56 protein-coding genes, 1 other RNA gene and 1 other annotated feature (2 of these 58 only partly in view) are annotated in these 57671 nt (G+C 29.5%); of the genes, 13 read left to right on the top strand and 44 right to left on the bottom strand.

The window, feature by feature from the left end; all coding sequences use genetic code 11:
- Positions 1-84: the 3' end of a conjugated bile salt MFS transporter gene (locus ABHC41_RS05130; protein ID WP_271893287.1), read on the top strand. The gene continues 1218 nt to the left of window position 1, outside the view; the window shows 84 of its 1302 coding nt (coding positions 1219-1302); its start codon lies off the left edge, out of view; it ends in the stop codon at positions 82-84.
- Between the two features lie 533 nt (positions 85-617).
- On the opposite strand, the gene ssrA is transcribed toward ABHC41_RS05130, so the two are convergent.
- The 4 genes from ssrA to ABHC41_RS05150 all read right to left on the bottom strand — a co-directional run bounded on the left by ssrA (position 618) and on the right by ABHC41_RS05150 (position 4548).
- Positions 618-966: a transfer-messenger RNA gene (ssrA, locus tag ABHC41_RS05135) on the bottom strand.
- Positions 967-1116: 150 nt separating this feature from the next.
- On the bottom strand, positions 1117-1572 hold the full coding sequence (gene smpB, locus ABHC41_RS05140; RefSeq protein ID WP_271893289.1) for an SsrA-binding protein SmpB: 456 nt from the start codon (positions 1570-1572) through the stop codon (positions 1117-1119).
- 133 nt (positions 1573-1705) lie between these two features.
- Positions 1706-3877 (bottom strand): ribonuclease R, encoded by a 2172-nt coding sequence (rnr, locus tag ABHC41_RS05145; protein WP_271893290.1) that lies wholly within the window; start codon positions 3875-3877, stop codon positions 1706-1708.
- Between the two features lie 359 nt (positions 3878-4236).
- On the bottom strand, positions 4237-4548 hold the full coding sequence (locus tag ABHC41_RS05150; RefSeq protein ID WP_092922577.1) for a DNA-binding protein: 312 nt from the start codon (positions 4546-4548) through the stop codon (positions 4237-4239).
- Positions 4549-4851: 303 nt separating this feature from the next.
- Here ABHC41_RS05150 and ABHC41_RS05155 point away from each other — a divergent pair, with 303 nt between their 5' ends.
- Entirely contained in the window at positions 4852-5208 is a 357-nt protein-coding gene (locus tag ABHC41_RS05155) for a hypothetical protein (RefSeq protein WP_271893293.1), read from the top strand.
- An 89-nt stretch (positions 5209-5297) separates the two neighbouring features.
- Here ABHC41_RS05155 and secG read toward each other — a convergent pair whose 3' ends face one another.
- The 14 genes from secG to ABHC41_RS05225 all read right to left on the bottom strand — a co-directional run bounded on the left by secG (position 5298) and on the right by ABHC41_RS05225 (position 21048).
- Positions 5298-5525, bottom strand: a complete 228-nt coding sequence (secG, locus tag ABHC41_RS05160; protein ID WP_166504739.1) for a preprotein translocase subunit SecG — start codon at positions 5523-5525, stop codon at positions 5298-5300.
- A 233-nt stretch (positions 5526-5758) separates the two neighbouring features.
- Positions 5759-7051: a phosphopyruvate hydratase gene (eno, locus tag ABHC41_RS05165; RefSeq protein ID WP_166504738.1), complete on the bottom strand. Its 1293-nt coding sequence runs from the start codon at positions 7049-7051 to the stop codon at positions 5759-5761.
- 179 nt (positions 7052-7230) lie between these two features.
- Positions 7231-8760 carry a 2,3-bisphosphoglycerate-independent phosphoglycerate mutase gene (gene gpmI, locus ABHC41_RS05170; RefSeq protein WP_271893296.1) on the bottom strand — a complete coding sequence of 510 codons (1530 nt, stop codon included), beginning with the start codon at positions 8758-8760 and terminating at the stop codon, positions 7231-7233.
- 12 nt (positions 8761-8772) lie between these two features.
- On the bottom strand, positions 8773-9516 hold the full coding sequence (gene tpiA, locus ABHC41_RS05175; RefSeq protein ID WP_195238021.1) for a triose-phosphate isomerase: 744 nt from the start codon (positions 9514-9516) through the stop codon (positions 8773-8775).
- A gap of 164 nt (positions 9517-9680) precedes the next feature.
- Complete coding sequence (locus tag ABHC41_RS05180) at positions 9681-10880, bottom strand: phosphoglycerate kinase (RefSeq protein WP_195238023.1); 1200 nt, start codon at positions 10878-10880, stop codon at positions 9681-9683.
- A gap of 165 nt (positions 10881-11045) precedes the next feature.
- Positions 11046-12053 (bottom strand): type I glyceraldehyde-3-phosphate dehydrogenase, encoded by a 1008-nt coding sequence (gap, locus tag ABHC41_RS05185; protein ID WP_092922559.1) that lies wholly within the window; start codon positions 12051-12053, stop codon positions 11046-11048.
- A gap of 59 nt (positions 12054-12112) precedes the next feature.
- Positions 12113-13138: a sugar-binding domain-containing protein gene (locus tag ABHC41_RS05190; RefSeq protein WP_271893299.1), complete on the bottom strand. Its 1026-nt coding sequence runs from the start codon at positions 13136-13138 to the stop codon at positions 12113-12115.
- A gap of 141 nt (positions 13139-13279) precedes the next feature.
- A complete protein-coding gene (rpoN, locus tag ABHC41_RS05195) occupies positions 13280-14626 on the bottom strand; it encodes an RNA polymerase factor sigma-54 (protein ID WP_195238032.1) in 1347 nt (448 codons plus the stop codon).
- A gap of 269 nt (positions 14627-14895) precedes the next feature.
- Positions 14896-15777 carry an Hsp33 family molecular chaperone HslO gene (hslO, locus tag ABHC41_RS05200; RefSeq protein WP_092922550.1) on the bottom strand — a complete coding sequence of 294 codons (882 nt, stop codon included), beginning with the start codon at positions 15775-15777 and terminating at the stop codon, positions 14896-14898.
- A 22-nt stretch (positions 15778-15799) separates the two neighbouring features.
- Positions 15800-16546 carry a class I SAM-dependent methyltransferase gene (locus ABHC41_RS05205; RefSeq protein WP_166504732.1) on the bottom strand — a complete coding sequence of 249 codons (747 nt, stop codon included), beginning with the start codon at positions 16544-16546 and terminating at the stop codon, positions 15800-15802.
- Complete coding sequence (locus ABHC41_RS05210) at positions 16533-16775, bottom strand: small, acid-soluble spore protein, alpha/beta type (RefSeq protein WP_166504731.1); 243 nt, start codon at positions 16773-16775, stop codon at positions 16533-16535. The genes ABHC41_RS05205 and ABHC41_RS05210 overlap by 14 nt, the downstream gene beginning before the upstream one ends.
- Before the next feature lie 155 nt (positions 16776-16930).
- Complete coding sequence (locus tag ABHC41_RS05215; protein ID WP_195238034.1) at positions 16931-18049, bottom strand: amidohydrolase; 1119 nt, start codon at positions 18047-18049, stop codon at positions 16931-16933.
- A gap of 475 nt (positions 18050-18524) precedes the next feature.
- Entirely contained in the window at positions 18525-19040 is a 516-nt protein-coding gene (locus tag ABHC41_RS05220; protein WP_195238035.1) for a nuclear transport factor 2 family protein, read from the bottom strand.
- A 22-nt stretch (positions 19041-19062) separates the two neighbouring features.
- A complete protein-coding gene (locus ABHC41_RS05225; protein ID WP_195238037.1) occupies positions 19063-21048 on the bottom strand; it encodes an FAD-dependent oxidoreductase in 1986 nt (661 codons plus the stop codon).
- Between the two features lie 438 nt (positions 21049-21486).
- Between ABHC41_RS05225 and ABHC41_RS05230 the strand changes: the two genes are divergently transcribed.
- The 7 genes from ABHC41_RS05230 to dapD all read left to right on the top strand — a co-directional run bounded on the left by ABHC41_RS05230 (position 21487) and on the right by dapD (position 29024).
- Positions 21487-22260 carry a helix-turn-helix domain-containing protein gene (locus ABHC41_RS05230; RefSeq protein WP_166504727.1) on the top strand — a complete coding sequence of 258 codons (774 nt, stop codon included), beginning with the start codon at positions 21487-21489 and terminating at the stop codon, positions 22258-22260.
- 303 nt (positions 22261-22563) lie between these two features.
- Positions 22564-23310, top strand: coding sequence for a 3-oxoacyl-ACP reductase family protein (locus tag ABHC41_RS05235; RefSeq protein ID WP_166504726.1), 747 nt, complete (start codon positions 22564-22566; stop codon positions 23308-23310).
- Positions 23311-23369: 59 nt separating this feature from the next.
- Positions 23370-25298, top strand: coding sequence for an FAD-dependent oxidoreductase (locus ABHC41_RS05240; protein WP_092922525.1), 1929 nt, complete (start codon positions 23370-23372; stop codon positions 25296-25298).
- Between the two features lie 312 nt (positions 25299-25610).
- Positions 25611-26609 carry an aspartate-semialdehyde dehydrogenase gene (locus tag ABHC41_RS05245; RefSeq protein WP_092922522.1) on the top strand — a complete coding sequence of 333 codons (999 nt, stop codon included), beginning with the start codon at positions 25611-25613 and terminating at the stop codon, positions 26607-26609.
- A 48-nt stretch (positions 26610-26657) separates the two neighbouring features.
- Positions 26658-27551, top strand: coding sequence for a 4-hydroxy-tetrahydrodipicolinate synthase (dapA, locus tag ABHC41_RS05250; protein WP_166504724.1), 894 nt, complete (start codon positions 26658-26660; stop codon positions 27549-27551).
- The gene (gene dapB, locus ABHC41_RS05255) at positions 27545-28291 is read left to right on the top strand and encodes a 4-hydroxy-tetrahydrodipicolinate reductase (RefSeq protein ID WP_166504723.1); all 747 of its coding nucleotides are present in this window, start codon (positions 27545-27547) and stop codon (positions 28289-28291) included. The genes dapA and dapB overlap by 7 nt, the downstream gene beginning before the upstream one ends.
- Positions 28292-28307: 16 nt before the next feature.
- On the top strand, positions 28308-29024 hold the full coding sequence (gene dapD / locus ABHC41_RS05260; protein WP_271893308.1) for a 2,3,4,5-tetrahydropyridine-2,6-dicarboxylate N-acetyltransferase: 717 nt from the start codon (positions 28308-28310) through the stop codon (positions 29022-29024).
- Positions 29025-29064: 40 nt separating this feature from the next.
- Here the strand turns inward: dapD and srtB are convergent, their stop codons facing one another.
- The 10 genes from srtB to ABHC41_RS05310 all read right to left on the bottom strand — a co-directional run bounded on the left by srtB (position 29065) and on the right by ABHC41_RS05310 (position 37742).
- A complete protein-coding gene (gene srtB, locus ABHC41_RS05265) occupies positions 29065-29856 on the bottom strand; it encodes a class B sortase (RefSeq protein WP_271893310.1) in 792 nt (263 codons plus the stop codon).
- Positions 29857-30153: 297 nt separating this feature from the next.
- On the bottom strand, positions 30154-30756 hold the full coding sequence (locus ABHC41_RS05270; RefSeq protein ID WP_271893312.1) for a DUF4397 domain-containing protein: 603 nt from the start codon (positions 30754-30756) through the stop codon (positions 30154-30156).
- 67 nt (positions 30757-30823) lie between these two features.
- Complete coding sequence (locus ABHC41_RS05275) at positions 30824-31231, bottom strand: VOC family protein (protein WP_092922504.1); 408 nt, start codon at positions 31229-31231, stop codon at positions 30824-30826.
- 164 nt (positions 31232-31395) lie between these two features.
- Positions 31396-31935: a hypoxanthine phosphoribosyltransferase gene (hpt, locus tag ABHC41_RS05280; protein WP_092922501.1), complete on the bottom strand. Its 540-nt coding sequence runs from the start codon at positions 31933-31935 to the stop codon at positions 31396-31398.
- Between the two features lie 70 nt (positions 31936-32005).
- Entirely contained in the window at positions 32006-33310 is a 1305-nt protein-coding gene (locus ABHC41_RS05285; RefSeq protein WP_092922497.1) for an L-serine ammonia-lyase, iron-sulfur-dependent, subunit alpha, read from the bottom strand.
- A gap of 281 nt (positions 33311-33591) precedes the next feature.
- Entirely contained in the window at positions 33592-35361 is a 1770-nt protein-coding gene (locus ABHC41_RS05290) for a sigma 54-interacting transcriptional regulator (RefSeq protein WP_195238043.1), read from the bottom strand.
- 1 nt (position 35362) lies between these two features.
- The gene (locus ABHC41_RS05295) at positions 35363-35503 is read right to left on the bottom strand and encodes a hypothetical protein (protein WP_166504718.1); all 141 of its coding nucleotides are present in this window, start codon (positions 35501-35503) and stop codon (positions 35363-35365) included.
- Positions 35504-35580: 77 nt separating this feature from the next.
- Complete coding sequence (locus ABHC41_RS05300) at positions 35581-36150, bottom strand: methyltransferase domain-containing protein (RefSeq protein WP_240276208.1); 570 nt, start codon at positions 36148-36150, stop codon at positions 35581-35583.
- 109 nt (positions 36151-36259) lie between these two features.
- Complete coding sequence (locus ABHC41_RS05305; RefSeq protein WP_092922488.1) at positions 36260-36895, bottom strand: single-stranded DNA-binding protein; 636 nt, start codon at positions 36893-36895, stop codon at positions 36260-36262.
- A 79-nt stretch (positions 36896-36974) separates the two neighbouring features.
- Entirely contained in the window at positions 36975-37742 is a 768-nt protein-coding gene (locus tag ABHC41_RS05310) for a polysaccharide deacetylase family protein (protein ID WP_092922485.1), read from the bottom strand.
- A gap of 125 nt (positions 37743-37867) precedes the next feature.
- Between ABHC41_RS05310 and ABHC41_RS05315 the strand changes: the two genes are divergently transcribed.
- From ABHC41_RS05315 to ABHC41_RS05325, 3 genes are all read left to right on the top strand, one after another.
- Complete coding sequence (locus ABHC41_RS05315) at positions 37868-38035, top strand: hypothetical protein (protein WP_166504717.1); 168 nt, start codon at positions 37868-37870, stop codon at positions 38033-38035.
- A gap of 118 nt (positions 38036-38153) precedes the next feature.
- On the top strand, positions 38154-38357 hold the full coding sequence (locus ABHC41_RS05320) for an alpha/beta-type small acid-soluble spore protein (RefSeq protein ID WP_092922482.1): 204 nt from the start codon (positions 38154-38156) through the stop codon (positions 38355-38357).
- Positions 38358-38528: 171 nt separating this feature from the next.
- A complete protein-coding gene (locus ABHC41_RS05325) occupies positions 38529-39065 on the top strand; it encodes a DUF4364 family protein (RefSeq protein WP_092922479.1) in 537 nt (178 codons plus the stop codon).
- A gap of 2 nt (positions 39066-39067) precedes the next feature.
- On the opposite strand, the gene ABHC41_RS05330 is transcribed toward ABHC41_RS05325, so the two are convergent.
- Entirely contained in the window at positions 39068-39931 is an 864-nt protein-coding gene (locus ABHC41_RS05330; protein ID WP_166504716.1) for a YncE family protein, read from the bottom strand.
- Positions 39932-40079: 148 nt separating this feature from the next.
- Between ABHC41_RS05330 and ABHC41_RS05335 the strand changes: the two genes are divergently transcribed.
- Entirely contained in the window at positions 40080-40325 is a 246-nt protein-coding gene (locus ABHC41_RS05335) for a TIGR03905 family TSCPD domain-containing protein (RefSeq protein ID WP_166504715.1), read from the top strand.
- A 187-nt stretch (positions 40326-40512) separates the two neighbouring features.
- On the opposite strand, the gene ABHC41_RS05340 is transcribed toward ABHC41_RS05335, so the two are convergent.
- The 15 genes from ABHC41_RS05340 to pepF all read right to left on the bottom strand — a co-directional run.
- Positions 40513-41823, bottom strand: coding sequence for a folylpolyglutamate synthase/dihydrofolate synthase family protein (locus ABHC41_RS05340; protein WP_195238044.1), 1311 nt, complete (start codon positions 41821-41823; stop codon positions 40513-40515).
- Positions 41824-41937: 114 nt separating this feature from the next.
- Entirely contained in the window at positions 41938-42723 is a 786-nt protein-coding gene (locus tag ABHC41_RS05345; RefSeq protein ID WP_092922467.1) for a GNAT family N-acetyltransferase, read from the bottom strand.
- A 166-nt stretch (positions 42724-42889) separates the two neighbouring features.
- Positions 42890-43513: a PH domain-containing protein gene (locus ABHC41_RS05350; RefSeq protein WP_271893319.1), complete on the bottom strand. Its 624-nt coding sequence runs from the start codon at positions 43511-43513 to the stop codon at positions 42890-42892.
- Positions 43514-43651: 138 nt separating this feature from the next.
- Entirely contained in the window at positions 43652-46318 is a 2667-nt protein-coding gene (locus ABHC41_RS05355) for a valine--tRNA ligase (protein WP_271893321.1), read from the bottom strand.
- Positions 46319-46475: 157 nt separating this feature from the next.
- Positions 46476-46782 (bottom strand) — a binding site (T-box leader).
- Between the two features lie 86 nt (positions 46783-46868).
- Positions 46869-47672, bottom strand: coding sequence for a polysaccharide deacetylase family protein (locus ABHC41_RS05360; RefSeq protein ID WP_166504712.1), 804 nt, complete (start codon positions 47670-47672; stop codon positions 46869-46871).
- 26 nt (positions 47673-47698) lie between these two features.
- The gene (locus ABHC41_RS05365) at positions 47699-49081 is read right to left on the bottom strand and encodes a [Fe-Fe] hydrogenase large subunit C-terminal domain-containing protein (protein ID WP_166504711.1); all 1383 of its coding nucleotides are present in this window, start codon (positions 49079-49081) and stop codon (positions 47699-47701) included.
- A 113-nt stretch (positions 49082-49194) separates the two neighbouring features.
- Positions 49195-50082 carry an aromatic acid exporter family protein gene (locus ABHC41_RS05370; protein ID WP_195238056.1) on the bottom strand — a complete coding sequence of 296 codons (888 nt, stop codon included), beginning with the start codon at positions 50080-50082 and terminating at the stop codon, positions 49195-49197.
- 18 nt (positions 50083-50100) lie between these two features.
- Entirely contained in the window at positions 50101-50655 is a 555-nt protein-coding gene (locus ABHC41_RS05375) for a hypothetical protein (protein ID WP_195238058.1), read from the bottom strand.
- A 213-nt stretch (positions 50656-50868) separates the two neighbouring features.
- Complete coding sequence (gdhA, locus tag ABHC41_RS05380) at positions 50869-52221, bottom strand: NADP-specific glutamate dehydrogenase (RefSeq protein WP_092922447.1); 1353 nt, start codon at positions 52219-52221, stop codon at positions 50869-50871.
- Positions 52222-52493: 272 nt separating this feature from the next.
- Complete coding sequence (gene phoU / locus ABHC41_RS05385) at positions 52494-53147, bottom strand: phosphate signaling complex protein PhoU (RefSeq protein WP_092922444.1); 654 nt, start codon at positions 53145-53147, stop codon at positions 52494-52496.
- 25 nt (positions 53148-53172) lie between these two features.
- Entirely contained in the window at positions 53173-53934 is a 762-nt protein-coding gene (gene pstB / locus ABHC41_RS05390) for a phosphate ABC transporter ATP-binding protein PstB (RefSeq protein ID WP_166504706.1), read from the bottom strand.
- A gap of 22 nt (positions 53935-53956) precedes the next feature.
- Positions 53957-54781: a phosphate ABC transporter permease PstA gene (pstA, locus tag ABHC41_RS05395; RefSeq protein WP_092922438.1), complete on the bottom strand. Its 825-nt coding sequence runs from the start codon at positions 54779-54781 to the stop codon at positions 53957-53959.
- Between the two features lies 1 nt (position 54782).
- Entirely contained in the window at positions 54783-55706 is a 924-nt protein-coding gene (gene pstC, locus ABHC41_RS05400; RefSeq protein WP_166504705.1) for a phosphate ABC transporter permease subunit PstC, read from the bottom strand.
- Positions 55707-56068: 362 nt separating this feature from the next.
- Positions 56069-56893, bottom strand: coding sequence for a phosphate ABC transporter substrate-binding protein (locus tag ABHC41_RS05405; RefSeq protein ID WP_195238060.1), 825 nt, complete (start codon positions 56891-56893; stop codon positions 56069-56071).
- A gap of 309 nt (positions 56894-57202) precedes the next feature.
- Positions 57203-57671 carry the 3' end of an oligoendopeptidase F gene (gene pepF, locus ABHC41_RS05410; RefSeq protein WP_092922429.1) on the bottom strand. Its footprint extends 1322 nt past the window's final position, so only the last 469 of its 1791 coding nucleotides appear in the window; the start codon falls outside the window, past its right edge — the gene reads right to left on this strand; the stop codon is at positions 57203-57205.

The raw sequence follows: 57671 nt of genomic DNA on the forward strand, positions 1-57671 counted from the left end.
TATGCAGGATTATTATATTCTACTAGTTCGATAGTAAAAATGAATAAGGATAATAATGTAATTGAAACTAAAAAAATATCATAAACTTTTAAATTATAATTTTCAATGCAAGTACAACAGTTTATATTTATGTTGTATCAAAGACCTCGGCAAGGTTTTATATCCAAGACACTGCGATGTCTATTATTTATTATACTTACAATTACATCAATATCATATTGAGTTATTATGGCAAAGTTAACTTTTTTATAATAAAATTCTCTTAGTAAACCATTTTAATTTACATTAGTGCCTCTTTACTAAAATGCATAATTAAGTCTAATTGAAATATCAAGACCTCGCCTGTCAATTGTACCGACAGGCTTATCTAAAATTTTTATACTTAAATCTGTACCCATTGGTTTCTAAAATGAATAACCTACTATTTTAGTATGATACTTAAATTCACTTACAATAACTGATTTTAAACCAATCTATCTCATGAATCATTGAACTATTTTAATACTTTATCAGTTTTTATAAAGAATTTGACGTATTTTAAATTCATCATAGATACTTTTTTGAATTATAAAAAAACATATTGACTATTATATCAATATGTTTTTCGTGGATTTCAATGGTGGAGACGAGGGGAGTCGAACCCCTGTCCGCAAGTCCTTTCCTCGTTGCTTCTACGTGTGTAGCCAACTGTACTAGAATCTCGTCTCACATATCGCCCAGTGGCAGGCTATATGCTTGACCAGTCCCAATTAGTCCACTTTCGGTCGAGACACCCCGAGAGTAGTTCCCTGCATAGATGAAGTCCAGGCCTAGCCGGCAGGAGGGCGAGGCGGGACTAGCAGCACTATGCTGCTAAAGCGTAATTATCGTTTGCGTTTATTTTAAGTTCCCCAGTTTTTACGTGACCCAGAGTAACACGACACGCAACCCCAAGTTCCAAACCCACGTCGAAACCTTTACGCCCCCGTGGTATTTTATAGTCCTTGGACTTTACTTTCACAAACCTTGTTTTCACCATTTATATTAAGTTGTGTTGTTGATATATTTAATATAATACTTTTTAAAATAAAAATCAATGTTATCTAATGGAATTTTGAATAGTATTTGTAATCACTATTAATATTTTCCTCTTAGTTCTCTTTCTATATTTCTTTGAGCATCTTTTTTAGCTAAATCTTGACGTTTGTCATATAGCTTTTTACCTTTTGCTAGGGCTAATTCTATCTTAACCTTACCATGTTTAAGGTACATACTTAAAGGTATTAATGAATACCCCTTAACAGTAGTTGCTCCTATAAGCTTTCTTATTTCATGTTTGTGAAGTAATAATTTTCTAACTCTAAGAGGGTCTACATTGAATCTATTTCCTTGTTCGTATGGGCTTATATGAACTTGTTTTAAAAATACTTCACTGTTATCTACAGATGCAAATCCATCAGTTAAGTTTACCTTACCTGCTCTTATAGATTTTACTTCTGCACCTTTTAATTCTATTCCACATTCATATGTTTCTTCTATGAAATATTCATGTCTTGCTTTTCTGTTTGTAGCAAGTGTTTTTGTTCCTGCCATACTCTCACCTCTTACTTAAAAATTCTTCACTAACATTTATTAGTAAAAATATACCATAAGTGCATTAAATAGTCAATACCACCCCCTCTGTCGGTATCTCCGACGGAGGGTAGTATTTCGACTATTATATTATCTATTCTTCAATAGATTCTTCAGATTCTATTTCATTTTCATCTTCTAATTTGTATAGTATTTCAAAGTCTATTTCTCTTAAATCTACATTTACATTAGCAACCTTTATTCTAACTGGGTCACCTATTTTGTAAGTCTTTTTAGTTCTTTCTCCTATTATAGTATATGTCATATCGTCATAAATATAATAGTCATCTCCCATATTTGCTAATCGACTTAATCCCTCTACTGTATTTGGAAGTTCTATGAACATACCAAATGATGTTACACTTGATACGATACCATTGTATTCTTCTCCTACTTTGTCTTCCATATATACAGCTTTGTAGTAATCTTTTACATCTCTTTCAGCAAGTTCTGCTGCTCTTTCTCTTTCTGATGATTGAGTTGATGCATATTCTACTGTATGAGCTAGTTGTTCTTGTCTTTTGTTGTTTATTTTATTATTTATATGTTCCTTCATTATTCTGTGTATTTGAAGGTCTGGATATCTTCTTATTGGAGAAGTAAAGTGACTGTAGTACTGTGCTGCTAGACCAAAGTGTCCACTACATTCTGGTGAATATCTAGCTTGTTTTAGTGAACGTAGCATTATTGTACTTATTGCTTCTTCTTCTCTTGTTCCTTTTATTTTTTCTATTATTGATTGTAATGCTTTTGGATGTACTTCTTCTAAGTCTCCTTTTATAGTATACCCAAATGTAGATATAAATCTACTTAAGTCTTGCATTTTATCTGCTGATGGAGTTTCATGTATTCTATAAACAAATGGCATGTTTAACCAGAAGTAATGCTCTGCTACTGTTTCATTTGTTATAAGCATGAATTCTTCTATTATTTTGTTTGATATTCTTCTTTCGTAGTGTTTTATATCAGCTACTTTTCCTTCTGGTGTTAATATTATTTTAGCTTCTGGGAAGTCAAAGTCTATTGCTCCCCTTTGCTTTCTTCTATTCATTAGTATTTTAGCTAATATTTCAGCATTTTTAAATTCTTCTACTACGTGAGCGAATTTTTCTTTTAACTCTGCATCATCTTTTTCTAATATGTCTGATACTTCTGTATAAGTCATTCTAGCTTTTGAGTTTATTATTGTTTCTTTTATATCGTACTTTTTAACATTACCTTTTCTATCTATTTCCATAAATACTGATAATGTAAGCTTATCTTCATTTGGATTTAAACTACATACTCCATTTGAAAGAGTTTTAGGTAGCATTGGTATTACTGTATCCACTAAGTATACTGAAGTTGCTCTTTTTAATGCTTCTTTGTCTAGTTTGCTTTTTTCATGTACATAGTGAGTAACGTCTGCTATATGTACTCCTAGGCTAAAGTTTCCATTTGGAAGTACTTCTATAGATATAGCGTCGTCTAAGTCTTTTGCGTCTTCACCATCTATTGTGAATATGTTCATATCTCTTATATCTAATCTTCTTCTTATTTCTTCTTGTGTTATTGGCTGTGCTACACTTTCAGCTTCTTGTAATACTTTTTTAGGGAATTCCTCTGGTAATCCATGTGCTCTTATTATTGATAGTATTTCTACTTCTTTAGTTCCTTTTGGTCCTAATACTTCTACTATCTTACCTTCTGGCTTTTTTCCTTCTTGTGGCCATATAGTTATTTGACAAACTACTTTATCTCCAGCCTTTGCACCACTAAAGTATTTTTTAGGTATATATATATCTTGGTTAAATTTCTTTTCATCTGGGATTACAAATCCAAAGCTTTTACTTGGCTGGAATAATCCTACTACTTTTGTTATTTCTCTTTCAAGTATTTTTATTACAGCACCTTCTGCTCTTCTTTCATCTGTTGCTGGTTTTATTATTTCAGCTACTACTCTATCGTTATGCATAGCACTATTTGTTTCACTTGCTGGTATGAATAAGTCTTGAGTGTATTCTTCATCAGATTCTACAAATCCAAATCCTTTTCTATGAGCTACGAATTTTCCTACAAAGTATCCCATTGATTTTGGAGATGTTATTTTTCCCTTTTTAGTTTTACATATATATCCGTCTTCTTCTAATTCTTCTAAAAAATTATAAAACATTGGCATTTCAGTTGGGTGTATTTCAAATATTAATGCTAATTCTTCTTTTTTTAGAGGATTGTATGCTTTGTCATTTATTAAGCCTAATAAACGTTCTTTAAGTCCTGGTAACATTTGTGCTTCCTCCTAAATTTATTTTTAAATTTGTTATTACTTAGTTTGTGTATTTACATACTTTATTAGTATTATAATTTTATTTATTTTTTACTACTTATATTTAAAATATATACTTTTTTAGTAAATATAATACTTATAAAAAATTTTATGTTAAAGAAAACTATTCTTATTAGTCTATTGTATATAAAAAAGCAATTTATTCCAATACAATAGCCATATTTTGTAATTTATATTTTATTTTTATATGAGTTTATATATTTATTCATGTAATTATAGGTATTTTCATATTAAAAAGCTCATGTTTATATATTTTTATAACGCATGAGCTTTATATTATATAATTTATATTTTTTTTATTAATCATAAAGTCCATTTAATACTCTACTTACTGTTGCTTTGCTCCATTTTGTTCTCTTTGATATTTCACTATAGCTTAGCTTACAAACTCTTAAGTCTTTTATAAGTTGTATATCTCTATCTGAAATTTGTTTATCTCTTGGTTTTAGAGTATTTTTACTGTCTCTTAATCTTAAGATCTCTGATTTTAATCTTTCTATTTCTACGTCTTTTAATTGTAGTTTGTACTCATAATTATCTCTCATATCATTGAATTCTAATATATAGTTTCTTTTCCATTCATCATCTTGCTTCATCTTAAACACAGCCATAGTTATACCTCCTTGTTTCCATTGTTTTGTAACATCTTTAATCATTTATTTCTTTATGTAACCTAAAAAATCCTTGTTAAATTCAAGATAAGAGTGTATAAAATTCTTGTATTTTTCAACACTTTCAACTAGTAAATTTCAATATATTCTTAGATATTAGTACTTTAAGGTTATACTTTTTGTTTTGATATCATAAATTGTTTTATTTTACTTTATTTTTTTTAGATAACTATGGGTTATTAGGTAGATTTCTTGATTTGCAAGTGCTACTATTTAGTTAATTAGTTTATAGGGAGTGTTTTTATGAGTAAGTTTTGGGATAAATTTTCTTTTTATAATCGTCTTACTTTCAAACCTATCATTATTTGGTCTGTCCTTTTTTTTATAATTGGATTAATTTTTGAGTTTTATGAGTTTCCTAATCAAAATTTTTGTTTTTTAGTTATTACCATCGTTTCAATTACTATGATTTTTGTGTCTGTTTATAATAAAATTAAGCATATTCCTTATGTATGTAAAAATTGTAGTCATAAGTTTTATATTAAGTTTCATCAGATGTTTGCTATAAATTCTGGTCTTCAATCTAGATTAAAGTGTCCTTTTTGTAATCGTGTTACTTGGGCTGATATTTATATAGAAGAAATTGATGAAAAAAATTAAAGACAACTACTAGTTGTAGCTGCCTCTTTAAAAATTAAATTTAATTTTTAAATCTTAATTTTTATTAAATAATGGCCAATTATTTAATATTATTTTACTAAAAGCATTGCTATTGCATTTATAAAGAATAGTACCCCTGCTACCTTAGTTGTTCTTGCTAAGAATGCTTCTTTTCCTTTCGGCTTGAAGTAACTTTGGTTACCTTCTCCACCAAATTGTGAAGGAACTGCACTTTTTGTATCTTGTGGCATTATGCTTACTACAAGAATTATAGATAGTACTACTTGTACTCCCATTAATATCATACCTAAATCCATCTATATTCCCTCCTTTCCTTCATTAATTGTAGGTTTGTCTTACACTTTAATATATCATATAACCCTAGTGTATTCAAGGTATACAGTATAGTTTGATGTTTTCTGTAATTGTTTTATATTGTATCTTTTCTTTTGTAACACTATGTTGAAATCCATAAAATATTAATAAATTTTATTATATGTAAAAAAGGGGCTTAGATAATCTAAACCCCTTTTATATTACTTTTATTTAATTATTTTTTTAAGTTGTAGAAAGATTTTAATCCACAGTATCTAGCTTGCTCACCAACTGTTTCTTCTATTCTTAATAATTGGTTGTATTTAGCTACTCTATCAGTTCTTGATGGAGCACCAGTTTTTATTTGCCCAGCATTTACTGCTACTGCTAAGTCAGCTATAGTAGTATCTTCAGTTTCTCCTGATCTATGAGATATAACTGCAGTGTATCCAGCTCTCTTAGCCATTTCTATAGCATCTAAAGTTTCAGTTATTGTTCCTATTTGGTTAACTTTAACTAATATAGAGTTAGCTACACCAGCTTCTATTCCTCTTTCTAATCTTTCAGTATTAGTTACGAATAAATCGTCTCCAACTAATTGTAATTTGTTTCCTAATCTATCAGTTAATAACTTCCATCCATCCCAATCTTCTTCATCTAATCCATCTTCTATAGTTATTATTGGGAAGTTGTTAGCCCAATCTTCATATAAATTAACCATTTCTTCAGCAGTTAATTCTCTACCTTCTCCAGCTAAAACATATTTTTTAGTTTCTTTGTTGTACATTTCTGTAGCAGCAACGTCAAGACCTAATCTTACGTCATCTCCTGGCTTGTATCCAGCTTTTTCTATAGCTTCAACTATTAATTCTAAAGCTTCTCTGTTTGATCCTAAGTTTGGAGCGAATCCACCTTCGTCACCTACACCACAAGCTAATCCTCTTTCTCCTAAAACTTTCTTTAATGAATGGAATACTTCTGCACCCATTCTTAATCCTTCTTTGAATGTTTTAGCTCCAACTGGTAATATCATGAACTCTTGTACGTCAACGTTATTATCAGCATGTTCTCCACCATTTAATATGTTCATCATTGGCACTGGTAATTGCTTAGCATTTACTCCACCTATGTATTGGAATAATGGTAATCCTACTTCATCAGCAGCAGCTCTAGCTACAGCCATAGAAACACCTAATATTGCGTTAGCTCCTAACTTACCTTTGTTTGGAGTTCCATCTAATTCTATCATTAATGCATCTATTCCTGGTTGGTCAAATGCATCCATTCCTTCTAATTCAGGAGCTATTATTTCATTTACATTAGCAACAGCTTTTTCAGTACCTTTTCCTAAGTATCTTGACTTGTCGCCATCTCTTAACTCAACAGCTTCAAAAGCTCCTGTTGATGCTCCTGATGGAACTATTGCTCTACCTTGAGCTCCACTTTCTAAAGCTACTTCAACCTCTACAGTTGGATTTCCTCTTGAGTCTAATACTTCTCTAGCATATACTAATTCTATAACTGACATGTTTGTATCTCCCTTCGATTTTAAATGGTTTATTTGCTACTTTTAATGTCTAAATTTTAAAAATTAAGTAAACTACTTAATATTATACCTATTTTTAAGAATATAATATCTTATATTTAATAAAAAAATTCTTTGATGGGGTTTTATATTTTATTATTTTATAGTTTTAATTTTAAAATTTATTTTATTATTAAAGATTCACCAGTCATTTGTTCTGGTTTATCTAAATTCATCATTTCTAATATTGTAGGTGCTATATCACATAATCTTCCGCCTTCTCTTAGGCTTAATGATTTATCTTTTTCTCCTACTAATATAAATGGTACTGGATTTGTAGAGTGTGCTGTTATAGTAGATTTAGTTTCTGGGTCTTGCATAAGTTCTACATTACCATGGTCAGCAGTTATTATAGCCTCTCCACCTTTAGAAAGTATCTTTTCTACTACCTTTCCTACACATTCATCTACAGTTTCAACAGCTTTTATTGCTGCTTTTATTACACCTGTATGTCCTACCATATCAGGATTTGCGAAATTTACAACTATAAAGTCGTATTTGTCTTCATCTATTTTAGCAAGTAACTTATCTGTTACTTCATAAGCACTCATCTCTGGTTGTAAATCATAAGTTGCAACCTTTGGCGATGGTACTAGTTCTCTATCTTCACCTTCATTAGGTTCTTCAACTCCACCATTGAAGAAGAATGTAACGTGAGCGTATTTTTCAGTTTCTGCTGTTCTTAATTGCTTTTTACCGTTTTTCGCTAAATATTCCCCTAATGTATTTTCAAGGCTTTGAGGTTTAAATGCTACATGTACATTTTTTATAGTTATGTCATATGTAGTTAAACATGTAAAGTATGTTTTCATGTTTGGTCTCTCAAATCCTGTAAAATCTGTATCTACTATTGCTCTAGTTATCTCCCTAGCTCTATCTGGTCTAAAGTTACCAAATACTATTGAATCCCCTTCTTTTATAAGACCTACTGGGTGTCCATTTTCTACTATAACTGTTGGAAGAACGAATTCATCATTCTTATCTTCTGCATAAGAGTTTTCTACAGCTTCTGTTGCACTAGATGCAGTTAATCCTTTTCCATTAACCATTGCATCATATGCAAGCTTAATTCTATCCCATCTCTTATCTCTGTCCATAGCATAGTATCTTCCAGAAACTGAAGCAAATTTACCTACTCCAAGTTCTTTCATATAGTCTTCTATATCTTGTATATATTTTAATGCGCTTTTAGGATCTGTGTCTCTACCATCTGTGAATGCATGTACATATACATTTTCAACACCATTTTCTTTGGCCATCTTTAAGATGCCTTTTAAGTGGTCTATATGTGAATGTACTCCACCATCAGATACTAATCCCATTAAATGAAGTGCGCTAGTCTTAGCATTTTTCATAGTTTCTAGTAAGACTTCGTTTTTGAATAAATCTCCATCTTCTATTGCCTTACTAACTCTAGTTAAGTCTTGATATACTATTCTTCCTGCCCCAATGTTAGTGTGTCCTACTTCTGAGTTACCCATTTGTCCATTTGGAAGACCTACATCAAGTCCACTAGCACTTATTAAAGTGTGCGGATATTCTTTTATTAAGTTGTCTAGATTAGGAGTATTTGCATTTAGTACAGCGTTTCCGTCTACTATTTTGCTTTCTCCAAAACCATCCATTATTATTAATGCTATAGGCTTTTTCATAGTTTCCTCTCCTTAGTAGTTAACAAGTTGAGTGTAGTCACTTGCTTCTAAGCTAGCTCCACCAACTAATGCTCCATCTATATCACTTTGACCCATTATTTCAGCTACGTTAGCAGGCTTAACACTTCCACCGTATTGAATTCTAACTTCGTTAGCTAGGTCTCCGTATATATCTTTTACAACTTCTCTTATGTATTTTATTACATCATTAGCATCTTCACTAGTTGCAGTCTTTCCAGTTCCTATAGCCCATATTGGCTCATATGCTATAACAACCTTAGCTAAATCTTCTTTAGCTACGTTTTCTAAAGCTTTTTCAACTTGAACTTTACAAACTGCTTTAGTTTCTCCAGCTTCTCTTTCTTCTAAAGTTTCACCAACACATAATATTGGGTCTATAGCAACTTCTAGAGCTTTTAAAACTTTTTTATTTACTGTTTCATTAGTTTCGTTGAAGTATTGTCTTCTTTCTGAGTGTCCTATTACAACATAGTCTATATCTAATTCTTTTAACATAAGTGGTGATACTTCTCCAGTGAATGCCCCTTTTTCTTCAAAATGCATGTTTTGAGCACCTATCTTTATGTTAGTTCCTTTAGTTGCTTCTTTTAAGTCTTTTAATAAAGTGAAAGGTGCACATATTACAGCTTCTACCTTATCATTATTTACTTTATCTTTAACTTCATTCACAAAAGCTATACCTTCTGCTATAGTTTTGTGCATTTTCCAGTTTCCTGCTATTATAGGCTTTCTCATTTTTTACTCCTCCACCTTTGATTAAATCCAAGAGAAACCTTATTTAAGATTTCTCTAGATTTAATAAATATTTATTAAGGTAGTTCTACCTATTAAGGTAAAACTAAACTGTGGTCATATATATAAATGTTTGACAAATAAATGCCTTACGATAATTTTCAAATTTATTTGTTATCTAAAGCTACTATACCTGGTAATTCTTTACCTTCTAAGAATTCTAAAGAAGCTCCTCCACCTGTTGATACGTGAGTCATCTTATCTCCAAATCCTAATTGGTTAACTGCAGCAGCACTATCTCCACCACCTATTACAGTAGTAGCATCAGTTAAATCTGCCATAGCTTTAGCAACAGCTAATGTACCTTTGTTGAAGTTTTCAAATTCAAATACTCCCATTGGTCCATTCCATACTATTGTTTTAGAGTTTTTAACTGTATTTACATATAACTCTATTGTTTTAGGTCCTATATCTAGTCCCATGAATCCTGCTGGTATATTTGCATCTTCAGTTATAACTGGTTCAACATCAGCAAATTTATCAGCAACAGCGTTATCTATTGGTAATAATAACTTAACGCCTTTTTCTTCTGCTTTTTTCATCATTTCTCTAGCGTAATCTACTTTTTCTTCTTCTACTAGAGAAGTTCCTATTTCATATCCTTGTGCTTTTAAGAATGTATAAGCCATTCCTCCACCTATTATTAGATTGTCTACTTTTTCTAATAATTGTTCTATAACAGCTATCTTATCAGATACTTTAGCTCCTCCAAGTATAGCAGTAAAAGGTCTTACTGGTGTTTCAACAGCTTCTCCTAAGAACTTTAATTCCTTTTGAATTAAGTATCCGCAAGCTCTTTCTTGTAAGAACTCGCCAGCTCCTACTGTTGAACAGTGTGCTCTATGAGCAGTTCCGAATGCATCGTTTACAAATATTTCAGCAAGTGATGCTAATTCTTTTGAGAAGTTTTCTTCGTTTTTAGTTTCTTCTTTTCTATATCTAGTGTTTTGTAGTAATACTACATCACCATTTTCCATCTTTTCTACAGCTGCCTTTGCATTTTCTCCTACAACGTTGTCATCAGCTGCAAATACAACTTCTTTACCTAACATTTCTGATAATCTAGTAGCTACTGGTGCTAAAGATAATTCTGGCTTAGCTTCTCCTTTTGGTTTTCCTAAGTGAGAACATAATATAACTTTTGCTCCATTTTCTATTAAGTACTTTATTGTTGGTAAAGCTCCGTTTAATCTGTTTTCATCTGTTATAACGCCATCTTTTAGAGGCACATTGAAATCACATCTTACTAAAACTTTTTTTCCACATACATTTATATCTTCTATAGTCTTTTTATTAAGCATTGACATATTTATCTCTCTCCTTTAAATCAAGCTAACCCATTGTTAAAATGAATAATCTTTCTATAACACCGAATTTAGCATACCTTATTTTTAGTTGTTATTTGTTGTAAGTCTCTTTTAAAAAAGTCCTAAGCCTGTAGTTTAAACTACAAGCCTGGACTCTATATTAAATTACTTAGCTAAACCAGCAAAGTATCCTAATGTTCTTATTAATTGAGCAGTGTAAGACATTTCATTGTCATACCAAGAAGTAACTTTAACTAATTGTTGTCCGTCTACTTCCATAACTCTTGTTTGAGTTGCATCAAATAATGAACCAAAGTCTATTCCTATTATATCTGAAGATACTAATGGCTCTTCAGTATATCCAAATGATTCATTTGAAGCAGCTTTCATAGTAGCGTTTATTTCTTCTACTGTAACTTTTTTATCTAATGTACAAACTAATTCAGTTAAAGAACCAGTTATAACTGGAACTCTTTGAGCTCCTCCGTCTAATTTACCTTTTAATTCTGGTATAACTAAACCTATAGCTTTTGCAGCACCTGTAGTGTTAGGAACTATACTTGCAGCAGCAGCTCTAGCTCTTCTTAAGTCTCCCTTAGCATGAGGACCATCTAATGTATTTTGGTCATTAGTGTATGCATGTATTGTAGTCATGAATCCTTTTTGTAATCCAAATGCATCATTTAATGCTTTAGCCATTGGTGCTAAGCAGTTAGTTGTACAAGATGCCCCTGATATAACAGTCTCTGTTCCATCTAATACATCATGGTTAACATTGAATACTACAGTTTTTAAATCTCCTGTAGCTGGTGCAGATATAACAACTTTTTTAGCTCCAGCTTCTAAATGAAGTCCAGCCTTCTCTTGAGAAGTAAAGAATCCAGTACACTCTAATACTATATCAACTCCAAGCTCAGCCCATGGTAAATCAGCTGGGTTTCTTTCAGCAGTAACTTTTATTTCATGTCCATTAACTACGAAAGCACCTTCTTTAACTTCTATTTCACCATTGAATCTTCCTTGTGCAGAGTCATACTTAAATAAGTGAGCTAATGTTTTAGCATCTGTTAAGTCGTTTATAGCAACAACTTCAAACTTATCTGTTTGCTCCATTAATTTTCTTAAAGCTAATCTTCCTATTCTACCAAATCCGTTTATAGCAACTTTAACCATAATGCTACCTCCTAAATTGTGTATAAAATATATTTTTACTAGCAATTGCTAGTTGTAAACTATTGTAATAACTCTAATATTCTATTTGCACTTTCTTCATCTGTTACTAGTGATATGTTTTTATTGATATTTGTCATAGCTATAAAAGATTCTGCTTTTTGAGTTCCAGCAAATATAGCTATGTTCTCTTTAGTTTTTTTGAAAGTATCTAGATGTATCCCTACAGTATTTAGCTTGCATACTATTTCACCATCTTTATTGAAATAATGTCCAAATGCTTCCCCTATTGCATCTTTATCAATAAGTTCTTGTATTCTTTCTTCTGGAAGCCTTCTTTTTTTGGCCATCTCCAGTGCAATTCCTATTCCAAACACTAATACATCAGTTTTTTCAATCATATCTAAAGTCTTTTTTATTTGAGGCTCTTGTGTAAGTGTTTTCATAGCCTCCGTACCTAGTTCATCAGGTATATGTAATAATTTGTAGTTTGCTCCTAATTTCTTACTTGTTGTCGCTACTATGTTGTTAGATTGACTCACTACATCTTTTCCCATACTACCTCTTGCAGGTACTACAGTTGTATTTTCGTATTTTTTGTCAGTCTTTATAGCATTTGAAAACTCTAACATAGTACTTCCACCTGTTATAGAAACTACATCTCCATCTTTTAAGATACTTAAGAAATACTCTGATCCTAGTTTTGCTATATCTTTTATTAAGCTAGGATTTTGATCATAGCTACCAGGCACTAGTAAAACTTTCTTTATTCCAAGCTTTTCTTTTACCTTTTCTTGTAGCGTTGATAATCCCATGATATCGTTCATGATATCTTTAAGCTCTTCTAAAAGATCCATACCTTCTTGAGTCATGGTCATTCCAGATACTGCTACCTCTATAAGACCTTGTTCTTTTAGAAACTCAGTTTCTGATCTTACGACCCTTTCACTAATTCCTAAAACATTTGATAAGGTTCTCCTACCTATTGGTTCACTCAAGGATATCTGTCTTAAAATAGAGTATCTTTTCTCCATTAGCTCTATAACTTGTGGAATTAGTTTTTGTTGAATTTTTATTAAGTTACTCATATTGTCTCCTTCATCAACGTCCACTGAGGGACTTTTTATGTCCCCGTGTATTTTTTTAGTCCCACAAGATAATTTTATTGTAAATGAAATGTAAATATATTTCAATAGTTTTTGAGATATTTTTATTTTTATTTTCTAATACTAGTATTGTTTTCTCTTACTTGAAGATGGTATTTTAAGCTCTTCTCTATATTTAGCAATCGTTCTCCTAGCTATATTAATCCCTTCTTCTTTTAACATACTTGCTATCTTGTCGTCACTTAATGGCTTTTTCTTATTTTCCGCTTTTATTTTATCCTGTATCATTTTTTTTATGCTTAAGCTAGATGTACCCTCATCTTTATTAGATTCTATAGCGCTACTAAAAAAATATCTAAATTCAAATATTCCAAAAGTTGTTAGCATATACTTTCCATTTACACCTCTACTTATTGTAGATTCATGAAAACCTAATCTATCAGCAATATCTTTCATCCTCATAGGCTTTATATACCTGACTCCATTTTCAAAAAATTCTTGTTGAGACTTTACAATTTCTTTTGCTATTTTCATAATTGTACTATTTCTACTTTCTATGCTCTTAATTAGCATTGTCGCTGAATTTAATTTTTCCTTTATAAACGACTTTGCACTATTATCTGAGCTTGCATTTTTTAGTATTTCTTTATAAAAATTATTTATGTTTAATTGATAGTTATCGTTAGTATTTCTATATACTATAAACTCCCCATCTAATTTTTCGACTATTACATCTGGATGTATATACATACTACTTTCTTTACTAACAGATATACCTGGCTTTGGATTTAGACTTTTAACTATTTCCATCATATCTACACACTGTTGCAGAGATATTTTGTATTTTTTACTAATATCCCTATATTTATTATTTCCTATCAATTCTAAGTCATTTAATATAATTTTTTCTAATATTTCATTGTCTATACCTAAATTTCTTATTTGTATAATTAAGCATTCTGATATGTTTCTTGCTCCTACACCATTTGGTTCTAATTGTTGTATATTTAATAAGCAGCTTTCAAATAACTCTTTATCTATATTTAATTCACTTATTATTTCTTCTTCATTTACTCTTAAATATCCATCTTCATCTAGACTGTCGATAATATAGTCACAAACTTCCATTTCTTTTTTACTTAGCTTATATAAACTTATATGAAAATGTAAGTCTTCATATAAGCTTGATGAATACTTTACCATATTTTCAAAGCTAACTTCATTATCCCTGTTGTAGCTAACCTCATTTTTATCATATAAGTTGGACTTTTCAATATTTTTAATATATGCTTCCCAATCTATTTCTGTAGTTTTTTCTGCATCTATTAAAGGATTTTCTTCACATTCTCTTTTTATTTCTTCGTCTAGCTCTAACTTACTCATATTTAGTATAGCTAATGATTGCTTTAACTGAGTCGTCATTACTAGGCTTTGAGATTGAGTTAGTTCCAGTCCTTGGTTAAAGTTCATTACCTATTTCACCCCATTGTTATATGTAATTTTTTATAATAAAAATTCGCTTTGCTTGAGCCATGTATGGGCGAACTATTTCATATTGCCAACGACTTCGTCCGCTGCTCAAAAATTCTTTTTTACTTTTTTCAAATATATTAATATAACTTTAATTTATAGATTATCCACGATTTCCAAGGCGATAAATTCCCTTAGTAAGTAAAAAAGCTCTTTTGCATAAGTATATTTTACCATTTAATAAGGTACTTAGCAAAAGAGCTTATTTTTTAGTTTTCTAAGCTATTTAATAGTTCTATTAATTCTTCTTCATTAAAATTATATTTTGAGTTACAGAATTGACATCCTATTTCAGCTTTTTTATCTTCTTCTATTATTTCTTGAAGTTGTCTCTTTCCTATAGAAACTAGCGCTTCTCCAACTTTTTCTTTTGAACATTCACATTCAAATCCAACTTCTATTTTATCTAATATTCTTGGGTTTAGTCCTTCTAATACTATACTTAATATATCTTCTGGAGTTTTTCCTTCTAACATCATATTTGTTATTGAGTCTAACTTAGATATATTTTGCTCTAGTTGAGATATTGTCTCTTCTGTTGCATCTGGCATAAGCTGAACAACAAATCCTCCTGCATGTTCTACTTCATACTCTGTTGTAAGAACACCTAATGATACTACAGATGGTGTTTGCTCTGATAATGCAAAATAATGTGTGAAGTCTTCTGCTATTTCACCGCTTACAAGTGGGTATGCTCCATTGTAAGGCTCTCTAAGACCTAAGTCCTTTATAACCTTAACTACTCCATCAGTTCCTACTGCTGCAGCCACGTTAAGCTTTCCATTTTCATAATCTGGTACTTCTACTTGTGGATTTTGAACATATCCTTTTACCATTCCTGTAGAATCAGATGTTGTAAGTATAGTTCCTATTGGACCTCCACCTTTTATTATAACAGTAACCTTGTCACCTTTATTTTTCATCATTAACCCCATTATTGATGTTGCTGTTAATGTTCTCCCTAAAGCCGCTGTTGCAACCTTTGTTGTACCATGTACTTCTCTTGCTTTTTCTACAAGGTTAGTAGTAGTTGCTACGAAAGCTCTAACTTGACCTTCTCCTGCAGTTGCTCTTATTACATAATCCTTCATAACAATTCCTCCATATATGCCTTTATTTTCTACCTACAAAGAATATCCTTTCACTATCTTCTTTTGGTGCTTCAAATGTAAAATCTGAATAAACTTTTATATCTTTAAATCCTACTGATTGTAACATGTCTAATATTTCTTCTTCTGTATATGCTCTTTGTTGATGAACTTCTTCAAATCTTTCAAATCTACCGTCTTCATCTTTTACAAAGAAGGCTAATTCCATTTCTACTAGATTTTCTTCATCATCAAAGTAGTTTTGCCACATATAAGCTATGTCTTCCCTATTTTCTCCATACATGTTGTTTCCAAGTACAGATGACAATTTATAGAATGAACTTATATCAAATATAAATAATCCATTTTCCTTTAAAAGTTCATATGTCTTTTTAAATACATTTTCTAAATCTTCATCATATGTTATATAATTGAATCCATCACAAGCACATAATACGCAGTCTAAATTTGTTATATCAAAGTCTAATTCAGCTATATCTTGTTGTAGTAATACTAACTCTACACCTTCTTTTTCTGCTTTTTCTCTAGCTACTCCAAGCATTTCTTCTGATATATCTATTCCTGCAATATCGTAGTTTTTCTTAGTTAATGGTATAGTTAAATTTCCTGTACCACAAGCTAATTCTAATATATTCTGTACTTTAGTACCTTCTTTTTCTATTATTTTTTCTATATACTCAACCCATCCATTATAATCAACTTCATTCATAAGTTCATCATAGATGAATGCAAAATCTTTATACTGATCCATCCTCTTTATTTGACTCCTCCATCTTTTTCTTTTGTTTTTTTCTAGATGTGAGTATTCCACCAATTCTTCCAGCTTCTTTAGCTGTAAGACCTGCCCAGCCTAATTCATTTACCTTGTCTATTAGACCTAGTTCTGATGCTATCTCATATTTCATTATATCATTGTCTGTCAATATTTTTTTCTTTTTAGATTTACTTGTACTTTTTTTGCCTGGCTTATTTAAATCCATAAAAAACACCCCTTTACATATTTGTATTCTTGTCATTTAGACGAAATTTATACAAACATTTATAGGGGTATCCTTTAATTATAAAAACTCATTTCTTTAACTATATATTAAATAATTCTTATTTTATACTCATAGTATAAATTTTTAAATGTATTTTAACATATTGATCTCTTATGTTTTAACAATTTAATAAATATTTCTAGACCATTTCTTAAAACTTCTTCATCAAAATCAAAATTAATGTTATGAAGTCCATTAACAAACCCTTTTTCTATATTTCTTGCTCCTAGCATGAAAAATAATCCTGGTACTTCTTTTTGATAATATGAAAAGTCCTCTGATATCATAAGTGGCTCAAGTTGTATTAGCCTATCTTTATTTATGATTTGTATAAATTCTTCATATAACTTTTTATCATTATTAACAGCTGGGTAATCATCTCTTATTTTTAAATCTACTTTGCAATTATATAAAACTTCCATTCCTTTACACACTTCTAGTATTCTTTTTTTAATCTTACTATATACTTCTGGCTTAAATGTTCTTATTGTGCCTTGTAAATTAACATTTTCAGCTATAATATTTCTTCTTGTTCCTCCATTTATAATTCCTATGCTAAGTACAGCTGTATCAATAGGACTTACATTTCTGGATATTATCGTTTGAAGATTAGTGACTAAATTCGAGGCAACTACAACTCCATCTATTCCATTTTGAGGCATTGCTCCATGCCCACTTTTAGCATATATATTTATATCTATATCTCCTGCCTGTGCCATAAAATATCCACTTCTTACTCCTATATATCCTGTTTCTATATCTGGATATATATGAAGACCATAAATTTCATCTATATTATATTCTTGTATTATTCCTGCTTCAATCAACTCATTAGCTCCACCTGGACCTTCTTCTGCTTGTTGAAATATAAATACTATATCATCCTTTAATTTTTCTTTATTCATACTGATAAATTCTATAAGACCTAGTAATATACTCATATGTCCATCATGTCCACATAAGTGTTTCGGACCTTCATCTGTTAACAATCCATCCATATCTGCTCTAAATGCTATAGTTTTATCACCATTATTTCCTTTTATAATTCCTACGATAGATGTATCTAGATATTCTTTATATGATATATTAATTCCATCTAAATAATCCTTTATGTATTGTGACGTCTTAAACTCTTTTCTTCCTAGCTCTGCAATGGAATTTAATATCTTTCTATGTTTGTTAATCTTATTCTCTAAAGGTATATTTTTTATCATATACTTCCCCCCTTAATATATCGTTTTGTTAACTTATTTATATTTGAATCTCGACCCCGATAGCTTTTATAATGGTTTCACTATAAATAATATATTCTCCAATTCCGTACAGACTCTACATTTTCCTTCATATTTTATATACAAAAATAAAATTCAATGAATTTGATTATACTTGTATTATATTTTTAAAGATATAAAAAATTCGCTGCGCTTGAGCGACGTGTCGGCGAAACACTTCATGTCGCCAACGACTTCGTCCGTTGCTCAAAATGTCTTTTTTACGCTCATAAAACTAATTGGTATTGCTTAATTTCAATAATTATCTACAGTTTATGAAGTATCATAATTTCCTTAAGCGTAAAAAAAGACCCTCGTAAGGATCTTTAAAAACAATATATATTATTAAAAATAAGGATAGTTTTATATTTAATACAAAAGCTTTATATCCTACATAAGAGTTAATCACTTGACTATTTTATTCTTTACTATGCATATTATAAGTAATCTTTGCACTTTTTGGATCATTTCTATCCCATCTTTCTTCAAATGTACGCTTATATCCAATTGTCTTTATTTTCCATTCTCCATTAACTTTTTCATAGCTTTCACGATAAAATGCTCCACCTCTAATTCCCATATTTCTATCTAATAATATTAGGTTATCTCCTAAATACCAATATGCAAAAGCTACAGTATCACTTTCAAACTCGATTTCAGGAGTATGACATTGATGCATAGTTATATGTTCTGGTGGCATACAAGTTCTAAAGAAATTTACAACTTCTTCTTTACCTGTAAAAGAAAGTTTTCCATCTGAGTAACTTGTCGTTACATCCTCACAAAAACATTCTCCTATTGTACCCCATAGCTTAGAGTCTAAGCAACGTAGATATTTTCCCTTCAAACTTTTTATAGATTCTATATCTTTAAGTCTTGTAATTTCCTTTTCCATTTGTATTAATCTTTGTTCTAACTTTTCAATAGTACTCATACCGGATCCCCCTCTTTAATTTTTAATTTGCAATCGCTTTTTCGCTATCTAAATTTTCTACATCTCCTATTTTTCTTGCAAGTATTGCTCCTGCTTCAATAGCATGATGGACTTGTCCTGGCTTGTTGGCATCTCCTATAATGTGTACTTCAATATCTTTTAGTTCATCTGCTAAATTATTTACCGGTTTTGCACCACAACAGAAAATTATTTTACTAAATCCACTTAGCACTTCTTCTTTTCCATCTTTTTCAACTATAACTCCTGTACCATCTTCTGTAATTTCTAAAAGTTTTGTATTAGTGCTCATTACAACGCCTTTTTCATTAAGCATTTTCATAAGAGGTACTTTATTATTTGGGCATAGATTTGGTGCAATTTCACCTAACATTTCAATCATATGAATTTGTACAGGTCCTACTGCATTGTGCAATATGGTTTCAGTAACTTCACATCCTACAAGACTACCTCCAACTACAAGAACCTTTCCATGTATTGCATCTTTAACCTTTGCAGATAGCACATCACTACCTGTTATAACATCAATATTTTCTATGCCTTTTACTTTTGGTATAAACGGAGTTGAACCAGTTGAGATAATACATACATTTGCATTTAATTCTTTTATATACTCAGCTGTTGCTTCTGTATTTAATTTTATATCTACATTAGATTTTTCAACTTGAACTTTTAAATATTTAACCCATCTTGTTAAATCTTGTTTGTGAGGAGGAATAGCTGCAAGATTTATTTGACCTCCAAGTCTATCTGACTTTTCAATTAAAGTAACTTTATGACCTCTTTTAGCTGCAACTCTTGCAGTTTCTAAACCAGCTGGTCCACCACCTACTATTACTACATTTTTCTTTATTTTTGCTTCTGTAATAGCCATTTCTTTTTCACGCCCAAGTTCAGGGTTTATTGCACATTTTGCAACTGGGTTAGATCTTTCTCTTGTTATACAAGGTCCACCGCAACTTGCACATGGTCTTATATCTTCATATCTTCCTTCAAACCCTTTATTTACAAGTTCAGGATCAGCAAGTAAAGGTCTACCAAATACTACTCCATCTACAACGTCTCTTTCAACTAAACTTTCGCCAAGTTTTATATCATTAATCTTACCAACTACAAATACAGGTACTTTAGAAACTTTTTTAATAGCTTCAGCTTCTTTTATATTTACTCCTGGTGACTCATAATGGCAAGGGATTATTTTCCAACATAATTCATATTGAGTACCACCAGAAATTTCAAAAGCATCTACCCCAGCTTCTACAAATTTAGGTACTAAATACAACATATCATTTAATGTATTTCCGCCTAATACTCTTTCATCGCCTGAAATTCTCATAAGTATAGGGAAATCATCTCCAGCTTTTTTCTTTATATTTTTAATTACATCAAAAGCAAATTTAGCTCTACCGTCTAAATTACCTCCATAGCAATCTGTTCTTTTATTTCTAAGTGGAGATAAGAAAGAACCTGCTAACATATATGCATGGGCACAGTGAAACTCTACCCCGTCGCAACCTGCTTCTTTAGCTCTTCTTGCAGCATCACCATATTGCTCAACTATAGCTTCAATTTCTTCTACTTTAAGTTCTCTAACTGATTTTCCTAAACTATTTATATAGTTTGAAGAAGCTACTGGTGTTTTACCAAACATCCATGAAATAGATTCAGGTCCTGGATGTGTAATTTGAGGAAATAATTTTGAACCATTTGCATGAATTTCATCTACAAACGATTTGAATTTAGGGATAAATTTATCTTCTCCTAAACTAATTGTAAATCCTAAATATGGAACTGAGCTATCCACTGTAACTGCGTCTACAACAATAAGACCTACTCCACCCTTGGCTCTTTCAATCCAGAAGTCTTGAAGTCTTGAACTTACATTTCCATCTTTTTCTTCATAGCCAAGGCTCATAGGCGCCATTAAAACTCTATTTTTTATTTCAACATTGCCTATGTTAATTGGTGTATATAGTTTAAAATTATCCATAATTACTTCTCCCTTAAATAAATTTTAATAGTTGTTTTGAATTTTATTAGGTGTAATTATTTGGAATTTAATTGTTTTAAATTCTATTATTTTGAATTAATTAAGTTTAATCTGAATATTTGAATAGTATAAAATGTAACTGTTTTGAATTTTATTGAAAATAATATGTTTTTAAGTATTAAAAGTATATTTCAATTTCATTGTAGCAACCCTTTTCATATACCGCAACACTATTTTAAAGTTATTTTATTAAAAATAAACTATAAACGTACTATAAGTTCGATATTTACATACATTTCAACTTATTTTTTATAATTTTTTTATATTATCTCCATATGAATGTCGCACTATATGGAACAATTATTTTTTATTTTTTTATTTAAATTATGCTATACTATAAGAAAAAAATTATATATTTCGAAAGGGGTTTATATAAGTTTGTCTTCTTTACAAAGTTTAGATAGGGCTTTAGATATATTAAGTCTTATTCATTCAAATGGTGGTAAAATGTCCGTTTCTTCTATTGCTGAAGTTATGAACTTACACAGAAGTACTGTTCATAGAACTTTAACCACAATGTATCAAAAAGATTTTCTATCAAAAGATCCTAAAACAGGTCTGTATACAATAGGTAGTAAAGCGCTCATTCTTGGATTTTCAGCTGCTAATAATTTACCAATAGCTACTACTGCAAGACCATATATGGCATTTTTAGCAGAAAAATATAGCAACTCAGTTTCTCTATCCGTAATTGAAGGTTCAAATGTTTTTGTGATAGGAAACTACTCTGGTTACTACACTACAACTTTTTATTCACTACATGAGGATCCTCTAAATTGTGAGGCTTATCGTCCTGCCGTAGCTCATTGTATGTTAGCTTATAACTGCCAGTTGGAATCTTCTAATGAAGCAATACAAATTTACCTTTCAAAAGTATCTAATAGCAGATTTAAAGGTAACTTCTTCACAAGCATTGATGATTTAGTTGCTTACTTAAAAAAGGTAAAAAATGATGGCTATGCTTATGAATCTGGTGAGTATCACTTTGATGAACTTTGCTACTGTGTACCTATTTTAAATAATAAGAAAGCTATAGCAACACTTAGTATATACGGTCACAAATCTTACTTAAATAAGTTTCATAAACAAGATATTATTAAAGATTTATTAGATATTTCAAAAACAATATCTGATTTACTTTCTAATAGTTAAAAAAGTTGTAAATATTAAATTTTGCAGCTTTTTTATTTTTTATAAAACTTTACAATTTCAAATTTAAAATTTTATTGACAAATTAAATTTTGTGTCCTACGATTATCTCAATAGTTGTTTTGGAAAATTTAATCATTTCTAATAATGTAATTATTTCGAATACTCAATTCTATTAATTGAATAAAAATTTATTTATCACATTAAATTAAATTTTTTAGTTTTGTTTTATCTTATCTAATTTATAACTCCATTGTAATTGTTTTGTAATTAACATATAAACTAACTTTGAAAGGAATTAATTTTATGAAACTAAAAAATAAAGTTGCAATCGTTACTGGCGGATCACGTGGCATTGGTTTTGCTATAGTTGATAGATATGTCAAAGAAGGTGCTAAAGTTGCAATATGTGGAAGTAGAGCTGAAACTGCAAATAACGCACTAAATCTTATCCAAAAAAAATATCCTAATGCTGATGTTATAGCAGTTCACGCAAACATGTCAAGTACTGATGAAATCAATGAAATGTTTAAACAAGTAGTTGATAAATGGGGCTATGTTGACATATTAGTTAATAATGCTGGTATTACAGCTACAAAAGATATCGATTTAATGACAGATGAAGAATTTGAAGAAGTTATGGACGTAAATGTTACAGGAATGTTCCGTTGCACAAGAGCTGCGGTTAAAATTATGAAAGCCCGCGGTGGTAATATAATTAACACAAGCTCTTTAGTAAGTGTAAATGGTGCTGGCAGACAATGTGCTTATACTGCTTCTAAGTTTGCTGTAAATGGCCTTACAAGATCATTTGCTAGAGAACTTGGTAAATACAATATAAGAGTTAATGCTGTTGCTCCTGGTTCTGTGGCTACTGAAATGGTAAAAAAGTTTGTTACAGATCAAATGGTTGAACATATGAGACAAGTAACTCCACTTGGAAAAATGGCTGAGCCTTATGAAATGGCTGGTGCTTTTGTATACCTTGCTTCAGAGGATTCTTCATATACAACTGGTGCAATATTAAATATTGATGGTGGAATTGTAATGTAATTTTATAAATATAACGTATAGCTAAATAATAAATTTTAATAGTGAAAGGTGATATGATTATGAACTATAATTCTTTGTTTTCTCCATTTAAAATAAAAGATTTAGAAATAAAAAACCGTGTAATACTTCCAGCAATGATGACAAAAATGGCTTCTCCTACTGGACTTGTTACACAAAATTTAATTGATTATCATGTAGCAATTGCAAAAGGCGGCTGTGGACTTAATTTTACTGAGGTTTGTGCTATACACCCAAGTACTCATGGTAATGGTTATGTAGCCCTTTATAAAGATGAACATTTTGAAGGTATGAAAAAACTTATAGATAGCGTACATAGCGTTGGTGGTAAAATAGGTGTTCAAATTTGGCATGGTGGTCAAGTTGCAATAGCTCTACTTCCAAAAGATAGAACTCCTATGGTTACAGAAGGCATGACTCATGAAAATATAAAAGAAATTGTTGATTGTTATGGAAAATCCACTAAAATGGCAGTAAAAGCTGGCTGTGATGCTATAGAATTCCATGCTGCTCATACTTATCTTCCTCATACATTCTTAAGTGCTGCTTTTAATAAACGTGATGATGAATATAATGGTTCTTTAGAAAATAGAGCAAGATTTTCACTTGAAGTTATTCGTACTATGCGTGCTAATATGCCAGAAACTATGCCTTTATTTATGCGTGTAGATGCATTAGATGATTATGTTCAAAATGGACTTACTATAGAAGATGTAATTGAGTTTTTAAAGATGGCTAAAGCTGAAGGCGTTGATATAATTGATATTTCAAGAGGTAATAATAAGTCTGCAGCTCTAAAATATGAAGTTCCTTCAATTGATACTCCTCGCGGATATAACATTGAAAATGTAAAAAAGATACGTGATGCTATTGAAATGCCTGTAGTTGGAGTTGGTAGAATCAATCATCCAGAAATTGCAAATAAATTTATAGAAGAAGAAAAGTGTGATTTGGTTGCTATAGGTCGTGCTCAAATTACAGATCATGAGTTCTGTAATAAAGCAAAAGATGGTAAAACTGATAGTATACGTTTATGTGTTGGTTGCTTGAAGGGCTGCTTTGACTCTATAATGAATCCAAATATTCCTACAATTACTTGTATGAGAAATCCTATGGTTGGTAAAGAAGGTCAACCTATTACTAAAACAACTAACCCTAAAACAGTTTTAATAGCTGGTGGTGGTATGGGTGGTATGATGACTGCTAACATGCTAAAAGTTAGAGGGCATAACCCAATTTTATGTGAAGCTAGCAATAAATTAGGTGGGCAATTTAACTTAGCTGGCGCTGCTCCATATAAAGGTGAGATGCTTGATGCTGTTAACTGGGAAGCTAAAGAAGCTACTCGTTTATGTGTTGATGTTAGGTTAAATACAGTTGTAACTCCTGAGTTGGTATCTCAAATTAATCCTGATGAAGTAATAATTGCAACTGGTGCTGTTGCTTCAAAACCTGAAATAAAAGGTATAGAAAGTAAAAATGTATTTACTTATGAAGAAGTTTTATCTGGTAATATAGAACTTTCTGGTAATGTAGTTATACTTGGCGGAAAAATGGTAGGTTTAGAAACTGCTCAATACTTAACTGACAAAGGTATAAAATGTACAGTTATTGATGAATCTGACAGATTCGGTGGAGATTTAGGCTGGATTAGAAGTATGAATATGCTTGAAAATATGTATGTAATAGGTGTTAATCAAATTCCTGGTGCCAAGGTTGTGGAAATAAAAGAAAATGAAGTTGTATATGTTAAAGATGAAACTGAAACAAGTATTAATTGTGATGCTGTAGTCGTTGCTCTTGGTGCAACTTCAGTAGCTTTAGAAGATGTTCAATTAAAATGTAGAGATTTAGAAATTCCTTTCCATGTGATTGGTGATGCAAAAAGTCCACGTGTAGCTTTAAATTCTACTCTTGAAGGTATTGAAGTTGCACTTAATATAGATAGTGAAAATGCACTTAATGTGTAAGTAATTTGATCCTCTTTTTAATAAGGGATGTAGATAAATTTATAATATAATTTGAGTCTTAAAATATAACTGTGTATTCTTAAGATTGAGTTAGATAATATAAATTAAAGTTTACTTAGGACTATGACTATTTAGTTATAGTCCTTTTTTATTATTTTTCTATTCTCTGAAAATCTTAACAAAAAAGCTATATTTTCTACCTCTTTTATAGAAAATATTTTTAAAGGGATTTATTATCAACAAATAGAATATATTTTAATCTCCTTGAATAATTTTATATAGATACTTAATCAATTTATTTGGGGTGATTTTATGAAAAAAGTTAATGTAGCTATTGTTGGTGCTACTGGTATGGTTGGAAGAACTTTCTTAAAAGTTTTAGAAGAAAGAAAGTTCCCTATAAATCAACTATATTTATTCTCTTCTGCTAAGTCTGCTGGGTCTACTGTAGTATTTAATGGAAAAGAATATGTAGTTGAAGAATTAAATAAAGATGTTTTTGATAGAGATATACAAATAGCCTTATTCTCTGCTGGTGGTGAAATAAGTTCTATATATGCTCCTATAGCAGCTTCAAAGGGTATTGTGGTTATTGATAATTCTAGTTATTGGAGAATGGATGAAAATGTACCTTTAGTAGTTCCTGAGGTTAATCCACAAGATATAAAAAAACATAAAGGAATAATTGCTAATCCAAATTGCTCTACTATACAAGCTGTAGTTCCTCTTAAGGCACTTCATGAAAAATATAAAATAAAAAGAATAGTTTATTCTACTTATCAAGCTGTATCTGGTTCAGGTGTAAGAGGTATTAAAGATTTAGAAGATGGTGTTGATGGAAAACCTAATAGTTTCTATCCTCATCCAATAGCTTACAACTGTCTTCCTCATATAGATGTTTTTGAAGACAATGGTTATACAAAAGAAGAATTAAAAATGATAAATGAAACAAAAAAAATATTTAATGATTTCGATATGAAGGTTACAGCTACTACAGTTAGAGTTCCTGTAAAAAATAGTCATAGTGAATCTATAAATATTGAATTTGAAAACCCATTTGAGCTTTCTGATTTAGTTAATACTTTAGAAAACATGAATGGTGTAATTGTCATGGATAATCCTAAAGAAAATAAATATCCTACTACAGTAGATTCTACTGGTCGTGATGAAGTTTTCGTTGGAAGAATAAGAAGAGATTTTAGTGTAGATAATGGAGTAAATATATGGGTAGTTGCCGATAATATCAGAAAAGGTGCTGCTACTAATACTGTTCAAATAGCAGAATTATTAGTTGCTTGTGATTTAGTTTAATACTTTAATACCTAATTAGGTAAATTCTTATATAAAGGGGTTTTGTATATGTTATTTAAAGGTTCTGCAGTTGCTTTAGTTACACCTTTTGATGAAAATGGTGTAGATTTTGAGACTCTTGGAAAATTAATTGAATATCACATAGAGAATAATACTGATGCAATACTTGTTTGTGGAACTACAGGGGAATCCACTACTATGAGCGATGAAGAACAGCTTGCTGTTATAAAATATACTGTTGATAAAGTTAATAAAAGAATACCTGTTATAGCTGGAACTGGCTCAAATAACACTGCACATTCTATTTATTTAAGTCAAGAAGCTGAAAGACTTGGAGCTGATGGATTATTAGTTATAACACCTTACTACAATAAAGCTAACCAAAATGGTCTTAAGCTTCATTTTGAAACTATAGCTAAAAGCGTAAATCTTCCTATAATTATGTACAATGTTCCGGGAAGAACATCTATGAATATGAAACCTAGCTTAGTAGCAGAACTTGCTAAAATAGATAATATAGTTGCTATAAAAGAAGCTAGTGGAGATTTATCTCAAGTTGGAGAAATAGCTAGATTAGTTCCAGATGACTTTGCTATTTATTCAGGAAATGATGATAGTATAATTCAATTATTATCAGTTGGAGGTCATGGAGTAATATCTGTTCTTGCTAATGTTTGTCCTAAAGAAACTCATGATTTAGTTTATAAATTCTTAGAAGGAGATATAAAAGGATCTAGAGAATTACAACTTAAATTAAAGCCTTTAATAGATGCTTTATTTATAGAAGTTAATCCTATACCTGTTAAAACTGCTATGAATTTACTTGGATTTAATGTTGGAAATTTAAGACTACCTCTAGCTGAAATGGAAGATAAAAACTTAGAAGTTTTAAAACAAGAATTAAAAAATCAAGGATTATCATTAGGAGAAAAATCATGCTAAAAGTTATAGTTAATGGATGCTTTGGAAAAATGGGTAGAGTTTTAACTAAATGTATAGAACAAGATCCTGATTTAGAATTAGTTTGTGGAGTATCTCCTAGCCAAAAAGAAAAAACATCTTTTAACGTTTTCTCTACTATGTCTGATATTTCTAAAAAAGGTGATGTAATAATAGATTTTTCTCATCACTTAGCTTTAGATAATGTTTTATCTTATGCTTTAAATACTAAAACCCCTTTGGTTATTGCTACTACTGGATATAATGAAGAAGAGTTAAATAAAATAAAAGATGCCTCTAATATAATTCCTATTTTCCACTCTTCTAATATGTCCTTAGGAGTTAATGTTTTATTAAAATTAGTAAGAGAAGCTACTAAAGTGTTAAATGGTTTTGATATTGAAGTAATAGAAAAACATCATAATAAAAAAGTTGATGCACCAAGTGGTACTGCTATTATGATTGCTAATGCAATAAAAGATGTACTACCTAGTATTGAATATAATTATGGAAGATATGGCCGCGAGGCGAAAAGAAGTGAAAATGAAATAGGAATACACGCTATTAGAGGTGGGACTATTGTTGGTGAGCATAATGTCATATATGCAGGTCATGATGAAGTTGTAGAGTTAAAACATATAGCTCAATCTAAGGATATCTTTGCTAAAGGCTCTATAACTGCTGCTAAATTTTTAGTTAACCAAAGTCCTGGGTATTATAATATGGATAATTTACTAAGTTAATCTATGGAGGTAACTAATGATAAATTTAAACGATGCTTATGAAATAGCCAAATATATAAAAGAATCAAAAAAAATAACACCTGTTAAGGTTTATATAAATACTAATCTTATCAGCTTCAAAGAAGCTAAGGAATTTAAGGTATTTGGTTCTAATGGTTCTTATATACTTATTGGTGACTATGAGGTAATAAATAGCTTTTTAAAAGGTAAGGAAAATCTTATAAACGATATATATATTGAGTATGATAGAAGAAACTCTGCTATACCTATATACAACTACCTTCATGAACATGCTCGTATAGAGCCTGGAGCTATAATAAGAGATATGGCTACTATAGGTAAAAATGCGGTTATCATGATGGGAGCTGTTATAAATATTGGAGCTGTTATTGGTGATAATGCCATGATTGACATGAACGCAGTTATAGGAGCAAGAGGTATAATCGGAAAAAATGTTCATGTAGGTGCCGGAGCGGTTATTGCTGGCGTTTTAGAGCCACCTTCTGCTTCTCCTGTTATAATTGAGGATGATGTTTTAATAGGAGCAAATGCTGTGATACTTGAAGGTGTAACAGTAAAAAAGGGCGCTATTGTGGCAGCAGGTTCAGTTGTTACCCATGACGTGTTAGAAGGAGAGGTAGTTGCTGGCTCTCCTGCAAAAGTCATAAAAATAAAAGACGAAAAAACAGCTGATAAAACTAAGTTAATGGACGGTCTTAGAGATTTGGACTAAATATAAAAGGCTCAAATTAATAAATATTAATTTGAGCCTTTTAATTTACTAATTTGGCATGAATTACAGTTCTCGCATTTTCAAATTCATAGCTACAAGTAGATAAAGTTAGTATTTTATCATTTTCACTTACTTCTACATTAGTGTTATATAAAGACTTGTTTTTTATTTTATTAAGAAATTGTTTATAATCACTTTTAGAATTAAAAGAAGTCTGTATGTAATTATAATTTGCATCAGTTGTATAAACTGAGAAAATTTTATATTCTAATTTTTGTCCATCTGGCGTTTCTATGTATATTTTATTATTTTTATCAAAGAATTTTTTATCTTTAAATTTCTTCAACTCACCAAACATTGTATTATTTCTCATATAGTGACCATAAATAACTGTATTACTATCCTCAAATCTGTTATTTCTATAGTCTAAAAATATAGAACCTGATGGTAAATAATTTTTATTTATATCCTTTTTAAGATAATAGCTATTATCTTTAGCTTGAAGAACTGGGTAATCTATATTAGTTCCATCAATGTCTATCCAACCTCTATAATCTTTATTTATATCAGATAAATCTAAAGTAGTCTTATTATAAGGACTATTTTGTTTAACCTCTTTATTATCATCTACCTCACTATTGCCTACTTTATAATTATTATTACTTTGTGCACTTGATACAAATTGTTTTTCTCTTGTTTCTTTTATTTTCTTTATATTATCATATACTCTATCTGCTTTTTTATAGTCTAAAACCTTGCTTATAACCTTATAACTTCCAAATAATAATGCTATTATTAAGACTATATTTATTAAAATCCTTGCTTTCTTCATAGTATTTATACTCCTAATTAAACTAATTATATTATATACCACATAAATATAACTTTGAACATAAAAAATTCGCTTCGCTTAAGCCACTACGTGGGCGCTACACTTCATCCGTTGCTTGAGCGACGTATCGCGAAGCGCTTCAAATTGTCTTTTTTGCGCTTACTAAACTAATTGGTATTGCTTAGCTACAATAGTTATCTATAGTTTTTGAAGTATGATAATTTCCTTAAGCGTAAAAAAGTATAGATAAATTTATCTATACTTTTAATAATAACAAATTTTTATAGTTTATATCTATCACTGTAAGAAAGTTGCTCCATCTAATGTCTGAATCATATCTATATTAGGCGATATCCCAATAACATAAAATGTATATATTCTATTTGGATTTATATTTACTAAGTTGCTTAAAACTGTTTTTTTATTTTCCGTCAATTCTATATCCATCTTATACTCTCCTATTGGCACATTTTCATACTCTGTATAATCTGTATAACCTACATTATTAAATATTTCTTCTCCACCCATTAGTATATTAACATTTGGTGCTTCTGGAACTAAGTGTACAAACTTAATCTTCGATGTATTATCTTCTGGAACTCCCATTTTCTCTGGTATAGGAAGTATATCTACTTTATCATTTTTTTCTATAATAGCTGCTGTTATAAGCTCATCATTTTTTACATCGATACTAACCTCACTCAAAGGACTATCCCTTTCATCTTTTAAATAAACGCTAAATATATGATTTCCTTCTGGTACATATATATATGGTGTAAATTGAGCAAATCTTACATCCATATAAAAAGGAAATCCATCTATATATACATCTAATTCTTCTCCGCTTACCAAAGCATGTAATACTCTAACCAATGAATATTTCTCATTGAAATTTCTCAAAAAAATCCCCCCATTAATTATAATACTTTCATACTAATATCATATTAATAGAAGGGTGTTTTTGATACTAAGCTATATCAGTATCTCTAATTTCTATTTCTGTTCCTTCTGGTGCTTTTATTTTAAATAAACTTTCACCTTCTACTTTATATACAATTTCTCCATTTTTAACTTTAAAATTAGTATATCCTAGCGATTTTATCCTTTTATACTCTTCTTCCACATTATCCACAATAAATCCCATATGCACTGGGCCTTCATTTAAAGATGTCCACTTTTTAAACTTATCCCCAGCTTTAGGCGTCTGAAGTTCTATCATAAAGGTACCTTGTTTTATCCACGTATTATATTCTCTGTTGTGGAAATTTTTACTCTCTTGAACTACTTCAAATCCCAGTATTCTTGTGTAAAAATCTAATGATTCCTTATATTTTTCTGTTTGAATGCATATATGATGTATCATTTTTATCCCCATACTTAATCCTCCTGCAACCATTTTCATTTTGAAGTTATCCACTTTTCAACCATTTTTACAGTTGATATGTGTATAAATATATATTAGCTTAGTTTACTTATATAGTTTATATAAATTACAAAATCTTTGTAAATAAAAAGTTGCTCCTAAGAGCAACTTTTTATTTATCTATCTTCATTTGTAACATTGAATACGTATGGTACGTTTCTGTAATAATCACCATAGTTTAATCCATATCCAACAACAAACTTGTCTTCTATTTCAAATCCACAGTAATCTGGAACTAATTCAACTTTTCTTCTACTTGGCTTATCAAGTAATACACAGCATTTTACGCTTGCTGGATTTTTAGTTTTTAAATGATTCATAACATGATGCATAGTTAATGCTGTATCTGTTATATCATCTACTATTAATACATCATATCCTTCTAAACTAGAATTTACATCTGATACAACCTTTACGTTCCCACTACTTTGTTCTCCGTGACCATAGCTTGAAGTTGTCATAAACTCTATTTTAACTGGAACAGTTATGTTTCTTACTAAGTCAGCACAGAAGATAAAGCTTCCTTTTAATAAAGATACTACTAAAAGATTCTTTCCTTCATACTCTTTAGATATTTGTGCACCTAATTCCTTAAGTCTAGTAGCAATTTGTTCTTCAGAACATAAAACTTCCCACTTTTTAGTTTCGATATTCATAATAAATCCTCCATTATGTATAAATGATACTTTCAATTTTATAGGAGATTAGATGTTTTTGCAAGGAGAATTACTTAACCTTGTTCATATCATCCATTACATTTATTATAACCTCATCTGTAACAGACATACCTTTATCACTTACTCTTCCTAGGTTTTGTATACTTTGTTCTACTTTAGCTCCAACTATACCATTCATTGGTGGTACGAAACATTGTTGTTTAGCTATTATAGCACTTTGTACTGCTGCTGATGCTGCTGATGCTAATTTTAATGCACAACCTGCTTTTGCACCATCACATATCATACCACTTAAGTTAGCTACCATATTTTCTATAGCACCTTCTATTTGTCTTTCATCTCCGCTCATTAACCAAGATAAACCTGCTGTAGCTCCTGTTGATGCAGCAACTCCACATCCACATACTGCTGATAATCTTCCTGTGTAATTTTTAATGTATGCTGTAACTAAGTGAGATATAGCTAAAGCTTTTGCTAATCTTTCATCTGATTGAGGGAATTTCTTGTTGTATGCTACTATTGGAAGTATAGCAGTTAAACCGTGATTTCCACTACCATTTGAACTCATAACTGGCATTTTAACTCCTGCCATTCTAGCATCTGATGCAGCTGCTGTTATCATCATAGCTTGGTTCATTAAGTCGTCTCCAAGTAATCCATCTTCCATAGATTTCTTTATTCCGTATCCAACACCTATACCTACTTTTTGATTTAATCCATAGTTAGCTATTTCTTCATTCATAGCTATTCCTTCTAATAAGAATTCTATGTCTTTAAGATCTAATGCTTCTACATTTTTAACTAATTCTTCTATAGTTATAGTGTCCATTATGTTTTCTTCTTTTTCTGTTGTAACTGCTATTTCTTCTAACCCTTCTTCATTTAATAAAACATTTCCATTTTCTTCTAAGTAAACAAAGTTATCATGCTTAGTTCTTATAATAACCCTTGAAGTTCTAGTTTTTCCTTCTAAGTTTACTTCTATATATACCTTTTCCTTTGTATCCGCTGGTGATATTGATATTGGATGAGTATCCATATACTCTTCTGCCTTTTTAACTTCTTCCTCAGTTAAAGTTTCTAATACTCTTAATCCATTTTCAGAGTGTCCACCTATAAATCCTAAAGCTACTGATATTTTTAATCCTAATCTTTCTGTTCCTGGTATTCCTACACACATTCCGTTCTTATATACGTTTGGGCTAACTAATACGTTATGCTTAACTATTTCTTCCCCTAATAATTCTTTTGCTTTAGCACAAGCTAATGCAACTGCAACTGGCTCTGTACATCCTAGAGCTGGCTTTACTTCTGCCTTTAATATATTAACTATTTGATTTCTTACATCCTTCATAACATTTCCTCCCACATAAATTAAGTTTATACTTTTATATATAGCAATATATGTGCCAACTTTTTAAATTAATTATTATTTTTCTATTATTTAATTTATCTAGTTAAAACGTTTCCGTAAAATGCTTATATGTACGCATTTGTCATCATTTTTCTACATTATAATTAAGATTATTATTTTTTTAGTTTTTTTCTAAATCTGCATTTAAATATTAATTTTGTGTATAAATTTATATTTTTATCTCAATTTGAGTAAAAAAAATCTCAAAATGAGATTTTTTCTCATTTTGAGATAATTTTATATTTCTCTAGTTTTCTATATAGAGTAGCTCTAGATATACCTAATGATTTTGCTACTAGCTCTTTGTCTTTTTTATAATCTTTATATTTATGTAATGCTTTAATGATTTCTGCTTTTTCTAATTCTTCTAAAGTTCTTATCTTATCATTTTGAACTAATACTTCTTCTAACTCTACATTTTTTAATTTATTAGGTATTACATCTAATGTTATAATTTCTCCTATAGACATATTCACGCCATACTCTATTATATTTTGAAGCTCTCTTATATTTCCTGGCCATTTATATTCTAACATTACATCTAGCACATTTTTGTCAATACCAGTTACATGCTTTTCTAACTTTCTAGAATATTCTTTTATCATAAAATCTATTAAATCTGGTATATCATCTTTTCTTTGTCTTAAATTTGGAAGTGATATAGGTATTACATTAAGCCTATAATATAAATCTTCTCTAAAAGTTCCCTTTAATACCATTTTTTCTAAATCTTTATTGGTAGCTGCTATTATCCTTACATCTATAAATTTATTTGATTTTGCTCCAATTTTATTTAGCTCTTTTTCTTGTAATACCCTAAGTAATTTTGCTTGTAGATGCAAGCTCATATCTCCTATTTCATCTAGGAATATAGTACCCTTATTAGCTATTTCAAACTTACCTAATTTACCACCCTTTTTTGCTCCTGTAAAAGCTCCTTCTTCATAACCAAATAATTCACTTTCTAGTAAATTATCTGGTATGGCTGCACAATTTACAGCTACAAATGGATTTTCACATCTATTACTATGGTTATGTATAGCTCTTGCAAATAACTCTTTACCAGTACCACTTTCTCCTGTAATTAGTACTGTAGAAGTGGACTTAGAAGCTATTAGCGCTTCCTTTTTAACACTATTTATAATGCTACTATTTCCTATTATATTTTCTAATGTTATACTATAATCTTTATTTATTTTATTGTAGTTTTTAATAGCATCTTTGTTATCTATAAAGTCTATAACATATCCTTTTAATTCTTTCTTTAAAATAATTTCATTTATATTGTATATTCCTTTTAATTCATATCCATCCAATTTATAGTTAAAACTATGTGATTTTTCTTTTTTAAAATTATCTCTTGATGGTTTTTTTATGAACTCTAAAAGCTTAAATATATTTTTACCATTTATATTATTTTCTAAATTGAATACTTTCTTAAATTTTAAATTATATTTATCTATATTTCCATCTACATCAATAGATACTATAGCCTTATCTATACCATTTACTAAAGTCTCTAGCTTTTTCTTTTCTAATTCTAACTCATAAGCTTTTACTTGAGCTTTAATTTTATTAGATATTAAATCAGCCATTTTACCTAAAAAATTCATTAATACATCTTTATTATTTTTTATAACTTTAGCTTGTTCCTCTGTAAAAGCTATAAGGCCTATAACCCCATAGGTTACTCCTTCGCTTATTATAGGGCAACAAACCTCTGCAAACTCTTTACAATCTCCACTATTGGAGCATTCATTACATATATCATTACAACTTGGATCATCTATTATTATTTCTATCTGTTCTATTAGACATTTATTAAAAGCAGAGTATCCACTTATTTTTTCTCCTATTTTTTCTAAATATATACCTGTACCTGCAACTCTAGTTAAGTCATCATCTACTATGGTTACATCTATACCTAAAACAGCTACTATTGCTTCTGCTATATTTTGAATATCTTCTCTTATGTATTTTAAGTTTGCCATATTAATCCTTTCTTAATCTTTTTAAATTAAGTATTTCTTTTATATCCTTTAATACTAAATATATTTTATTTAGCGTAAATTGTATAGATATTAATATAACAAACATCATTACTACTATTATTAATTGATAATTTATACTCATAACTATATGGCTCCTATTTTTAGTTTAATATATAAAAGACCAGGCTAACCTAGTCTTTATATATATTAGTAAAATCTCTATTTTCTTTTTCCTATATAAATGTATCTTTCATTTTCTACTTCTTTAACATTACCTTCAAAATCTAAAGTTGAAAATAACTTTGCAACATCATTTGGATAATGGTACTTGATATTTTCTCCGCACAGTTTATGCTTTAGATTTTTTAACTTAACTTTAATATTTTTTAAATTTAAATCTTCTAATATTAACTCACCATTGATCTTTAGTACTCTGTTAATTTCTTTAGATGCTTGCTCGAAATTTCCAGTGTTATTAAAGTGATCTAATATTATAACTTTGTCAAAATGTCTATCTTCAAAAGGCAATAGTTCAAGTGTTCCTTTTATAACATTACAGTTTCCGTTGTGTATTAAGGAATAACATACGTCTTCATAAGGGCTATTCTCAAGTATTGTTACATATACTCCTAGCCTTCTTAATCTTTTCCCTAGGTCACCTATTTTTCCTACAAGTAGTATATGATTGCCTACATTATACTTTATCGTATCTAAAAAACAAGTTATATCATCAGAGTTATCTGTCAAACTAATACTAGGGTCGTAATCATGATATAATACGCTTTTCACAGTGCTCCCCCTCTTTACTTTCTGCATTTATAACTAACATCATAGAATAAATTATAATAAATAAGGAGCAACTATTCAACTAGTAAATTTTTAGTTTTTTTATGAAACCCTATTCATTATTATTTTCACTCATCTTTTTTATTTTCGATATAGAAACTTCATAAGCAACTTTCTTTATACTATTTCCATCTTCACCTTTTTTTTCATACTCTCTACTTTGAACTCTTCCCCACATTTGTATTCTATCTCCAACCTTTAACCCTTTAGCAAATTTTGCATTTCTTCCCCAAACTATTGATGGTATATAGTCTGATTTATTGTATGGTCTATTTATTGCTACTAATAAATCTGTTATCTCTCTCCCTAATGGAGTCTTTCTATAAACGGGCTCTTTACATATGTAACCATCTAAAAATATACTGTTTGGATCTTTATTTTCCTCTTCTATCGTCTTTATTTCTCTAACAAAAACAGTTAAAACTAGTCTATTTCTATTATCAATATTTTTATTATAAGACCTTAACTGCCCCAATATACTACATAAATTCCCTTCCTCTATTTTTATATCTTCTAAAAGTCTTTCTGAAACTGTAATAGGAAGTATATCATAAGAATCACTAAGTCTATTTATTTTAATAGTAGTGTTATAAAACTTCTCTCCAAATATTTCATGACTGAATTCTAAGTTTTCACTCAGTTCCCCTCTTAAATTCACTACATTCGTTTCTTCTTTAACTGTTACCATCTTTATCCCCCCACAATTTGTTAATTGTATATTTTATCTTTTATATAATAAATATATTTATAAATTCTTACTTTTATTACTACTTATTCTGTAGCTTTTGAACTCCATTACTATCCACTTTGAAATTTTCTTTGTATGTTATTTCTGATACAGGAACTATTTTATATCCATCTTTCTTTAAATTAAGTATTATAGTGTCTATGTAATTTTCCACATTACTTACATTTGAATGAAATAATACTATAGATCCTGGTTCAGAATTTTTCATTACTCTATCAATAACATGATTTGCACCAAATCCCTTCCAATCCATAGAATCTAGGCTCCATTTAATGGTTTGATGATCTAATGAATTGCTCACCTCTAAAGTTTCTTTATCTGTATCACCAAATGGAGGTCTAAATAAACTTGTTTTTTCTCCTGTTATATCATATATTTTTTCTGATACTAACTTAATTTCTTGAACTTTTGATTCTTTTGATAAATTTTTAAAACTTGCATGTGTATTAGAATGATTTCCTATTTCATGACCTGCATTATGTATTTTTTCAACTAATTCCTTATTATCTTCTATCCAACTGCCCAGCAAAAAAAACGTAGATTTTACATTATGTTTTTCTAAAACTTGTAAAATTTCATCTATATTATTTTTTCCCCATGCTACATCAAAGGTTAAAGCTATTTCTTTATCATTTGTATCAACACTATGTATTGGCATACTAGCTACTTCTTTTTCATAACATACATATCTAATTCCACCTATTAAAGCTATTATAAAAACTATTGTTACTCCTAAAAAGAAAGTACTAGATCTAAAATATTTTATTTTTTTAGACTTATACTTCATATTTACACCTCCTTTTTGTTGTCCTATATTTAAAACTTATTTTTATTTTTTTCAAAAAATTACTATTAAACTAAATTTATTATTTGGGCAAATTAAAGTTAATACTAATATAAGGTGGTGCTATTATGTCAATTATAAAAAGTTCTTTTGGTAATATTAAAGGTCATCAAGTTGAAACAGCTAGAAAGACATTTAAACTTGAAGGTAGACACTATCTAAGAGAAGCACATGGAATTGAAGAAGGTGTACGTAAAGATAAAAAAATAAAAATTGATACAAAGTTCAAACAATAAAAATTGATACAAAGCACAAATAATTTTTAAAAAAACGTATATAAAATTTGATTCCAGGGTAAATTAGTATCAACAATACAATATGTATTGTACACAACATCTAAGGAGGAAATTTACTATGGCAAACAACAACAGAAAAGCTGTTCCAGAAGCTAAGGCTGCATTAAATCAAATGAAGTTAGAGATAGCTAATGAAATAGGATTAGCTAACTATGACACAATAGACAAAGGTAACTTAACAGCTAGACAAAACGGTTATGTTGGTGGCTATATGACTAAAAAATTAGTTGAAATGGCTGAAAACCAAATGGCAGGTAAATAGTATAGTAAATTCTGACATCTAAGTGATAAGAGGCTACCTAAATGGTAGTCTCTTATATTTTTACGAATAAAAAAAGATATTTTATTTATTGAATATATTCAAATTCTACTTTTATTTTTGTATATTTTGGTTTAATATATTATATAGAAATAGTTTACGGAGGATGGTACAATGTTTGAAAACTCATCTGAAGAATTAGCTTCTCACAAGCTTTTAATTTTATATATTTTAAATAAAATTAATATGGATTTAACTAATTCTCAAATTACTCAAGTTATCTTAGAAACTGAGACTATGAATTATTTTTCTCTTCAACAGTTTTTAAGTCAACTTATGGAATCTAAATTTTTAGTTACTTATGAGGATTCTGGTAAAGAATATTACTCTCTTACTCAAAAAGGGTTAGAAATATTAGAGTACTTCTTATCTAGAATACCTGAAGATACAGCTAAAAAAATAGACGAGTATATAATAAATAATAAAGAGAATCTGTTATCTGATACACAAGTAAAATCAAGCTTTGTAAAACAAAGTGATCATGAATTTATTGTTAACTTGAGAGTTATTGAAAATCAATCTAACTTAATAGATTTAAACTTAAATGTTTCATCAGAGAAACAGGCCAAGCTTATTTGTAACAATTGGAAGAAAAATGCATCATATATGTATGCAGAAGTTATAGATTTACTTATACGTGATAACCACTAAGCCTATAAACATATTATTGTTGTAGGCTCTTTTCCTGTTTTAATTTCATTTATAAACATGTGATTTATTGCATTATATACTTTTATAGAGTTATTTTGAGTATCAGATACAAATAATAATTCTTCATTTCTAGAAATAGCTAAACCTTGTGGATTCCCATTTATCTTAATTTCACCTTTAATTTCTAAGTTATTATAATCTAATATTACTACTTTTTTATGTCCTAAATCAGCTATATATACCTCACTTTTACTATAGTTAAAGCATATTTCTACTGGTATCAAAAACTGATTTATTGTATGCTTTATCTTCATATTAAATCCATCTAGTACTATTACACTTCCATCTAATGTAGATACATATACTTCATTTTTTTTAGTATCTACCTTTATATGCCATGCTTTGAAGTCTATCTTAATCTCCCTATCTATACATTTGCTTAAGGTATCTATACAGTATATAGAATTTTTACAAGGTACATATAATTTATTTTCTTTTTCATTAAAATCAAATCCATGCGGTGTTTCTCCTACACTAATTATACCTACTGGCTCTAGCGTATGTTCATTTATTATGTAAATACTATTAGAATCTTCATTAGATATATAAAGCTCTCCTTTAGATATACCTATCTGACTTAAGTTACCACCTATAGACATACTATCTATTATTTTCTTTAGTTCCAGGTCTAGTATATACATTATTCCATTAATTGAACTGGGTAAATACATTAATTTCTGCTTTTTATTTATGCAAAAATGATGCGGATAAGTCCCATCATCTAATAGTATTTCTTCAGTTTTAAAATCTTTATAATCTAATATACTTATGCTATTCGATAGATAATTTGAAATGTATAGCTTCAAACTTTAGCCCCCTTTATTATTCATACATATACTATAATAGTATATTCTTTTGTATCTATATATTATTACTATCTTTTAGTATTGCAATATTAAATATATATTTGATATGATAGGATTGAAAATAATATATTAAGTTAGGGGTTTTATTATGAAAGTAACATTTAAGCCAAGTGGCGTTTGTTGTAGAGAAATGAATTTTGAAGTAGATGATAACAATGTTATAACTAATGTTGAGTTTGTAGGTGGATGTCCAGGTAATTTAATAGGACTTAAGCAATTAGTAATTGGGCAAAATGCATTTGAAGTAGCTGATAAGTTAGCTAATATACCTTGTGGTGGAAAAACTACTTCTTGCCCAGACCAATTATCTAAGGCTATACGCCAATCTCTATAATATTTATTTATGAGTATCTTTAGGTATTTTACCTTATTTGATACTCTTTTTTATTTATATAAAATATATTTTATAAATTTTTAGTTCATTTAAATAATATATTGATAAACTATTTTATAATTGTTTTTAAATTTAAAAAGTGCCTTAAAATAGCCATTGTTACTATTTTAAAGCACTTTGTTTTATACTACTCTGCTAACTCTAATGTATTATTTACTATTGTTCTAACTGCTCCTATCATATATAAAGATCCTGCACTTATTATTATATCTTCTTTTTTAGAGTTTCTTAGTGTATAATTGACAGCTTCTTCTATGTTTTCTATTGAAATTACATCGTCCACATATTTAGATATTTTTTCTTTTAAAGCTTCACAGCTTATAGCTCTTGGATTATCTGGAGTTGTTGTTATTACCTTATCAAAATAAGGCATAATTATTTTTAACACACTATCTATATCTTTATCCTCTAACATTCCTATTAAAAGAGTTCCTTTTTTGTCTCCAAAATTTTCACTTATAGATTTAGCCAAAGAACTTGCTCCATCTTCATTGTGTGCTCCATCAATTATAAATATAGGATCTTCCATTAACTTTTCTATTCTACCTGGCCACTTTGTATTTAATAGACCTATTCTAATATCTTCTTCATTTATATCTAAATTTTTAGCTTCTTTTAAGTACTCTACCACACTTAAAGCTAACATGGAATTATTAACTTGATGTTCTCCTATTAACTTTATTTCTAAGTCTTCATATGTTTTATTCATAACCTTACAGCTATATACTTGAGAATTTATATCTGATTTTTTAATTTTCATACTATCAAATGTAACTTCTATATATTTAGCATTTTTCTCTTTACATATATTTTTTATAACATCTTTTACTTCATCACTTTGATCGTATACTATAGCTACTCCATTTTCTTTTATTATTCCACCTTTTTCATAGGCTATTTTAGCAACTGTATCTCCTAATATACCTACATGATCTAAGCTTATAGATGTTATTACACTTACTTCTGATTTGCTTATAACATTAGTAGCATCATATCTTCCACCCAATCCAACTTCTAGCGCTACAAAATCTACATTTTGTTCACAATAATAATAAAATGCCATGGCAGTTACTATTTCAAATTCTGTAGGATATGAATATCCATTTGCCACCATATATTCTATTTTTTCTTTTATTAAGGTAACTATTCTAGCTACATCATCTTCTGGTATATTTTCTCCATTTACTCTTATTCTCTCTGTGAAAGTCTCTAAAAATGGTGATGTATATAATCCAACTTTGTATCCAGCTTCCTTTAATATACTTGTTATAAAAGAACAAGTTGAACCCTTTCCATTAGTTCCTGCCACATGTATTATATTTATCTTATCTTGTGGATTTCCTAATAGTTCTAATAGTTTAGATATATTATCTAGTCCTAACCTTACACCAAACTTGTGAGTTTCTTCTATGTAATGTAATGATTCTTGGTAGTTCATTTATTATCCCCCTTAGTCATTTCTCTTTTGTTATTATTTATCTACTTTTTATTATAGTATATTTTTTACTAATTTAGTTTATAATATGATATTTAATTACATCATAATAATAAATTATTTTTCTACTAACATAGTCCATATTCCAATCTCTTTAAATCCTATCCTACGATATACTCTTCCCGCTTTTGGATTATCATAAAATAGACATAATGTCTTATTGCGTTTAAGTAAATCACTACATAGTTTAGATAAACATTTACCCATATATCCTTGTTCTCTATATTCTTTTTTAGTTGCTACCCCTACAACCATAGCAGATTTACTATTCTCTGCCGTTATTTGTGATATAGTTATTATTTCTTTGTTGTCATTTTCTATATAATAAGATACTGTGCTATTATCTTTTATTCTACTTCTTATTGTATCAACACTATATTCTACAGAAAATTCCTCTATTGTACTTAATAAATCATATATCCTTTGTGCATCCTCTTCGATGCCTAGTTTTATAGTATCATCCCATTTTAAAAGTTTTTTATCATCTTTTAATTCACAAAAATATGTAATTTTTTCTTCGTAATCTTCCAATACATCTTTAAATTTTTCTATTATAGTATCTTTTCCTGATATTATTTTTTTGCCTTTATATTTTCTTATAATATCCTTAAATTCATATACATCTTCATCTAGTTTTTCAATATATGGTATAAAATTATTTGTGTATCTTAATAAAATACCTCTTAAATTGTTATCTTCATCAAACTTTCCCCATACTTCTTGGAAATCTTTATTAAACCCATGCTGTTCAATATCTCCTATTATAAATAAATTTTTACTAGGCTCCTTTACTACATAATCTAAGACTATATTTCTATGTTTATCTTCTAGTTTCAATATCATAGCATTCTCTCCAATCTTAAATATATAGATTATATATATTCCTTTTTTCGGAAATAATATCCTTTAAAATATTTTACATTGTACTTTATCTAATAAATATAAAAGCATAGGTAGTATACCTATGCTCTATAAATCATCAATAACTTTTATAAAATTCTATGAGTTATTAGTTATTTATATATTTTTCAAATACTTCTCCAAAATCTTTATTGTTATATGTATTTCTTAAGTTTTCCATCCAGTTGAAGTTAAACTTAGCTAAGTCTTCTACTATATTTACCGGATTTCCTTCTAGATGATTTCTTGATATTGCATCATTAGCCATCTTAAGTCCATTTATACCATCTTCTACAGATGTATAATTTCTGCCTTGTATCATACTTATTTCAACTAGAGCTTTATATAAATCTTTTAACTGTTCTAGTTGTTTTTTATCTACATCTATGCTAAACCTTTCATTACCGAAATTAAACTTTATTTCTATATCTAAATCTACTGTACCTGCAGTTTCTAATGTAACTTCATCTACTCTTTCATAGTAAAATTCATGTCTTTTTACAACCCTTTTCCTACTAACTGCATTTGCTCCATCTACATGTAAAAGGCCTCTATTAATAAATACGTATTCATCTGATTTTGACTTTATAACAAAGTATATTTTTTCTCCATCTTCATGCATTATGTAGTCGTCTCCATCAACTTTATCAAAATCTTGAGGAGATATAATCTTTCCTATATCTGATAGTCCTAATGTATCGGCTGCCATTCTTCCTAATATATTTTTTGCCATTTTTCTACCTCCTAATATAAATAAGTATTTCAATTCTCTTACTTATATTATAAACTATAATTATCCACTTATCTCAAAGATTTTTCATAACATAATAAAAGAGCTATCTCTATTTAGAGGTAGCTCTTTTTATATAAACTATTTTATTTTAGCTTCTATATTTTCTATTCTTTCAAGAACTGATTTCATCATTTCTTCGAATTTTTCTTTTTTAGCCTTTTCTTCATTAACTAAGCTTTCTGGAGCTTTAGCTAAGAATCCTTGGTTAGAAAGCTTTCCGTTAACTCTCTTTATTTCGCCTTCTAATTTAGCTTTTTCTTTATTTAATCTATCTAATTCTTTAGTGAAGTCTACTAATTCATCAAGTGGTATAAATATTTTAACTCCATCTATAACAACACTTACTGCATCTTCTGGTATACCAGCTTCATTGTCTACTATTTCAACAACTGATGCAGATGCTAATGTTACAAAGTAATCTCTACCAGCTTCCATAGCTTCTTTCTTTTCAGCTGTTGGAACTATTATAACTTTAGCTTTCTTTGATGGTGGAACATTCATTTCAGCTCTTACATTTCTTATGTTTCTTATTCCATCCATTGTTAAGTTCATCATTTCTTCTTCTTTAGCCATGTTGTCTTCTTCAGTGTAATGAGGCCACTGAGCCACTACTATACTTCCTTCTACTGTTGGAAGATGAGTGTATATTTCTTCTGTTATAAATGGCATATATGGATGAAGAAGTTTTAATATCTTCTCTAATACATATGTTAATGTATATAATGCTGTTTGTTTAGCAGCTTTATCGTCAGAGTATAATCTTGGCTTAACTATTTCTATATACCAGTCACAGTACTCAGACCACGCAAAGTCGTATATTTTTTGAGCAGCTATACCAAGGTCAAACTTGTCCATGTTGTCGTTAACTTCTTTAACCACATTGTTAGCTCTTGATATTATCCACTTATCAGCTAAAGTCATAGAGCTTTCAACTGATTCTCTAGTTACACCATTCATTATCTCTTCATCTATGTTCATGAATACAAATCTTGATGCATTCCATAATTTATTTGCGAAATTTCTAGATGCTTCTACTCTTTCCATATAGAATCTCATATCATTTCCTGGAGAGTTTCCAGTAGCTAACATGAATCTTAAAGCATCAGCTCCGTATTGGTCTATTACTTCTAATGGGTCTATTCCGTTTCCTAAAGACTTACTCATCTTTCTACCTTCAGAGTCTCTAACAAGTCCGTGGATTAATACATGTTCAAATGGAGTTTCTCCCATACAGAACATTCCTGCAAATGCCATTCTTACAACCCAGAAGAATATTATATCGTATCCAGTTACAAGTACACTTGTTGGATAGTAGTAGTTTAATTCTTCTGTATTGTGTGGCCAACCTAATGTTGAGAAAGGCCAAAGTGCTGAAGAGAACCATGTATCTAATACGTCTTCATCTTGCTTAAATTCATGATGTCCACACTTAGGACAAGTAGTAGGCATTTCTTTAGCAACAACTACTTCTCCACACTCTTGACAGTAGTAAGCTGGGATTTGGTGACCCCACCATAATTGTCTTGATATACACCAATCTCTTATATTTTCTAACCATTGTAAGTAAGTTTTGTCAAACTTATCTGGTACAAACTTTAATTCTTGTTTCTTTAATATATCTATAGCAGGTTTTGCTAATTCATCCATCTTAACAAACCATTGGTCTGATAATCTTGGCTCAACTACTGTATGACATCTATAGCAAGAACCTACATTGTGGTTATGATCTTTTATAGCTATTAAGTATCCAGCTTCATCTAAATCAGCTATAAGTTGCTTTCTACACTCATATCTGTCCATGCCTTCATACTTACCAGCTAATTTATTCATTGTTCCATCTTCGTTCATTACATTTATCTTTTCAAGGTTGTGTCTTTGACCAACTTCAAAATCATTAGGGTCATGAGCTGGAGTCATCTTAACTGCACCAGTACCGAACTCTAAATCAACATAATCATCAGCAACTATTATTATTTCTCTGTTTACTAGTGGAAGTATTGCTTTCTTTCCAACTAAGTGAGTGTATCTCTCATCTTCTGGATTTACAGCTATACCACTATCTCCAAGCATTGTTTCTGGTCTAGTAGTAGCTATTTCTAAGAATTCGTCACTACCAACTATTGGGTATTTTATATGATAGAACTTTCCATCATGTTCTTCATGTTCAACTTCTGCATCTGATAAAGTTGTTTTACAATCTGGACACCAGTTTATTATTCTGTTTCCTCTGTATATTTGACCTTTTTCATATAACTTAATGAAGAACTCAATAACAGCTTCGTTACATCCTTCATCCATTGTGAATCTTTCTCTATCCCAATCACAAGAGTCTCCTAATTGTTTCATTTGGTCTACTATTTTTCTACCAAATTCATTTCTCCAATCCATAGCTCTCTTTAAGAATTCTTCTCTTCCTAAATCGTACTTAGACTTTCCTTCTTGTTCTCTTATTCTTTCAACAACTTTAACTTCAGTTGCTATAGAAGCATGGTCAGTTCCTGGTTGCCATAAAGCTTCATAACCGTCCATTCTCTTCCATCTTATAAGTATATCTTGTAAAGTATGGTCAAGAGCATGCCCCATGTGTAATTGTCCTGTTATATTTGGTGGTGGAAGCATTATAGTGAAAGGCTTCTTGTTTGGATTTGGCTTAGATTTAAATAATCCATCTTCAATCCACTTTGAATATAATCTTGATTCAAAATCTTTTGGATTATACGTTTTTGGTAAATTAGTGTTTTCCAATTTCATTTCCTCCTCATTTTATTTAAAATTTTATTTTTATTAAAAATTTGTCTTACTAAAATTATTAATAATACAAGTAACTTAATAACTTTATTTTGATTAAAAGTCTTAAACTTATATATTTTATAGTATAAATTAAAAAAGAGCCATTCATCCTTATAAGGACGAAAAGCTCGCGTTACCACCTTAATTCCCAAATTGAACTCATTCATCTCTCAAGAGTTATATTCCGTATTTACTTAGCTACATCTCTTAATCATAACTTCACTAATCTATAATACAGATACTTAATAATTTGGGCTCTTTATGGATTTTAACGATTCCCACCGTCTAAACCTACTGCTAGTTCAGCTTAGAAACTCCAAAGCTACCTTCTGCAAACCTATACTAAGAAGACCTTTCAGCCTATGAGTCTTCATCTCTTTTAGTAGTATTTACATACTCCTCTTTATCATAGTTTTTATCTTATTATTTATTCTTTAATTATATCCAATTAATATTATTATTGTCAATTATTTATAATAATATATGTACTACTTTGATTTTTTAATTAGCTTTGAACATTTCCTTTCCAATAGTTTCGATCTTGTGTATCTTCACTTATTGGTTCTATCTTATAACCTCTTTCTTTTAATACTCTTATAATGTTATCTAAAGCTTCTACAGTTTGTTCTTTTTCATGCATTAGTACTATTAAATTAGATTTATCTCTACCATAATATAATAAACTACTTAAAATATTGTCTGTTGTGGATTTCCAGTCTAGTGTGTCTAGATTCCAATCCCATATTTTATAATTATTTTCTACTAATATATCATAAGATTCTTTAGGCATATAAGGCTTGCTTCCATAAGGCAGCCTTATTAATTTTGATACATCTCCTGTTATATTATAAAGAGTTTCTTGGCAGGTTTTAAATTCATTTAGTGTTGCTTGTGGTGTTTCATAGAGCTTATGTATATCATGAGTTACACTATGAAATCCCATACCATGCCCCTCTTTTTGCATTCTATTTAATTCATCTGGGTGTTTCTTCATATTATCATTTATCATAAAAAAAGTTGCTTTAACTTGATTTTTTTCTAATATGTCTAATATCGAGTTAGTGTATTTAGATGGACCATCATCTATAGTTATATATGCTATCTTCTGTGGTAATAAAACAGGACCTTTTTCTTTTTGTGTTGTAGCTTCGTTTATAGTTTGAGTTAAAGTACTCGTTACTATATAATTTTCTAATAAAGTATATTTTCTATCCTCATCTTCCTTTGGTATATTAAAAATAACTATGCTTAATACAATAAATGCTACTAAAATTATAGCTAAAATTTTGTAATTTTTTTTTATATTCATCCCCCTAATCCCCTTTGTTTATTACTTTATAATCTTATATCTCTGTTAAATAATCCTAACAATTTCTCCCTGTCTTCACTTCTTAGTGTTTCTATTTTTTTCATATCCATTTTTGCTAAAAATTGAATTACATTTATATTTTCAAATGGAGTTTTTATATTTGTTTCTTTAGAATATTCTTGTACAAATGATTTACCTTTTTCTGTTTCTAAAATACGCTTTGGCCCTCCTACACATCCACCTATACATCCCATACCTTCAACAAAAGTTACATCGATGTCTTTATTTATAACTTTTTCAAGCCCTGCTTTGCAGTCTTTAGCTCCCTGAAAAGTAATAGCTTTAAAATTAGCTTTCGGATTTATTTTTTTTACACACTCTTCAATAGATTTACTTACCCCTCCTGCATGAGCATATATTCTTCCAAGAGCTGATGATTCTATTCTATTTTCTTCTACTTCTTTATCCGCTTCTATATCCAAAGCCTTAAATATCTCCTCTAATTCTTTAAATGTTAATACAAAATCTACTGCTCCTTTTATATCTTCTGCTATAGCTTCTTTCTTTTTGGCTACGCAAGGTCCAATAAAAACTACTTTAGCATCTTCGTTTAAAACCTTTATAATCCTTGCACAGGCAATCATAGGAGATACTGACTTAGATATGTTGTCTACAATTTCAGGGTAACTTGACTTTATTAAACTAATCCAAATCGGGCAACAGCAACTAGTTATAAAACATTCTTCTTTATTTTCTTTAATATGATTACAATAATCATAACTTTCTTTGACAGTAAGTATATCTGCTGCTAAAGCTACTTCTATCATGTCTTTGAAACCTACTTTTTTAAGAGCACTTCTTAGCTTACCAGGAGTTACATCATTTCCAAGTTGTCCTACAAATGATGGAGCTACAGTTGCGTACACAGGATGTTTTTTATCTTTTAGTAACTTTAAAATAGGTATGAATTGAATCTTATCAGATATTGCCCCTAAGCTACATTCTCTTATACATCCTCCACATGAATTACATGTATTGTCCTTATTACAATTAATATGCTTCTCTTTTACTAAACATTCCTTTCCATCTTCTTTGTTAACACAATGATTGCACACTTGAGAGATTACTGATATTATTGGTGTGCTTATTTCCTTTGTGCACATAGCTTTATTTAGCATTTCTTTTATTGTTTCATCTATTTTATCTATTGGATCTAGCCCCATAACTATTCTCATTAAATTTAATATGACCTCTTCCCCAAATTCATTATATACGCTTTTATCTAGCACTTTTTTAGGTATATTATCTATATCATCAAATTCCTCACTCCAAATAGCTTTTATAAGCTCATTAAAAAGCTTCATTTTATAAGTATCTAATATTTTCGTATTTAAATTAATTGATTCCATGAAAAATGCCTCCTTAAATACTATATAGGTAATATTTACGAAGGCACTAAATTTTATTTATTAAATTTGTAATTTGAATATATTAAATTAATCTCTAGATTCACTAGATCGTTTTAATATAATTTATATTGATTGTTACTATTAATAGTATGAAGTATTTCTGCTTCTTCTATTATCTTCCTTAGATGATAATTGAATACAGGACTTTTGCTTTCATCTAAATCCCATTCTATTTCTTCTATTTCATAGATATCTCTTAGAATTGTATAATTTTCTTTGCTTAAGTATAGTTTTTTATCTAATAATTCTATTGACTGTACATGGAAATATATCTCTCTACATATAATTATTGTTTCTTCTATTTTTTCTATATCTATATTATCTCTGCTATAATCTAGCTCATCTATCAACTTAGAATAAGAGCCTTCTACTTTCTTTATCTCTTTTTCTAGTTCTTTTATATTAAAACTTCCTTTTTTTAATATCTTAAGTTCTAGAAATTCTTTTGTTAATTTTTCTATAGATTGAAAATCATTTTTTGTAGTATCTAAATAGTCTGGTCTTGCTAATATATAATTAATAAATACCCCTACAACTACTCCTATTGAAGTATCTAACACTCTAAAGAATGAATACTCTGCGGGGCTAGAATTTATAACTCCAAGATGTATAGATAAAAAAGTTACACATGCAACAACTACTGCTTTATTGAGTTTAAACATATTGCATAGATATATTGTAATAATTACTCCAAGACCACAAAGTAATGCATCTCCTGGCTTAATTAGCACAATTAGAAAGCCTATTATACCTCCAAGTATCGTACCTTTTACTCTGTTAAATCCAGCTTTTAGCGAACCTTTAACTGTATCTTGCACTGATACTACACATGCTATGGTTGAGTAAAATGGATTTTGGACAATCATTGAACCTAATACAACACAAACAGCTACACTTAATCCTGTTTTAAAGGTCCTCATGCCGACTTTTTCTAATTTCAAAATTTTCCCTCCAATTTGTTATTTATTTATATTTAATAATTCTATTATTTCATTTTTTATATCATTTGGTAAGTCCTGCTCTAAATTTCTTTTTAATAATTCTTCATGTTTTATACCATTTTTAACTAAGTATTTTTTTATAATAGGTACTCTTCCTTTAGGATCTCCCATAACTAAATATGCTACAAACCAATCTTCTAGAGTGGTTATAGGTATAACTACTTTATCTAAATTTGTTAAATACTTTATAGACTTTTCATCTAGTATAAACTTGTATATAGATTTATTTTCTAACTCTATACTAAAGTCACCCATAAATTCTACTTCTACTCCATCTATATTATACCCAAAAAACTCTTTAGTTCTAAATGGATATTTAGATGGCAAATCTAGACTTTGACCTATATTATCCATAGCCTTTTTTATTTTTTGTGAATCTTTTGCCTCTATTAATATATCTATATCCCTTGGATTTTTTACTAATCCATTAAATTTTAGCATCATAGAACTACCTATAGCCCAAGTACAATCTAATTTATTTAATATCTCTGCAATTTTCTTTAAAATGTCCATATTTTTTAAACTCCTATCTTTATAATATATTTCTTATTAATCATGTTTATAATTAATCCTTATTATTTGTTTATTTTTTAGATTTATATTATAACATGAGAAATATTGATTTATTTTTATTACAAATAAAAAAGAGATATCCAAAAGGATACCTCTCTTTTTTATTCAATGAATTTGAAAAATCTATATTATTTATAACGATATAAGTTTAACTTATATTACACCTTGACTCATCATAGCATCTGCAACTTTTAAGAATCCAGCTATGTTAGCACCTACAACATAGTTTCCAGCATGACCATATTGTTCAGCAGCATTTTTAGATGCTTCAAATATGTTCTTCATTATTACTTGTAATTTTTCTTCAACTTCTTCAAATGTCCAAGATAATCTCATACTATTTTGAGACATTTCTAAAGCAGAAGTAGCAACTCCACCAGCATTTGCAGCTTTAGCAGGAGCAACTAATAATCCTTTTTCTAAGAAATAGTCAACAGCTTCATTTGTACAAGGCATGTTAGCTCCTTCTCCAATTACTTTAGTTCCATTTTCAACTAATATCTTAGCTGATTCTAAGTTTATATCATTTTGAGTAGCACAAGGCATAGCTATATCACACTTAACAGTCCATATTCCTTTTTGACCTTCAACGTATGTAGCACCTTCTTTTCTAGCTACATATTCTTTTATTCTCTTTCTTTCTACTTCTTTTATTTGCTTAACTATACTTAAATCTATACCATTTTCATCTACTATATATCCAGAAGAGTCACACATAGCTATTACTTTAGCTCCATGTTCCATAGCCTTTTGAGCTGCATATATTGCAACATTTCCTGAACCTGATATAACAACTCTCTTGCCTTCAAATGTATCTTTGTGATAGTTTAACATTTCGTTTACAAAGTATACAACTCCAAATCCAGTAGCTTCTTTTCTAGCTAAAGAACCTCCATAAGTTAATCCTTTACCAGTTAATACTCCAGCATCATAAGCATTTCTTATTCTCTTATATTGTCCAAATAGGAATCCTATTTCTCTAGCTCCAACTCCTATATCTCCAGCTGGTACGTCTATATCTTTACCTATGTGTCTATATAATTCAGTCATAAAACTTTGACAGAATCTCATTATCTCATTATCAGATTTTCCTTTAGGGTTGAAGTCAGATCCACCTTTTCCTCCTCCTATTGGTAATCCAGTTAAAGAATTTTTGAATATTTGTTCAAATCCTAAGAATTTTATTATACTTAAGTTAACAGATGGATGGAATCTAAGTCCACCTTTGTATGGTCCTATTGCACTGTTAAATTGTACTCTAAATCCTCTATTTACATGTACTTTTCCATTGTCATCAACCCAAGGCACTCTAAACATTATTTGTCTTTCTGGTTCAACTATTCTTTCTAATATACTTGCATCTATGTATTCTGGATGTTTTTCTAAAACACCTTCTAATGAATGTAAAACTTCTTCTATTGTTTGATGGAATTCTGGTTCTCCATTATTTCTAGCTTTTACATCATCGATAACTTTTTCTATTACTTCTTTAACATTGTTCCCCATTTTTATTAGCCCCCTTTGAAATTGAAAACATTTTCAATTAAATAGTACTCCACTATATCTATAATATCAACACCTTCTAATTTATTGAAATTTTCTGAATCTTCCTTAATTAGGACTATTTAAATTCCCATATAAAAATTATATATATTTTTTTGCTTCCTTTATCTATCTTGATTCTTAATTTGACTAATCTCTAAAATTTTTAATTTATAGCTTATTTGTAAATTAAATCATAAATTATCTCAAATTATAAATAGGATAAAGCTTTTACTTTATCCTATCTCAACCATTTCACCTTTTATAGCATATATTATTTTTTCACATACATTAGTGCTGTGATCACCTATTCTTTCTAAGTACCTTCCTACAAATAAAAGCCTTACTCCCTGATTTATAGTAGTTGAATTCTTATTCATAACTTCTAAGCAATCTACGTGTATTTGTTCGTATAAATTATCTATCTTGTCGTCCCTTTTTGCTATATCATAGCAAAGGTCTTCATCTTCATTTTCCAAAGCTTTATAAATATCATTAAGCATATCAGTACATATTTTAGCTGATTTTGGTATATCAATTAATTCCTTTATATAGGCTTCATCACCTATTTTTAAAGTTTCTTGTGCTATATTAACTGCATAATCTCCTATTCGTTCTAAATCAAGTGCTATATTTCCTAGAGCATATATATATCTTAAATCTTTTGCCATTGGTTGTTTTAATGCTATAAGTTCAATACTTCTATCTCTTATATATTCTCTTAGAGTATCTATCTCATCATCTTCTTTTATTACTTTTTTTGCTCCCTCTAAGTCTTTATTGATCATAGAGTTAATAGAATTATCTACTGCTTCCCTACACCTTTTTATCATTGCTAATGTGTAGTTTTTAAGTGTGTTTATACTTAACTCTAAACTTGTATCAACCATATATTTACTCCTTTTCTTATAAGTTTTATCCAAATCTTCCTGTTATATAATCTTCTGTACGCTTATCCGTTGGAGTTGTAAACATAGTTTTTGTGTCACTAAACTCTACTACTTCTCCAGTTAAGAAGAATGCTGTTTGGTCAGATACACGTGCCGCTTGCTGCATATTATGTGTAACTATTACTATAGTATATTCATCTTTTAAAGACTCTATTAACTCTTCTACCTTTGCTGTAGATATAGGATCTAGCGCTGATGTGGGCTCATCCATAAGTATTACTTCTGGTTTCATAGCTATTGTTCTTGCTATACATATACGTTGCTGTTGACCTCCAGATAGCCCTAGTGCAGATGATTTTAATCTATCTTTTACTTCATCCCAAATAGCTGCCCCTCTTAAGCTTTCTTCAACGATCTTGTCTAAAACTTTTCTATCTTTTATTCCATGTGTACGAGGTCCATAGGCTACATTATCATATATACTCATTGGGAATAAGTTTGGCTTTTGAAATACCATTCCTACCTTAGTACGTAATTTTATTACATCTTCACTTTTATATATATCTTCTCCATCTACCTCTATTTGTCCTTCTATTCTGACATTGTCTATTAAATCATTCATTCTATTTAAAGTTCTTAAAAATGTTGACTTACCACATCCAGAAGGACCTATTAATGCAGTAACCTTCCTTTCTTCTATATTCATATTTATTTTCTTTAATGCTTGATTATTTCCATAATATAAATCTAAATTTTTTATACTTATCTTTGTATTATTTAAACTCATCTTTTACACCTCGTAAAATTTCTTAGTAATTTGCTTTATTTAATTTCTTAGCCACTACTTTAGCTAATGTATTTAATATTAGTACCATTATTATTAACACAATTCCTATAGCTGCTGCTCCTTGTATATCTCCTTTTTCTTTTGTAAGTAAATATGCATGAACTGTTAATGTTCTAGCACTATCAAATATAGTTCCTGGCATTTGTGCAACTGTTCCTGCTGTTAATAATATAGCCGCTGATTCTCCGATAACACGACCCACTGATAATATAACTCCTGATAGTATCCCTGGTATTGCACTGGGAAGTACTACTTTATATAAGGTTTGGAACTTAGTTGAACCTAAAGCTAATGATGCTTCTCTATAACTTTGTGGTACTGTCTTTAAAGATTCCTCTGTTGTTCTTATTATTACTGGCAATATAATTATTGCTACTGTCAATGCCCCTGAAAGTATTGAGTACTTCATTCCTAAGGTAACTACAAAAAATATTCCCCCGAATAATCCATATATTATTGATGGTATACCTGCTAAACTCTCAGTCGCAAATCTTATTATTGTTACTAATCTTCCTTTTTTAGCATACTCTTGTAGATATATTGCTGATAATATACCTATTGGCGTTGCCACTATTATTGATAAAAGTACCATATAAACTGTGGATACTATCATCGGTAGTATTCCTCCACCACCCATTGGCGAATAATCACTAAATAAGAATGATGGATTTATTCCTTTTATACCTTGCATAAATATATATCCGACTATCACAATTAATGTTGTTACTGTAAATGCCGCAGATAAATAAACTGATGTTTTTAATATATTTTCTTTAAATTTTCTCATGCTAATCTACCGCCTTATTCGAAACTTTATTTAACACTATATTTAAGATTAATATAAACGTGAATAATACAACTCCTGTTGCAAACAACATTTCTTGATGTGTCCCAAATGCATATCCCATCTCTAACGCTATGTTTGTAGTAAGTGGTCTTACACTATCCATTAGAGATGATGGCATTACTGGAGAGTTACCTGCAACAAGTATTACTGCCATAGTTTCACCTAATGCTCTACCTATTCCAAGTATAACTGCTGCTAATATTCCTGACTTTGCAGCTGGTAATACAACTTTAAATATTGTCTCTATATTCGATGCACCTAATGCTAATGAACCTTCTTTATATGCTTTTGGTACTGCTCTTATTGCTGTTTCAGATACCGATATAATAGTAGGTAACATCATAATTGCTAAAACTATTATCACCGCCAATAAACTTTGACCTTTTGGTAAATTAAATATGTTTTGTATTGCTGGTACTATAACTGCTAAACCAAATATTCCATATAAAACTGATGGTATACCTGCTAATAGCTCAACTGCTGGAGATATTATTTTAGCTAATTTTTTTGGAGCTAGTTCAGCTATAAATACTGCCGTAAGTATACCTACTGGTACTCCTATTATTAAAGCTCCTGTCGTTGCAATTAATGATGCAACTACCATTGATGAAATTCCAAATTTATCTGCACTTGGTATCCATTTACTTCCAGTTATAAATTCTATAAATGAATAATCTTTAAATAAAAATGGTGTTAAACCTTTATAGAATACAAATCCTATTATTAAAAGTAAACTTGCAACTGCTATTAATGCACTTATCATAAATACGTTCTTAGATATTTTCTCTGCTATATATTTATTCTTGTTGTTGCTATTTTTATTGTCTCTTTGTTCTATGCTTACTATACGAGACTTAACTAACATAAAAATCCTCCTCAAAAATCCTCAATATATTTCTTATTCATTATTTTTTATTATTCCTTACACACATATAGTATTATTTCTAGGTTAAATCCATATTAGATTTCCGTTAACTTGAAGTAAAATAAAAGGCATTTTTTTAACATAGATTTTACTTTTTATATTTTCGTTAAATTTATGTAAAAATTTGCTTAATTTCACCAATGATATATTAGTACACTTACTATGAATACGTCTGTTACTCAATTTGGCAATTTAAAATTAGAAATTTTCATAGATCAGATAATTTCCAATCACTTAGCATATTAAAATAGAAAAAAGACACATAACTATATGTGCCTTTTTTCTTAAAATAATGAGGATATTTATTTTATGCTTATAAGCCCTTCACCTTCTACTATTTTCTGACCTTCTTCACTTAATATGAACTCTACAAATTCATTTCCTTTTTCAGTAATATTTTCTTCTTTACTAACTAGTAAAAATGGTCTAGCTAGAGGATATTTCTTATCCTTAACATTTTCTACTGTTAATTCTTGTCCTTCTACTGTCAATTGTTTTACTTTATCATCAACATATGAAGATGATATATATCCTATTGCATTTTCATTACCTTCTACTGTAGATTTTATATTTCCTGATCCATCACTTATTTGTGCATCTTGAGTTAACTCATCTGCTTCAAATCCAACTATTTCCTCAAAAGCCCCTCTAGTTCCTGATCCATCTTCTCTTGATACTACTACTATTGGAGCATCTTTTCCTCCAACTTCTTTCCAGTTATTTATCTTCCCTGTGTATATATCCTTTATTTGCTCAATACTTAAATCTTTTACTTCATTTGATTTATTAGTAATTACTGCTATAGCATCTAATGCTATTTCAGTTTCCTTTAATCCTGCTTGCTTTTCTTCATCCTTTAAATCTCTAGATGCCATACCTATTTGAGATGTTCCATCTATTGCATTTTTTATACCTGCTGAAGATCCCAATTGCTGAACTTCTATAGATACACCTTCATTCTTACTTTGAAAATCTTGTGCTAGTATCTCTACTACTGGCCCTACTGAAGTTGAACCTGACATTGTAATCTTATCTCCATTTGATTCCGAGCTTGACCCACATCCTACTGCTAAACTTCCTACTAATATTGTACTTGATAATAAAACTGCTATTTTTTTCTTGAACATAATATTCCCTCCATAGGTATTTGATAATTTACTTTAATTTTTATTCATATTTATGCTACAATTCTTTGTTTATTTTGCTTTTCTTTATACTTTAATATTACAGTTATTTTGTTAAGTAAATATTATGAACAAGTTAAAGGGATGTAAATTATGTTAAGAAAAAGTAAAATTCAATATAGTTCATTTCACCAACAACATGACTTTAAATTCGCCTTAAGCGATGCTTCCACGAAACACTTAAATATATATTGCTCAAACTATAAAAAGGCTTAAAGTTATTAATAACTTAAGCCTTTTTAATGTTCTGTTTTATCCTTTATATTCTTTTTCTAATTTATCAACTAGCCCTTTGAATATTTGTAGAGCTTCTTCAACAGATTCTTTTTTCTCCATGTCTACTCCAGCTTTTCTTAGTTGATCTAATGGATATTCAGACCCTCCACTCTTTAAAAATTCTATATATCTTTCTACTGCTGGCTTACCTTCTTCAAGTATTTGTTTACTTAAAGCACTTGCCGCTGAGAATCCTGTTGCATATTTATATACATAGAAGTTTGAATAAAAATGAGGTATTCTAGCCCACTCTAATCCTATTTGCTCATCAACCACACAAGATTCTTTGTAGTATTTCTCATTTAATTTATAATATATATCAGTAAACTCTTTTGCCGTTAATGGCTCTCCACTTTCAACACTTTCATGAGTTATTTTTTCAAATTCAGCAAACATAGTCTGTCTATATACAGTTGTTCTAAATTGCTCTAAGTAATAATTTAGA

The sequence above is a fragment of the Romboutsia sp. 1001216sp1 genome (genome assembly GCF_039841805.1).
In the GTDB taxonomy this organism is placed as follows: Bacteria; Bacillota; Clostridia; order Peptostreptococcales; family Peptostreptococcaceae; genus Romboutsia_C; species Romboutsia_C hominis.

Excerpts from the sequence above, each read along its gene's own strand:
- dapB (WP_166504723.1), top strand. The coding sequence starts at position 27,545 with ATGCTAAAAGTTATAGTTAATGGATGCTTTGGAAAAATGGGTAGAGTT.
- ABHC41_RS05310 (WP_092922485.1), bottom strand. The coding sequence starts at position 37,742 with ATGAAGTATAAGTCTAAAAAAATAAAATATTTTAGATCTAGTACTTTC.
- ABHC41_RS05180 (WP_195238023.1), bottom strand. The coding sequence starts at position 10,880 with ATGTCAATGCTTAATAAAAAGACTATAGAAGATATAAATGTATGTGGA.
- hpt (WP_092922501.1), bottom strand. The coding sequence starts at position 31,935 with ATGAATATCGAAACTAAAAAGTGGGAAGTTTTATGTTCTGAAGAACAA.
- phoU (WP_092922444.1), bottom strand. The coding sequence starts at position 53,147 with ATGGTTGATACAAGTTTAGAGTTAAGTATAAACACACTTAAAAACTAC.
- ABHC41_RS05325 (WP_092922479.1), top strand. The coding sequence starts at position 38,529 with ATGTTTGAAAACTCATCTGAAGAATTAGCTTCTCACAAGCTTTTAATT.
- ABHC41_RS05220 (WP_195238035.1), bottom strand. The coding sequence starts at position 19,040 with ATGAGTACTATTGAAAAGTTAGAACAAAGATTAATACAAATGGAAAAG.
- smpB (WP_271893289.1), bottom strand. The coding sequence starts at position 1,572 with ATGGCAGGAACAAAAACACTTGCTACAAACAGAAAAGCAAGACATGAA.
- srtB (WP_271893310.1), bottom strand. The coding sequence starts at position 29,856 with ATGAAGAAAGCAAGGATTTTAATAAATATAGTCTTAATAATAGCATTA.
- ABHC41_RS05335 (WP_166504715.1), top strand. The coding sequence starts at position 40,080 with ATGAAAGTAACATTTAAGCCAAGTGGCGTTTGTTGTAGAGAAATGAAT.
- gpmI (WP_271893296.1), bottom strand. The coding sequence starts at position 8,760 with ATGAAAAAGCCTATAGCATTAATAATAATGGATGGTTTTGGAGAAAGC.
- dapD (WP_271893308.1), top strand. The coding sequence starts at position 28,308 with ATGATAAATTTAAACGATGCTTATGAAATAGCCAAATATATAAAAGAA.
- ABHC41_RS05155 (WP_271893293.1), top strand. The coding sequence starts at position 4,852 with ATGAGTAAGTTTTGGGATAAATTTTCTTTTTATAATCGTCTTACTTTC.
- ABHC41_RS05235 (WP_166504726.1), top strand. The coding sequence starts at position 22,564 with ATGAAACTAAAAAATAAAGTTGCAATCGTTACTGGCGGATCACGTGGC.
- hslO (WP_092922550.1), bottom strand. The coding sequence starts at position 15,777 with ATGAAGGATTATGTAATAAGAGCAACTGCAGGAGAAGGTCAAGTTAGA.
- pstC (WP_166504705.1), bottom strand. The coding sequence starts at position 55,706 with ATGTTAGTTAAGTCTCGTATAGTAAGCATAGAACAAAGAGACAATAAA.
- rnr (WP_271893290.1), bottom strand. The coding sequence starts at position 3,877 with ATGTTACCAGGACTTAAAGAACGTTTATTAGGCTTAATAAATGACAAA.
- ABHC41_RS05275 (WP_092922504.1), bottom strand. The coding sequence starts at position 31,231 with ATGGGGATAAAAATGATACATCATATATGCATTCAAACAGAAAAATAT.
- ABHC41_RS05345 (WP_092922467.1), bottom strand. The coding sequence starts at position 42,723 with ATGATATTGAAACTAGAAGATAAACATAGAAATATAGTCTTAGATTAT.
- rpoN (WP_195238032.1), bottom strand. The coding sequence starts at position 14,626 with ATGAACTTTAACCAAGGACTGGAACTAACTCAATCTCAAAGCCTAGTA.
- gdhA (WP_092922447.1), bottom strand. The coding sequence starts at position 52,221 with ATGGGGAACAATGTTAAAGAAGTAATAGAAAAAGTTATCGATGATGTA.
- ABHC41_RS05365 (WP_166504711.1), bottom strand. The coding sequence starts at position 49,081 with ATGGAATCAATTAATTTAAATACGAAAATATTAGATACTTATAAAATG.
- eno (WP_166504738.1), bottom strand. The coding sequence starts at position 7,051 with ATGTCAGTTATAGAATTAGTATATGCTAGAGAAGTATTAGACTCAAGA.
- dapA (WP_166504724.1), top strand. The coding sequence starts at position 26,658 with ATGTTATTTAAAGGTTCTGCAGTTGCTTTAGTTACACCTTTTGATGAA.
- ABHC41_RS05240 (WP_092922525.1), top strand. The coding sequence starts at position 23,370 with ATGAACTATAATTCTTTGTTTTCTCCATTTAAAATAAAAGATTTAGAA.
- gap (WP_092922559.1), bottom strand. The coding sequence starts at position 12,053 with ATGGTTAAAGTTGCTATAAACGGATTTGGTAGAATAGGAAGATTAGCT.
- ABHC41_RS05210 (WP_166504731.1), bottom strand. The coding sequence starts at position 16,775 with ATGGATTTAAATAAGCCAGGCAAAAAAAGTACAAGTAAATCTAAAAAG.
- ABHC41_RS05315 (WP_166504717.1), top strand. The coding sequence starts at position 37,868 with ATGTCAATTATAAAAAGTTCTTTTGGTAATATTAAAGGTCATCAAGTT.
- ABHC41_RS05305 (WP_092922488.1), bottom strand. The coding sequence starts at position 36,895 with ATGGTAACAGTTAAAGAAGAAACGAATGTAGTGAATTTAAGAGGGGAA.
- ABHC41_RS05290 (WP_195238043.1), bottom strand. The coding sequence starts at position 35,361 with ATGGCAAACTTAAAATACATAAGAGAAGATATTCAAAATATAGCAGAA.
- secG (WP_166504739.1), bottom strand. The coding sequence starts at position 5,525 with ATGGATTTAGGTATGATATTAATGGGAGTACAAGTAGTACTATCTATA.
- ABHC41_RS05285 (WP_092922497.1), bottom strand. The coding sequence starts at position 33,310 with ATGAAGGATGTAAGAAATCAAATAGTTAATATATTAAAGGCAGAAGTA.
- ABHC41_RS05150 (WP_092922577.1), bottom strand. The coding sequence starts at position 4,548 with ATGGCTGTGTTTAAGATGAAGCAAGATGATGAATGGAAAAGAAACTAT.
- ABHC41_RS05295 (WP_166504718.1), bottom strand. The coding sequence starts at position 35,503 with ATGAGTATAAATTATCAATTAATAATAGTAGTAATGATGTTTGTTATA.
- ABHC41_RS05405 (WP_195238060.1), bottom strand. The coding sequence starts at position 56,893 with ATGTTCAAGAAAAAAATAGCAGTTTTATTATCAAGTACAATATTAGTA.
- ABHC41_RS05190 (WP_271893299.1), bottom strand. The coding sequence starts at position 13,138 with ATGAGTAACTTAATAAAAATTCAACAAAAACTAATTCCACAAGTTATA.
- tpiA (WP_195238021.1), bottom strand. The coding sequence starts at position 9,516 with ATGAGAAAGCCTATAATAGCAGGAAACTGGAAAATGCACAAAACTATA.
- ABHC41_RS05225 (WP_195238037.1), bottom strand. The coding sequence starts at position 21,048 with ATGGATAATTTTAAACTATATACACCAATTAACATAGGCAATGTTGAA.
- pstA (WP_092922438.1), bottom strand. The coding sequence starts at position 54,781 with ATGAGAAAATTTAAAGAAAATATATTAAAAACATCAGTTTATTTATCT.
- ABHC41_RS05215 (WP_195238034.1), bottom strand. The coding sequence starts at position 18,049 with ATGATAAAAAATATACCTTTAGAGAATAAGATTAACAAACATAGAAAG.
- ABHC41_RS05340 (WP_195238044.1), bottom strand. The coding sequence starts at position 41,823 with ATGAACTACCAAGAATCATTACATTACATAGAAGAAACTCACAAGTTT.
- ABHC41_RS05245 (WP_092922522.1), top strand. The coding sequence starts at position 25,611 with ATGAAAAAAGTTAATGTAGCTATTGTTGGTGCTACTGGTATGGTTGGA.
- ABHC41_RS05360 (WP_166504712.1), bottom strand. The coding sequence starts at position 47,672 with ATGAATATAAAAAAAAATTACAAAATTTTAGCTATAATTTTAGTAGCA.
- ABHC41_RS05375 (WP_195238058.1), bottom strand. The coding sequence starts at position 50,655 with ATGGACATTTTAAAGAAAATTGCAGAGATATTAAATAAATTAGATTGT.
- ABHC41_RS05205 (WP_166504732.1), bottom strand. The coding sequence starts at position 16,546 with ATGGATCAGTATAAAGATTTTGCATTCATCTATGATGAACTTATGAAT.
- ABHC41_RS05350 (WP_271893319.1), bottom strand. The coding sequence starts at position 43,513 with ATGGCAAAAAATATATTAGGAAGAATGGCAGCCGATACATTAGGACTA.
- ABHC41_RS05320 (WP_092922482.1), top strand. The coding sequence starts at position 38,154 with ATGGCAAACAACAACAGAAAAGCTGTTCCAGAAGCTAAGGCTGCATTA.
- pstB (WP_166504706.1), bottom strand. The coding sequence starts at position 53,934 with ATGAGTTTAAATAATACAAAGATAAGTATAAAAAATTTAGATTTATAT.